Source organism: Pseudomonas sp. B10 (assembly GCF_900156235.1).
In the GTDB taxonomy this organism is placed as follows: Bacteria; Pseudomonadota; Gammaproteobacteria; order Pseudomonadales; family Pseudomonadaceae; genus Aquipseudomonas; species Aquipseudomonas siliginis.
In genome coordinates this window covers 5,534,103-5,591,773 of the sequence record NZ_LT707063.1, presented here as the reverse complement: position 1 = coordinate 5,591,773, position 57,671 = coordinate 5,534,103, and the positions used below count along the sequence as shown (strand labels likewise).

Genomic DNA, 57,671 nt, shown 5'->3' with positions numbered 1-57,671 from the left:
CGTACGGCCCGCTCGCTGGGGCTCGGGGTACCTTCGTTACGGGACCGATCCGGGCGCAGCCTGCCGAAGGGGCAAAAGATCAAACGCCAGAGCAAAAGCAAAAGACAAAGCAAATGCAAAAGCCAGATCAAAAGATCGCAGCCTTCGGCGGCTCCTACAGTTGGATCGCGTGAATTCGATAGGAATTGGTTGCCTCGCAGATCGCCATCGCGAGCAGGCTCGCTCCTACAATTGGATTGAGTACATCAGAGGGAAACAGGTCGGCTGTCAGGCCGCCTTCGCGAGCAGGCTCGCTCCCACAAAAAGCAAAAAGCCAAGCAGCGCAGCTGCCCGCGGCGAAGCCGCCCCACTCAACAATGAGCGCAAGCTCGAGTGCTTTTGATCCACCGGCGACGTCGGAAGGCTGAGCGGAGGGATTGATCCGGGCGTGGGAGCGCAGCGACCGTCTGGCGCAGCCAGACACAGCGGAAGGAGGTGCAGCGAAGCAAACCGGAGCCGCTGCGCCCGGATCAGTCCCGGAGCGAAGGAACCCGAGCCTGCGAGGGCCGAACGTAGGAGCAAGCCTTTTGGGTTACCTTTTTGGCGTTTGAAAAAGGTGACCCGCCGTAAGGGCGGAACCGTAATCAGCAGCACCCGCAGAAACGGATATGCGCACTAAACCAGAGCCCGCGCAAGCGCCCCACCCACTCGCAAATAAACCTCCAGAACCCCAGGCACCACCGCTCCCAACCGCAACAAATCATGAGTCAACCCGGCACAAACCTCGACCTCGACCTCAACCCCCTGCCCACGCAGCCTGTCGACATAAGCCTGCCCCTCATCCAGCAACGGATCAAACCCGGCAAGCAGCACAATGGCCGGCGCCACCCCACGCAAATCCTCCGCCAGCAACGGCGAAAAACGCCAATCCAGATAATCCTCCGGCCCACGCGCATAGTGCTGATAAAACCACTCCAGCGTGTCGTTCTCGAGCAGGTACCCCTCGCCAAACAACAGCCGCGAATCATGCACCCGCGAAGCATCGGTCACCGGATAACACAACAACTGCGCCTTGGGCGCGATCGCCACCGTGTGCGGCTGCCGCACCGCCTGAATCGCCAGCACCGTCGCCAACGTGGCGCCCGCGCTGTCGCCACCAAACGCAACCCGCGAACCATCCAGGCCGAGGCTCACAGCCTGTTCGGCCAGCCAGGCCAAAGCGTCCTCACCATCCTCCAGTGCTGTCGGAAAGCGATGCTCCGGCGCTAACCGATAACCGACCGAAAGCACCGCACACGGCGTGCGCTGGCAAAACTCGCGGCAGACGCCGTCGTGGGAATCCAGACTGCCAACCACAAACCCGCCACCGTGGAAATACACCAGCACCGGCAGCGGCGATTCAACACCGTTGGGTCGATACAAACGCAACGCCAGCGCCGCGCCATCCTGGGCCAGTGTCTCAATTTCGGTGACTTCAACATCCTGCGGCGCCGGCCAGCGCAGTTGCGCGGTGGTCTGCTCGAAGGTGGCGCGGGCCTCGCTCGGGGTCAGTTGGTGCATGGCCGGCAGGCCGGCGTCCTGGCTGTCTTGCGCCAAGTCGAGGAAAGCTTCCAGATCAGGGTGTAACGACATCGATAAAAATCCTTGTATCCGCAATAAGACGGGCGCGCCTGGGCAGCGCCCGCGCAAAAGGCCGGGTGATCAACCCACCCGCGCCATGCAATGTTCGATCAACGCTTCAAGCTCGCGCTGGTAATCGCTCATCAGCGCATCCATGGTGCCGGCGCGGTAACGCTGGCTACTGTAGATGCAGCGCAAGGCCAATTGCCCGTCATAGACCTGGCCGACGATTTCCAGCCAGTTGCCCAGGTTCGCCTTGAGGCTGTAGTTGTCGCCGGTCTCTTCCAGTGCCGGCACCAGCAACGCCTGTTCATCGAAGCTCTGGTCGAACTGTCCGAGGTAGTTGAAGGTCACCCGTGCCTGCGGCAATGCAGCCAGTTGCGCGGAGATTTCCGGCCCGGCCAGATGACGCAACACGCCGTAGCCGATGCCCTTCTGCGGTACGCCCGCCAGTTGCGCCTGCACATCGAGGATCGACTGGCCGATGTCGTCGCCGTCCGGGCGTAAACGCACCGGGAACATGCTGGTGAACCAGCCGAGGCTGCGGCTGAGGTCGATCGATTCGAAGAGGTCTTCGCGCCCGTGCCCTTCGAGCAGAATCAGCGCCGACGGTTGCTGGCTCCAGCGGCACAGGGCACGGCTGAGCGCTGACAGCAGCAGGTCGTTGATCTGCGTGCCGTACACCGCCGGGGCCTGTTTGAGCAGTTGTTCGGTGTGCTCACGGGACAGCTTGAGCCGTGCCTGCGCCTGTTGCCGCACGAGGTTCTTGCCGCGCGGGTTGTCGCACGGCAGATCAACGCCGGGCTGATCCAGTTGCTCCAGCCAATAGCTCAATTCCTGCTCGGCAATCATCGGCGCCTGCGCCTGCAACGCTTCGGCAAACGAACGATAACTGCTGGTGCGAATCGGCAGTTGCGGCGCCAGCCCCTGCACGCACGCCTCATAAGCGACTTTCAGATCGTCGAGCAGAATCCGCCACGACACGGTGTCGACCACCAGGTGATGAATCACCACCAGCAACCGCGCCTGGCCATCCGGCAAGGCCACATGCATGACCCGCCAGACCGGCCCGTCATCGAGTTTGAGGCTGCGCTGCGCGAGGTTGGCCAAGACTTCGACCTCTTCGCTGTTTTGCGCTTCGCGGCGCCACAGCACAGCCTCGTCGGAGGCGCTGCTGCTATAGCGCTGCAACCAGCGCCCGCCGTCGTTGGAAAAACGCAGGCGCAGCGAATCGTGATGCTGTTCGATCAAGCCCAGCGCCTGTTCCAGGGCATCGAGATCCAGCGGCTGACGTGCGCTGAGCAGCAACGACTGGTTGTAGTGATGCGCCTCGGCCATGCCTTCGGCGAAGAACCACTCCTGGATCGGCAGCAGATTGAACGCGCCCTCTGCGGCAACCTGAGTCAGGTCCGGCAACGCTTGCCCGGCGCCCTCCTTCGCCACTTGCTGCTCGACGATGCCGGCGATGGTTTGATAGCGCATCAGATCGCGCAGCTTCAGTTCCATTTGCAGCGTCGGGTGGTTTCTCACCCGCGAGATCACTTGCAGGCTGAGGATCGAATCGCCGCCCAGTTCAAAGAAGTTATCGCTGATACCGACCTGCTCGACCTGCAACACCTGCGCCCAGATTTCCGCCAGCAGGCGTTCCTGCTCGGTGCGCGGGGCAACATATTCGTCGCTTTTGAACTCCGGCTCCGGCAGGGCCTTGCGATCGAGTTTGCCGTTGGGCGTAACCGGGAACGCGCTGAGGCAGACGATCTGCGCCGGCACCATGTATTCCGGCAGCGAAGCACGCAGTCCGGCCTTGAGTTCATCGCCGATATCATCACCCGTGGCGGTGACCACATATCCGATCAGTTGCTTGCCGGAGGCATTGTCGCGGGCAATCACCAGCGCATCGCTGACCGCCGGCAACTGACGCAGGCTGGCCTCGACTTCGCCCAGCTCGATGCGGAAGCCACGCACCTTGACCTGATGGTCGATGCGCCCGACGTAATCGACCACGCCGTCCGCGCGACGGCGCACCAGATCGCCGCTGCGGTACAGGCGCTCGCCAGGGGCAAACGGGTTGGGCACGAAGCGTTCGCTAGTCAGGTCGGGGCGCCCGTAATAACCGCGAGCGACGCCGTAACCGCCGATGTACAACTCACCGGCAAAACCCGGCGGCAGCGGATTCAGATCATCGTCGAGCACGTACAGCGAACGCGCACCGACCGCGCGGCCGATCGGCGCATACGCCGCTTCGCAATGCTGGCTGATGGCGACTTTCCAGAGCATCGGCGTGACCACGGTTTCGGTCGGGCCGTAGCCGTTGGTGAAGAACTGCGGACGCAACGCGGCTTTGACCTGTTCGAAGGTCTGCTCCGGCACCGCATCGCCACCGAAGCAGTAGATGCGCACTGGCGGCGGCGCAATGCCGCTGGCGGCGGCGTACTCGGCGAGTTGTTTGAGATAGGCCGGCGGGAAACAGGCGATGGTCACGCCGTAATCGTGCAGGGCCTGATAGGTCTGCTCCGGCGTCCACAGGCAACCGTCGCGAATCACCAGACGACCGCCGCTGTACAAGGTACTCAGCCAGCGTTCATGGGCACCGTCGAAAGCGAACGACATGAAGTGCAACTCGCAACTGCTCGCGTCCATTTCGTACAACTCGGCGATGGCCTGGCAGTGCATGCTCAGCGGTCCCTGGGTCACGGCCACGCCTTTCGGCCGTCCGGTGGAACCGGAGGTGTAAACCAGATAGGCCAGGCTCTGCTCGTGAACATCGCAGACCGGAGCAGCATCGCTGTAGAGACTGCGATCGAGTTGATCGATTTCCAGGCGCAACACGCCGTGCGGCGCCGGTAACGTCGCGCGCAGGCTGGTTTGCGTCAGCAGCAGGGCCATGCGCGAATCTTCGATCATGTACGCCAAGCGCTCGGGCGGATAATCGATGTCCAGCGGCACGTACGCCGCACCGCTCTTGAGCACGGCGAGGAAACTCACCAGCATTTCCAGCGAGCGCGGCAACGCCACGCCGATCACCACTTCCGGCCCGGCGCCGTGGGCGATCAGGCACTGCGCGAGTCGATTGGCCTGCCGCTCCAGCTCTGCGTAGGTCAGGCTTTCGCCGGCGCACTGCACTGCGATCGCATCCGGTTGCTGTTGCGCATGACCGCTGATCAGCTCCGGCAACAGGCGCGGTTCATGGCGGTGCGCCGGCTCGGCACTCCAGGTCTGCGCCGCTTGCCATTGTTCGGCGGACAGACGCTGCAAGTTGCCCAGCCGCTCATACGGCGCGGCCATCATCGCCGCGAGGGTGTTTTCCAGGGTCAGGCGAATGCCATCTACCGCCTCGGCGCTGAAGTGGCTGCGCAGGTACAGGTACTCGATCGACAACTCGTCGCCGAGCATCACCGCAAGGTCCATCGGCACGTTGGTCACGCCATGGCCGATGGATTTGCCGAAGGTCAGCTCGGTGTCGGTTTCTTCCTGCAAGCGCTCGTCGATCGGGAAGTTCTCGAACACCACGATGCTGTCGAACAGCGCCTGACCACCGAGATTCGACCAACGCTGCACATCGGCCAGCGGTGCCTGGGAGTAATCGCGAATGTCGAGGTTGTAGGCCTGCACTTCACCCAGCCAGTCGGCCAGACGCTGATCGGCCTGCGGCGTCTGAATGATCGGCAAGGTGTTGATGAACAGGCCAAGCATGTTGCCGACGTTCGGCAGACTTTCCGGACGCCCGGATACGGTGGCGCCGAAGGTCACCGTTTGCTGGCCGGTGTAGCGTTGCAACAGCAGCAGCCACGCGCCTTGGATCAGCGTGTTGGGGGTGATGCGCAAATCGCGGCAGAACTCCAGCAGGCGTGCGGTTTGCGCTTTGTCCCAATTTGAATAGAGCGCATCGTGACCAGTAACGTCGGCACTATGACGCGGGTGCATCGCCTGACTCAGCGCGGTCGGTTCGTTGACCACCGCCAGACGCGCCTTCCAGAACAGCTCCTGGGCATCCTGATCCTGCGCCTGCAACCAGGCAATGAAGTCGCGATAGCGGCCGTTTTCGCCAGTCACCTCGCCCGTGGAGTAGTACTGCAAGACCTCGCCGAACAGCCGCGAGCTGCTCCAGCCGTCCATCAGGATGTGGTGGCTGGTCCAGATCATCTGGTACTGCTCGTCGCCCAGCTGCAGCAGGGTCACCCGCTGCAATCGCGCTTCAGCCAAGTCGAAGCCCAGCGCACGATCAGCGCTGGCGAACTCGGCAATCGCCGCCTCACTGCAGTCCTGCCCACGCCAATCGAGCACCTGCATCTGCAGCGGCGCATGGCGATGCACCACCTGCAGCGGTTTGGCCAGGCCGTCCTGCCAATGGAAACTGGTGCGCAGGATCGCCTGACGCACAATGATGAATTCCCAGGCCCGGCGGAAACGCTCAACGTCGAGGCCCTTGATCGGCAGGCTGACCTGTTGCACGTAAAGGCTGCTGCCGTTATCCGACAGGGTGTGGAAGAGCATGCCTTCCTGCATCGGCGACAGCGGATAGACGTCTTCGATCAGCTCCGCCGGCACCGGCAAGGCATCGAGCTGCGCCTGATCCAGTTGCGCCAACGGGTAGTCGGCAGCGCTGGCGGATTGCGCGTCTGCCAGCGAAACCACTGCGGCCAGTTTCTGCACCGTCTGCTGCTGGAACAGGTCTTTGGGCGTGAAGCAAATGCCCTGCTGCCGAGCGCGGCTGACCAGTTGAATCGAGATGATCGAATCACCGCCGAGGGCGAAGAAATTGTCGGTCACGCCGACCTGCTCGATCTTCAGAATGTCCTGCCAGACCTCGGCCAGCTGCTGCTCCAGCACCGTCGACGGCGCGACATAATCGCGTTGTGCCTGGCTGGCATCCGGTGCCGGCAAAGCCTTGCGATCAAGTTTGCCGTTGGGTGTCAGGGGCAATTGTTCGAGGAACAGCCACTGCGCCGGCACCATGTAGTCCGGCAGATGCGCCTTGAGCGCGGCTTGCAACTCAGCACTCAGCGCGTCCAGTTGCGCGGGGCTTTGATCGGCCTCGGCCGGTACCACATAAGCCACCAGTTGCTGGCCGCCGACGCCGTCCACCGCCAGCACCACGCCTTCGCGCACGCTGGCCTGGGCCAGCAGACGCGCTTCGATTTCACCCAGTTCAATACGGAAGCCACGCACCTTGACCTGATGGTCGATGCGGCCGACGTATTCGATACGGCCGTCGTCCATGAAACGCGTCAGGTCGCCGGTGCGGTACATACGCTCGCCGTTGCTCGCCAACGGGTTGGGCACGAAACGTTCGGCAGTCAGGCCCGGGCGCAACAGATAGCCACGGGTGATGCCCTCACCGGCCAGATACAGCTCCGCTGCGATGCCGACCGGCGCTTGCTGCAATTGCTCGTCGAGCAGGTACGCAGTGGTATTGCGCAAAGGCCGGCCGATATTGGCCTGGCCACCGAGTTCACGGCGGGTCCAGGTCGAATACGTGGTGTCTTCGGAAGGCCCGTACAGATCGTAAACGTGGGCGACCGAAGTTTCGCGGTACAAGGTGTCGACCAGCGCCTGCTTGAGCGGCTCGCCGGCCAGATTGATGATGCGCACGCCCGGCGGGATCTGGCCGATGCGTTGCAACGCGGCAATTGCCGACGGCACGGTGTTGATCAGGCGCACCTGATCACGCTCGGGCAAGTCCGCCAGCTCCAGGGCATTGCGCGCCATGACCACGTACCCGCCGCGCGCCAGGGTGACGAAAATCTCCCACACCGACAGGTCGAAGCACACCGACGTCGAGGCCAGTACACCTTGCAAATCGTCCTCGCTGTAGACCTCGGCGGACCAGTGAATCAGCGCCTGCACGTTGCGATGGGCGATGGCCACGCCTTTCGGTTTACCGGTGGAACCGGAGGTGTAGATCACGTAGGCCAGATTGGCCGAGTCGGCGCGCGCCGGCAGGTTGTCCGGTGCCTGCGCGGCGAACGCCTCGCCGCCGGCCTCGACCAGCACCACTTGCGCTTCGCTGGATGGCAGTTGCGCCAGCAACGCTTGCTGGGTCAGCAGGACTTTCGCCTGGCTGTCATCGAGCATGTAGGCCACGCGGTCGGCCGGGTAGTCCGGGTCCAGCGGCACGTAGGTGCCGCCGGCCTTGAGCACTGCCATCAGGGCGATCACCAGTTCCGCCGAACGCGGCAGCGCCACGCCGACGCGCACTTCGGCGGTGACACCCAGCGTCACCAAATGCCGGGCCAACTGGTTTGCGCGGCGGTTCAGTTCGCCGTAGCTCAGGGCCACGCCGGCATGACTCAACGCCAGTGCCTGCGGATGCGCCGCCACCCGTGCTTCAAAGCTCTGCGAGATCAACCGCTCAGCCGGATAAGCCGCGTGATTGTCGTTCCACTGCGCCAGCGTCTGACGCTCGGCCAGCGGCAGCAGACCGATCTCGCCGAGTGCCCGTTGCGGCGCTGCGATAAAGTGCTCGAGCACTTCACGCAGATGCGCGGCCAGAGCGAGCACGCTGCGCTTGGCGAAGTGTTCGGTGAGGTAGTTGAAATCGAGGTTGAGCACTTCGCTGGCGCCGGCAATCAGGGTCAGACCGTAGTTGGTCTGTTCACGATGCTCCAGACCGGAAAAACGCAGCCCGCCCGGATTGGCCTCCAGCGCTTCGGATACCGGATAGTTCTCGAACACCAGCAAGGTGTCGAACAACGCTTCGCCACTCAACGCCGCCAGACGCTGAATGTCCTGCAACGGCGTCTGTTCGTAGTCACGCAGCAACAGGTTCTTGTCCTGCACGCTGCGCACCCAGTCGCCCACACTGAGGGTAGCCTGCGGGCTGGCGATCACCGGCAGAGTGTTGATGAACAGCCCTAACTGTTCTTCGATGCCCGGCAAATCCACCGGCCGCCCGGATACCGTGGCGCCAAACGCCACGGTGGCTTGGCCGGTGTAGCGCTGCAACACCAGCAGCCACGCTGCCTGCACCAGACTGTTGAGGGTCACCTGTTGCTGACGGGAGAAGCTGTTCAGACGCTGGGTCAACGCTTCATCGAAATGCAGACGATGCATCTGTTTGCCCGGCCCCGGCACGGTGCGTCCGTGGCAGGCCGAGGCCAGTCGGGTCGGCTCGTCGAGTTCGGCCAGTTGCCCGCGCCAGAATTCCTGCGCTGCCGCCTTGTCCTGGCCCTGCAGCCAGACCAGAAAATCGCGGTAGCGACCCTGTGCGCTCGGCACCGGCTGGCCGGCGTAATCCTGCAGCACTTCGCCGAACATCCGCGAGTTGCTCCAGCCATCCATGAGAATGTGGTGACAGGTGAAAATCAGCCGATGCCGATCGTCAGCAGTGCGCAGCAGGCACAGGCGCAACAACGGTGGATTCTGCAGATCGAAGCCGCGTTCACGGTCGGCCTGCGCCCGCGCCTCAAGCACCGCCGGCAGATCAGCGGCATCGCGCACATCGATTTCCGGCATTTCCAGGGTCAGTTGGCGATTGATCACCTGCAATGGCGCGTCGAGGCCCTCGCGGCCCCAGATGAAACCGGCGCGCAGCACTTCATGGCGGTCGACCACGCGCTGCCAGGCTTGCTGGAACCGCGCGACGTCGAGGCCATCGATGTCCAGCAGCATCTGATAGACGTAGGCGCTGGCGTCCGCGTCGTACAGGCTGTGGAACAGAATGCCCTGCTGCATCGGCGCCAGCGGATAGATGTCCTCGATGCGCTGGGCGGCGATCGGCAGGCTGTCCAGATGCGCCTGGGACAAACCGGCCAGCGGCACGTCGGACGGCGTGAGGCCGCCCGCATGGCTGAGGCAGTGGTCGATCAATTCGCTCAGCGCCACTTCGTAGGCGCGGGCCAAACCGACAATGGTCGCCTCTTCGAAAACGTCGCTGCTGTAGGTCCAGGTCAGGCTCAACTGGCCCTGATAAACCCGGCCATCGATGGTCAGCCAGTTGGCCATCGGCGCGTTTGCGTCCTGACCGGCGCCCTTGTCCTCAGTGGCCGGCCGCCACAAGGCGTCTTCATCGAAGTTGTTATCGAACTGGCCGAGGTAGTTGAACGTCACCTGCGGTTGCGCCAGTTCATGCAGTGCCGCTTGTGCTTCGGCGGTGCCGAGATAACGCAGCAAGCCATAGCCGATGCCCTTGTTGGGAATCGCGCGCAGTTGCTCCTTGATGCCTTTGATCGAGCTTTCCAGGCTGGCGTTTGGTGTCAGGCGTACCGGGAACATGCTGGTGAACCAGCCCACGGTGCGGCTCAAGTCGATGTCATCGAAGAGGTCTTCGCGGCCATGGCCTTCGAGCTGCACCAACGCGCTGTCGCTAGCGGTCCACTCGCAGAGCACCCGCGCCAGTGCGGTCAGCAGCAGGTCGTTGACTTGAGTGCGGTAGACCGCCGGAGCCTGTTGCAGTAATTGGCGGGTACGTTCGGCGTCCAGCCGCGTGTCGACGCTGCGTTCGAAGCGGTTGTTCAACTGGCCCTGCGGATTATCCAGCGGCAAACCGAGCGGCGCGTCGCGCAACTGCTCGCGCCAGTAGCTCAGTTCGCTGCCCAGCGCCGCGCTGCGCGCATGCTCTTGCAGGCGCAAGCCCCAATCCTTGAACGCGCTGGTCTTGGCCGGCAGGTGCACGCTCTGTCCGCTGCTGATCTGCTGATAGGCGTTCTGCAGGTCCTCGAGCAGGATCCGCCACGACACGCCATCGACCACCAGGTGATGAATCACCAGCAACAGACGCTGACTGGCGTCCGGCAAATCGATCAGCGCCGCGCGGATCAGCGGGCCGTTGTGCAGGTCGAGGCTACGTTGCAGATCCAGGCACAGCGCTGGCAATGCCGCGTCGTCGTCCAGCGTAAAGCTGCGCAACAATTCTTGTGGCTGATCCGCCGCGCCGTGGCTTTGCTGCCAGCCCTGCTTGGTTTCGCGATAGCGCAGACGCAAGGCGTCATGCTGTTTTTGCACCTGCGCCAGGGCCTGTTGCAGGGCTGCGGCTTGCAGGGTTTTCGCCGGGGTCAGCAGGATCGACTGGTTCCAGTGATGCCGCGCCGGGATGTCGCTGTGGAAAAAATACTGCTGGATCGGCGTCAGCGGCGCGTCGCCAAGCACTTCGCCCTGCTCCGTCTGCACCGCGTCGCTCTGCTGCGCCACGGTGGCCAAGCGCTGCACGGTCTGATGCTGAAAAATGTCCTTGGGCGTAAAGCGAATGCCGGCCTGCCGCGCGCGGCTGACCACTTGAATCGAGATGATCGAGTCGCCGCCCAGCTCGAAGAAATTATCGTGAAGGCCGACCCGTTCGACCTTGAGCACGTCCTGCCAAATCTCCGCCAGACGCTGTTCCAGTTCGCTGCGCGGCGCGGCGTAGGCCTCTTGCACGTGCGCAACGTCCGGCTGCGGCAGTTGTTTGCGATCGAGCTTGCCGTTGGCGGTCAGCGGCAGTCGGTCGAGGAACGCCCAACTGACCGGGACCATATAATCCGGCAGGGTTTCGCGCAGGTGCGCCTTGATCGAATCACGCAGCGCGCCCTGCTCGTCCGCGTCCAGCATCTCGTTGGGTACGACCCAAGTCGCCAGTTGCTGACCGCTGAGACCGTCCACCGCCAGCACCACCGCTTCGCGCACCTGTGGATGCTTGAGCAGTTGCGCTTCGATTTCGCCGAGCTCGATGCGGAAACCACGGATCTTCACTTGGTGGTCGATACGGCCGATGTACTCGATCACCCCGTCGCCGCGCAGCCGTGCGAGGTCGCCGGTACGGTACAGACGCTGGCCGGCCTTGCGGTTGAACGGGTCCGGCACGAAGCGGGTGGCGGTCATACCGGCCTGATTCAGATAACCACGAGCGAGACCGGCGCCAGCGATGTACAACTCACCGATGCAGCCTTGCGGCACCAGGTTCAGCGAGCTGTCGAGCAAGTACCACGACAGGTCGACAATCGGCGCGCCAATCGGGCTGCTGTGATTGCTCTGCAGATCCGCCAGCGACAATGGCCGGTAGGTCACATGCACGGTGGTTTCGGTGATGCCGTACATGTTGATCAGCGTCGGCGCGCGGTCGCCAAAACGCTCGAACCACGGACGCAGATTCTGTACTTCCAGCGCCTCGCCGCCGAACACCACGTAACGCAGGGCGTTGCTGCGGCTCGACTCGCAGGCGACCTGCATCAACGGCTTGAACGCCGACGGTGTCTGGTTCAGCACCGTGACATTTTCATCGCACAGCAGCGTGTAGAAATCTTCCGGCGAACGGCTGACGTCGTGGGGCACGACCACCAGTTTGCCGCCGTACAGCAGCGCGCCGAAAATCTCCCACACCGAAAAGTCGAACGCGTAGGAATGGAACAGCGTCCAGCTGTCCTGCGCGCCAAAATCGAACCAGTGCGCGGTGGCGCTGAACAGGCGCATCACGTTGCCGTGCGGCAGCAACGCGCCCTTGGGTTTGCCGGTGGAACCGGAGGTGTAGATGACGTAGGCCAGATTGTCCGGCGTGGTCAGGCATGGCGGGTTACTTGAGATGCCGTGCTCCGGCGTTTGATCCAGATCGAGGCAGACCAACCCCGGCGGAATCGGCAATTGCCCGAGCAAATGCCCCTGGGTCAACAGCAAGTGAATGCCGCTGTCGTCGATCATGTAGCTCAAGCGGTCATCCGGGTAGCTCGGGTCCAGCGGCACATAGGCGCCGCCCGCTTTCAGCACCGCGAGAATGGCGACGATCATGTCCAGCGAACGCTCCACCGCAACGCCGACGCGCACGTCCGGGCCGACGCCCTGCTCGATCAGCGTATGCGCCCACTGGTTGGCGCGGTGATTGAGCTCGGCGTAGCTCAGGCGTTGTCCTGCGAAGGTCACGGCCACCGCATCGGCATGCCGCTCGGCCTGGGCCTCGATGGCTTGCTGGAGGCACTGCGTCAGCGGTTGTTCAATCAGCGGCGGATTCCATTGCGCCAACAGCTTTTGCTGCTGACCTGCATCGAGCATTGGCAACTGGCCGATACGCTGGCTCGGCTCGGCGACGATCGCTTGCAACAGCGCGGTCCAGTGCTGCGCCAGACGCTCGATGGTCGCTGCGTCGAACAGGTCAGTGGCGTACTTGAGCACCGCTTCGATGCCGTGGGCCTGTTCGGTGGTGTTGAGGGTCAGGTCGAATTGCGCGGTCTGGCTCTGCCATTCCAGCGGTTCGATGTTCAGGCCGTTCAGGCGGGTCGCGACGCTTGCGCGGCGCTCGGACTGGTGGTTGAACATCACCTGGAACAGCGGACTGTGGCTGAGGCTGCGGCCCGGTTCCAGCGCTTCGACCAGTTGCTCGAAGGGCAAGTCCTGATGCGCCTGCGCCTCCTGCGCGGTCTGTTTGACCTGACGCAGCAGCTCGATAAACGGCAGCTCTGCGTCGATGTCCGCCTTGAGCACCTGGGTGTTGACGAAGAAGCCGATCAGCCGCTCGATTTCCACCCGGCCACGGTTGGCCACCGGCACGCCGACACGGATGTCGCTTTGCCCGCTGTAGCGATGCAACAAGGCCTGAAACGAAGCCAGCAGCAACACGAACAGGGTGACGTTTTCCTGCCGGGCAAAGGCCTTGAGGGCATGGCTCAGCGCCGGATCGAGAATCAGGTTGTGGCTGGCGCCGGCGAAGCTCTGCTCTACCGCGCGCGGACGATCCAGCGGCAGTTCCAGCACCGGTTGTTCGCCGCCGAGCTTGGCCTGCCAGTAGGCCAGTTGCCGCTCCTGCTCACCGGCCTCCATCCACTGGCGCTGCCACAAGGCGTAATCGGCGTATTGAATCGGCAGGGCCGGCAGACCGGCGTCGTGACCGAGGTTGAAACCGGCATAGAGCTGCACCAGTTCCTCGATCATCAATTGCAACGACCAGCCATCGGAAACGATGTGGTGCAGGGTCAGCACCAGCACATGGTCATCCGGGTTGACCTGCAGCAGCGCGGCACGCAGCAACGGGCCGTGCTGCAGATCGAAAGTCTTCTGGCTCTGGGTCTGAACGAAAGCCTGGATCGAGTGCTCCGGGTCATTCGCCAGATCAGCGCTCAGGTGATGAATCTCCAACGCAAAAGGTCCTGCGGGCAGGACCACTTGCAAGGGTTGTGCGCTGTCTTGAGAGAACACCGTGCGCAAGGTTTCGTGGCGCTCGATCAGCGCCTCGACGCTGCGTTCCAGTGCCGGCACATCCAGCGGCCCCTGCAAGCGCAGGGCCGTCGGAATGTTGTAGGCCGCGCTGTGCGGTGCCCACTGCCAGAGGAACCACTGGCGCTGCTGAGCGTAGGACAGCAGCAACGGCTCTTCAGCCGTGCGCTTGAAAACCGGGGCAATGTCAAAGAGGTTGACGCCTTTCTGCTTGAGCAGAACCGCCAGAGCCTTTCTTTGCTTAGCCGAAAGTTGTCCTACCGACTCGATTAACTCTTGCACGCGTTTTTCCCTCTCAAGAAATCAGTTTTTCCAGATCATCGAGGGATAGACGTTTGAGGGCCTCCAGTGATTTAGCCAATTCATCCTGAACGGGCGACATTTCGACGCGCAGCGCTTCGATCCGCGCGCAGAAATCCTTGAGCGTGTCGGTCTCGAACAACGCCTTGAGCGGTACCTTGTCGCCCAGACGTTCCTGCACCCGGGTCACCACCAGCGTCGCCAGTAACGAATGGCCGCCGAGCTGGAAGAAGTTGTCTGCCAGCCCGACCCGCTCGACTTCCAGAACCTCCTGCCAGATCGTCGCGACCTCCCATTGCAAGTTGCTTTGCGGCGCCTGGTATTGCTCTTGCGTCGGGCTCTCGCCCAACGCCATCAGCGCCTTGCGATCGAGCTTACCGTTGGGCGTCAGCGGGACCGCTTCGATCAGGTGCAGATGCCCCGGCACCATGTGCGCCGGCAAGCGACTGGCCAAGGCATTACGCACCCGCTCGGCCAGCGTCGACCGCTCGCTGTCCGGCGCGGCGACGAGGTAGGCATGCAGGTGTTTGCCAGCGGCGCCGTCCTGCGCCAGTACCACCGCCTCGCGAATATCGTCGAGTTCCAGCAGGCGCGCTTCGATCTCGCTGAGTTCGATGCGGAAACCGCGAATCTTCACCTGATGGTCGGCGCGACCGATGTACTCGATGTTGCCATCGTCGCCCTGGCGCACCAGATCGCCGGTGCGGTACAGGCGCTCGCCGTTGCTCGCGTAAGGATTCGGCACAAAGCGTTCGGCGGTCAGCGCGGCGCGGCGCAGATAGCCGCGCGTCACCCCGGCACCCGCCAGATACAGCTCGGCCGCCACGCCCTCGGGCAGCGCCTGCAACTGACTGTCGAGCATGTAGGCCACGGTGTTATCCAGCGGCCGGCCAATGTTCGCCTGCCCCTGCGGCGTGCGCAGGGTGAAGGTCGAATAAGTGGTGTCTTCCGACGGCCCGTAGAGGTCGTAGACCTGCTGCACCTGAGTGCTGGCGTAGAGGCTGTCGACCAGACTCTGCTTGAGCGGCTCGCCGGCCAGATTGATGGTGCCGACCGAAGCCGGGATCTGCCCGGCCCGTTGCAACGCGGCAATCGCCGACGGCACAGTGTTGATCAGGGTGACCTGCTCGCGCGCCGGCAAATCCGCCAGCGCCAGGGCGTTGTCGGTCAGCACCAGGCAGCCACCGCAGGCCAGCGTGACGAAGATTTCCCACACCGACAGATCGAAGCAGATCGAGGTCGAGGCCAGCACACCGCGCAATTGTTCTTCGCGATAGACACCCGCTGACCACTGAATCAGCGCCGACAGATTGTCGTGGCTGATCGCTACGCCTTTCGGTTTGCCGGTGGAGCCGGAGGTGTAGATCACGTACGCCAGATTTTCAGCCGCGAGGTTAACCAGCGGCGCAGTGGCCGGGTATTCGCTGGCTACGCTCTCGTCCACCAACAGCACCTGCGCACTCAAGGTTTCGGGCAGCATCGCCAATGCCGCTGGCTCAGTGAGCAGCACCGCCGCGCGGCTGTCGTCGAGCATGTGCAGCAAGCGTTCCTGCGGGTAATCCGGGTCCAGCGGTACGTAGGCGCCACCGGCCTTGAGGATCGCCAGCAAGCCGACCAGCATCTGCGGCGTGCGGCGCATGCACACGCCTACGCGTACTTCCGGCCCGACGCCCATGCCTTGCAGCTTGTGCGCCAGACGATTGGCCCGGGTATCGAGGTCTTGGTAAGCGATGGACTGCTCAGCGAACAGCACCGCGTTCGCCTGTGGCTGTCGCTGCACTTGCGCGGCGATGTGCGCCAGCACCGTGCGTTGATCCGGCGCGGTCACCGGCGCCTTGCCCCACGCGATCGCTTGTTGCCGTTGTGGCTCGGCGAGCAGTTGCAGCGCGCCCAGCGGCTGCGCGGCGTCGGCGAGGAACTGCTCGAGCAGGCCTTGCAACTGCGCACTCAACACGCGGATCGCTTGAGCGTCGAAGCTGGCCTGATCGTAACTTACGCCCAGACTCAGCTCGCGGCCGGTGACCGCGACCAGCGTCAGCGGATAGTTGGTCTGCTCCTGCCGGCGGATTGCCGAGAACTTCAGGCCCGTCTGAGGGCCCTGCGCCAAGGCCTCGGCCATCGGGTAGTTTTCGAACACCAGAATGCTGTCGAACAACGCGCCGGCACCCGCCCCGGCCCAGCGCTGAATGTCATACAGCGGCGTGTGTTCGTGCTCGCGCAAGGCCAGGTTGAGGTCTTGCACCTGTTGCAGCCATTGGCTGACGCCGATCTCCGGCGATGGCGTCGCCACCACCGGCAAGGTGTTGATGAACAGGCCGATCTGCTGCTCGACACCCGGCAAATCCGTCGGCCGCCCGGCGACAGTCGCGCCGAACGCCACGTGATCCTGGCCTGTATAACGCTGCAACAGCAGCAGCCACGCCGCTTGTACCAGCGTGTTAAGGGTGACTTTCTGCTCGCGGGCGAAGCGGTTCAGTTCGGCGGTCATCGGTTCGCTGAACACATGCTCGTGATCGGCATAGCCGCTGGCGGCGTGCCTGACCGGTATGGCGCTGGCCAGTCGCGTCGGCTGTTCAAGGTCCGCCAGCGCCGCACTCCAGAACTGTCGACTGGCCTGCTGATCACGCTGGCCGAGCCATTCGATGTAATCGCGATAACGCCCCTGCCCTGCGCTCGGCACGATGCCGGCGTAGCGTTGCAGCACTTCGCCGAACAACTGCGAAGTGCTCCAGCCGTCCATGAGGATGTGATGGCAGGTGTAGACCAGGTGATGGGTGTGCTCAGCGATGCGCACCAGCGTCACGCGCAACAGCGGCGCGTCGAGCAGATCGAAGCCACGTTGCAAATCTTCAGCGGCGAGATGATCAAGCGCGGAATCAAGATCATCGCGCCCGCGCCAGTCCTGCACTTGCCACGGCATCTGCACACGGCTGCGTACCACCTGCACCGGCGCGGCGGCATCCTGCGGCCAGACGAACGCCGTGCGCAAAATGTCGTGGGCATCGAGGGTCTGCTGCCAGGCCTGGCGGAAGCGCTCGGTGTCGAGCTGCTCGACATCGACGCGCAGCTGATTGGTGTAGGCCGGGCTGTCCGGCTCGTTCCGGCTGTGGAACAGAATGCCTTGCTGCATCGGCGACAGCGGGTACAGATCGACGATGTCACGCGGCGCCATCGGCAATGCCGACAGCTGCGCCTGGGTCAGGTTGGCGAGGTTGAAATCCGAGGGTGTCACGCCACCGGCCGCGCTCTCGCAGCAATGTTCGATCAGGCGTTGCAGTTCGCGGCGATAGGCCTCGGCCAGCGCCTCGATCGTCTCGGCGCGGTACATGCCGGTGCCGAAGGTCCAGGTCAGTTCCAGCTCACCGCCGAGAACCTGTCCGTCGACGCTCAGCCAATTGCCCAGCGGCGCTTGCCCATCCTGATTGGCGCCAGTGCTGTCGCTGCTCGGCACGAACAACGCACCTTGCTCAGCGCTGAACGCGCCATCGAACTGGCCGAGATAATTGAAGGTCACCCGTGGTTGCGCCAGCGTCTGCAACTCGGCTGCACGCGTGAGGTAACGCAGCACGCCATAACCGATGCCTTTGCCCGGCACGGCACGCAGTTGTTCCTTGATCGCGCACAGCGACGCAGCCGGATTGGCCTGCGGGGTCAGGCGCACCGGGAACAGGCTGCTGAACCAGCCGACCGTGCGGCTCAGGTCGATGTCGTCGAACAGGTCTTCACGACCATGGCCTTCGAGCTGGATCAACACCGACGGCTGCTCGCTCCAGTCACACAGCACCCGCGCCAAAGCCGTCAGCAACAGGTCGTTGATTTGCGTGCGGTAAGCCGCCGGGGCGACTTTCAGCAGCTTGTCGGTCAATGTCTGGCTCAGGCGCGTACTGGCGCGGGCGGCCTGGGCGCGGGTCTGGCTGTCCACGGCGAAATCTTGTGGCAGTGCCGCGTCTTCCGCCGCCAGGGTCTGGCGCCAATAATCGCGTTCGCCGGCCAGCGCTTCACTCTGCGCATAACAATGCAACTGCTCGGCCCAGTTGTGCAGCGAACTGCTCTGGCCTGGCAACACCGGCGCCGTCCCCGCCGCCAATGCCTGGTAAGCCTGCTGCAAGTCCTCCAGCAGAATGCGCCACGACACGCCGTCGACCACCAGGTGATGAATCACCAGCAACAAGCGCTGCTCGGCGTTCGGCAGGTTGACCAGCACCGCGCGCAGCAAGTGCCCGCGTTGCAAATCCAGGCTGCGCTGCGCTGCGTCGGCCACGGCCGGCAAGGCATCGAGACTGTCCAGTTCGCGCAGCCAAAGCAGTTCGGCATCGCGCTGAGTCTGCGGCAACGCCTGCCAGCTATCGCCCGACTGAACGAAACTCAGGGCCAAGGCCTCGTGCTGTTCCACCAACGCTGCCAGCGCCGTACGCAGATGCGCGGCGTCCAGCGCCAGGGTCGGTTGCAGCATCACCGCCTGGTTCCAGTGCTGGCGCTGAGCAATCGGCGTGTCGAAGAAACGCACCTGAATCGGCAGCAACGGCAACGGCCCGCGAGCCACTGGTGCGGCGACGGCAACCGGTTTGGCTTCGATCACTTTGGCGACGGTAGCCAATTGGCCAATGGTCTGTTTTTCGAACAACTGCTTGGGGCTGAGCTTGATGCCCTGGCGCTTGGCCCGGGCGATGATCTGCAAGCTGAGGATCGAGTCGCCACCCAGTTCGAAGAAGTTATCGCTGCTGCCGACTCTTTCGAGCTTGAGCACCTCAGCCCAGATCGCGGCGAGTTTTTCCTCGATATAACCGACCGGCGCGACGAACTGCTGGCTGACCACGCCGGGCACTGGCAAGGCACGCTTGTCGAGCTTGCCGTTGGCAGTCAGCGGCAGCTTTTCCAGTAACACTAACTGCGCCGGCACCATGTAATCCGGCAGCCGCGCCTGCAATTGTTCGCGCAGCTCCTGCGCCTGCACCTTCGCGCCCACTGCCGGCACGCACCACGCCAGCAGTTGCAGGCGCGCCGGATCGTCATCCAGTGGCAGCGCGAGCACGGCGGCTTCGCTGACACCGTCGAGGCTGAGCAACACCCGCGCGACTTCCGCAGGCTCCACACGGTAGCCGCGCACTTTGACCTGATCGTCGGCACGACCGATGAACTCCAGCGCCTGCTCGCGATTGCGCCGGACCCGGTCGCCGCTGCGGTAGACCCGCGCGCCCGCTGCGCCGAACGGGTCGGGCAGGAAGCGTTCGGCGGTCAGCGCCGGCTGGTTCAGGTAGCCAAGGGCAACGCTGTCGCCACCGATGTACAACTCACCGGCAACCTGATCGGCCACCGGGTTGAGCACATCGTCGAGCACATAGACATGGGCACCGGCCAACGCCGTGCCGATCGGAACACTGCGCGCCAGCGCGGCGAGCTCTTCGACCTCGTGGGTGAGCACGCCCACGGTGGTTTCGCTCGGCCCGTAGTGGTTGATCAGGCGGCAGCCCGGTTTCAGTTGCTGCACGCGCTCGACCAGTGCCGGCGAACAGGCTTCGCCGCCGACGATCAGCGCGTGTTCCGGCAACACATCGGCAGGCTTGGCCGCCTGCAACAGCGCGGCGAGATGTCCGGGGACGATTTTCAACATGCCAACGCGATGGCGGGCCATGTATTCGGCAAAACGATCCGGGTCGAAGCCGAGTTCTTCTGGCAGCACATGTAGCAAACGACCGGAGCACAACGCGCCGAACAGCACCGTGAAGCCAAGGTCGGCGGCGATGGTCGAGACCAGCGCCATGCTCGCCTCCGGCGCAGGCGCCAGACGCTCGAGTACACCGCGCACATAACTGCCCAGCGCGCCGTGGCTGACCAGTACACCCTTGGGTTGCCCGGTGGAACCGGAGGTGTGAATCACGTAGGCCGGCGACTGCGCATACAGCGTCAGTTCAGGCGCGGACGTCGGCAGTGACTGCCATTGCCCCGGTGCAAACTCCAGACCCTGACAGCCCTCACCCGCCAGTTCGCTGAGCCGTGCGTCGCCTTCAGCACCGATCAGCGCCCGCGGCTGCGCAGCACCGAGCATCTGTTGCAGGCGCGCGCTTGGCGCCTTGACGTCGAGCGGCATGTACACCGCGCCAGCCTTGAGAATCGCCAATACGCAAGTCAGCCAGTCCAGCGAACGTTCCAGCAGCACCGCCACCGGGTCGCCGACATCGACGCCCTGCGCACGCAAATAATGGGCGAGACGATTGGCCTCCTGATCCAGCGCCTGGAAAGTCACCGTTTGGTTGAGATCCCGAGCGGCCAACGCCTGCGGCTGCCGGGCCACTTCACGCGCCCAGTGCTGCAACACCGTCAACGCCGGTTCGCGTTGGCTGGCAAGCGCAGCAGGCCGTGGTGTGGCAACCGTGTGCAATGGCGCCTGCGGCGAGTCGAGCAACTGGGTAAACAGATCCAGCAACATCGGCACAAAACCGGCGACCGTTTCCGCCCGATAGAGATCGCTGGCATAGGTCATCTGACCGTGGATCAGTGTGCCGTCGTCGGTGATGTCCAACGCCAGATCGAAGTGCGTGCCGTCCTTGGCCAGCGGGTATTCGCTGACGGTCAGGCCGGGCAAGGCCATCGAGCGCTGTTTCTGCATGCCGACGTTCTGGTTGAACTTGGCCTGGAACAGCGGGTTGTGGCCCAGGGTGCGTTCGGCGACCAATTCGTCGACCAGTTGCTCGAACGGCAATTCCTGATGCGCCTGCGCGCCGAACGCCGCTTCACGCACCTGCGCGAGCAAATCGGCGAAGCTGGCGCGCTCATCGACCTGGCAACGCAGCACCTGGGTGTTGACGAAGAAACCGATCAGTCTCTCGACTTCGGCGCGGCCACGGTTGGCATTCGGCACGCCGACACGAATGTCGCGCTCGCCGGCCAGACGCGAAAGGAACAGCGAGAACCCGGCCAGCACCAGCATGAACAGGCTCATGCCCTGGCTGCGCGCAAAAACGTTGAGCTGTTGCGACAGGTCGGTGCCGAAATCAAAGCTCAGGGTCTGTCCTTCAAAGCTTTGCGTCAGCGGTCGGGCAAAATCCGCTGCCACTTCCAGCAGCGGATGTTCGTCGCCCAATTGCTGACGCCAGTAGTCGAGCTGGCGCTCGCCCTCGCCGGCCTCCAGCCAGCGCCGCTGCCAGATCGCATAGTCGGCGTACTGCAACGGCAGCGCCGGCAATTGCGGCTCGCGCTGCAGGCTGAACGCCTGATAGCACTGCACGAATTCCTTGACCATGACGTCCATCGACCAGCCATCGGAGACGATGTGATGCATGCTCACCACCAGCACGAACTCATCGTCGGCCAGGGCAAACAGGCTCGCGCGCAACAGCGGGCCATGGCGCAGATCGAACGGTTGCGCGGTGACGTCTTGCACGTGTTGCGCGAGCACTTTTTCGCGCTCTTGCACGGCGACGTCGGTCAGATCAAAGCGGTCCAGCGCAATACTTTGTTGCTCGAGAATCAGCTGATGCGCTTGATCGCCGTCGGTGTGAAACACCGTGCGCAACACTTCATGGCGCGCCAGCAGATGATCGAACGAGCGGCTCAGGGCTGACTCATTCAGCGAACCTTTGAGACGCAAGCCAGCGGCCATGTTGTACGCGGCGCTGTGCGGTTCCAGTTGCCACAGGAACAGCAGGCGTTGCTGGGCGAACGACAGGGGAATCTGCCCGCAGTCGTGGCGGCTGACCGGCAGCGGCAACAGGCTGAAATCCTTGCCCTCCTCGCGCAATTTGGCCAGAAACAGCCGACGCTGTTCCAGCGGCAGGCCGACGAACCTTTTTGCAATACGTTCCGCCATCGTGCCGCTCATACTTCTTCTCCTTGCAAAGCATTCATGAACTGATCCATGTCGGACCAGTCGTCGTCGCCGCTCACCTCGGCCAGTTGCCCGAGCACCTCGGCCAGATCCGCCAGCAGCGGTTTTTCGAACAGGCTGCGCAGCGGCAGCACCACGCCCATCTGCTCCTTGACCCGGGCAATCACCTGCGCGGCCAGCAACGAATGGCCGCCCAGTTCAAAAAAGTGATCGTCCAGGCCAACACGCGGCACGTGCAGCACCTCGGCCCAGACCTGCGCCAGACACTGCTCGGCCGGCGATTGCGGGGCGCGGTAATCGCCCTGCAACTGCGCCGGATCCGGCGTCGGCAAGGCCTTGCGGTCGAGCTTGCCGCTCGGCGTCAGCGGCAGGTTCGCCAGCAACAGCAGATGCCCCGGCACCATGTAATCCGGCAGGCTGGCTTGCAGCGCAGCGCGGGTCTGCTGACGGAAGGCCGTTTGCGTTGCCGCGCTGGCAAGCACCGCAGGTTCTGTCACCACGTAAGCGACCAGTTGCGCACCGCCGGCGAATGGCACCGCCAGCACCACTGCCTCGCGAACGCCCGGACATTGCTGCAGGCGCGATTCGATCTCGCCCAGTTCGATGCGGAAGCCGCGAATCTTCACCTGATGATCGACCCGGCCGACGTACTCCAGCGCGCCATCGCCGCGCAGCCGCGCACGGTCGCCGGTGCGGTACAGGCGCTGACCGTCGGCGAAAGGGTCGGCGATGAATCGCTCAGCGCTGAGGCTCGGCTGACGCTGATAACCGCGCGCCAGCCCCGGCCCACCGATGTACAACTCGCCCACCGCGCCTTGCGGCAGCAGGTTCAGATCATCGTCGAGCACGTACAGACGCCGCGCTGCCAGTCCGTGGCCGATCGGCATGCCGCGCCACGACACGTCTTGGGCGGTCAGCGCGGTGCAGTCATGAATCGTCGAGACCACCGTGGCCTCGGTCGGGCCGTAGGTGTTGAGCAGGCGCACATGGCCGAGCCCGGCCTGCTGCCACAGGCGCAAGCCGTCCACCGCCATGGCTTCGCCGCCGACGTGAATCTGCCGCAGCGCACCGAAACTGGCCGGCGGTTTCGCCGCGTATTCCTGCACCAGCCAATACCAATAAGCCGCCGGCAGGTCGGCCAGAGTGATGCCCTGATCGATGATCACCTGATGCAGCGTCGCGCTGTCCCACAACGGCGCATCGCGCATGACCACGCTAGCGCCATGGCACAGCGGCGGGAAAAACTGCTCGACGAAACCGTCGAAACTGCTGGTGGCGAATTGCAGAACCCGGTCGCCTTCGCGCAGATCGCTGTAGTCGATGGCGCGGGCGACGAACTCGCTCAGCGCGCCATGACTGACCGCCACGCCTTTCGGCCGCCCGGTGGAGCCAGAGGTGTAGATCACGTAAGCGAGGTTGTCAGCCTCGACCGTGACCGGCAGGTTGTCGCTCTGCTCGCTGTCGGGCAACTGCTCCAGACACAGGCACTCGATGCCATCCAGTGGCGGCAGCTCGGCGAGGCTTTGCCGGTCGCTGAGCAACAGTTGCAAACCACTGTCAGCGAGCACATGGCGCAAGCGTTCGGCCGGGGTTTGCGGATCCAGCGGCACATAGGCACCGCCAGCCTTGAGCACCGCCAGCAGCGCCGCCGCCAATTCCAGCGAACGCCCCAGCGCGACGCCGACCAGCACGTCCGGGCCGACACCCTGTGCGCGCAACTGATGGGCCAAGCGATTGCTGCGGCTGTTGAGTTCATCGTAGCTGAATGCCGGCGCAGGCGCTGTGGCCAACCGCACCGCCGGCGCTTGCGCAGTCCGTGCGACTTGCGCTTCGAACAGGCTTTGCACGCTAGTGAAACGAGGCGCTGGCGCGGTGGCCTGGATCAACCCGTGGCGTTCGCTGTCGGCGAGCATCGCCACTTCGCCGATCAACTGCTGCGGATCGCGGCACACCGACTGGAGAATGTTGCGCCAATGCCCGGCCAGCGCGGCGATGGTTGAAGCATCAAAAATATCCGTGGCGTAAGTGAAGGCAGCAAACAGTTGCTCGCCCTCCTCGCGGGTGTCGAGCATCAGGTCACTGGTGGCCGCATGTTGCCGGCCGCTGCCGGCCAGTTGCTCCTCGCTCAGATAGCCCACGCGCAAGCCTGAAGCGAGTTGCGCCTGATGCAAATCGGTAACCAGCGGCTGATGGTTGAACATCACTTGAAACAGCGGATTGTGGCTTTGGCTGCGCGCCGGTTGCAGGGCTTCGATCAGGGCGTCGAACGGCAGGTCCTGATGGGCCTGGGCGCCGAGGGCGGCCTGGCGCAGGCTCTGCAGCAGCTCGGCGAATGGCGTTTGTGCAGTGACCGCGCTGCGCAGGATCTGCGTGTTGACGAAGAAGCCGATCAGGCCTTCGGTTTCACTGCGGGTGCGGTTGGCGATCAGGCCGCCGACACGAATATCGGTCTGGCCGCTGTAGCGATGCAACAGGGTCTTGAACGCTGCCAGCAACACCACGAACAAGGTCACACCCTGACGCTGGGCAAGGTTTTTCAGTTCTTCGCGCAGGGCTGCGTCGATCACCGTTTCCAGGCGTGCGCCCTGATGGCTGGACTGCGCCGGATAGGCGCGATCGGTGGGCAATTCCAGCACCGGATGTTCGTCGCCCAGTTGCGTGCGCCAGTAGTCCAGTTGCCGCTCGCGCTCACCGGCCTCCAGCCAGCTGCGCTGCCACAGCGCATAGTCGCGGTAATGCACGGTCAAGGGCGCCAGCGTCGGTTCACGCCCGGCCACTAACGCGTCGTAAGTGCGCATGAATTCGTCGATCAGAATGTTCATCGACCAGCCGTCGGCGATGATGTGATGCAGGGTCAGCAGCAACACATGTTCCTGCTCGGCCAGGCGCAACAGACTCAGACTCAGCAGCGGGCCGTTTTGCAGGTCGAAGGCCTGGGTCGCCTCGGCCATCATGTGCTGCTGCGCCAGCGGCCAGCGCTGAGCTTGGGGCAACTCGCTCAGGTCAGTCACGGGCAACTTCAGTGGCTTTGGTTCGGCCACACGCTGGAAGGCCCGCTCGCCGTCCTGGCCGAAGGTGGTGCGCAAACATTCGTGGCGCGCCGCCAGACGGCTGAAGGCCTGCTCCAGTGCCTCGACTTGCAACTCACCATCCAGACGCACAGCCATCGGCAGGTTGTAGGCGGCGCTGGTCGGCTCCAGTTGCCAGAGAAACCACATGCGCTGCTGCGCGTAAGACAGGCCGTCACGCTCGGCGATGCCGTCGCAGGCGGTCATGGGCAGCTGCGCAAAATCCATGCCCTCGCGGGCCATGCCGGCGAGGAACAGACGGCGTTTGTCCTGGGGCAATTCGATAAAGCGGCGGGCTAGTTTCTGTGCGTCTGCGGCATTCATGCGTGGAGTCCTTGCTGATCGGCGGCGTGACCTGGAGACCCGGTCGTATCAACAAGAACGAATGGCCTGCGCGATGATTTAGCGCGCCAGCGGCAATCACGGCCCGACGGTACGAAGGCCAGACAGACAAATGCCGAAGCCGGTACAGGCCCGGATTCGGCATTTGAGTTGAACGGTTGCGAACAGGTCAGCGCGCGTCCTGCGAATGCCCTTCGGCCATGGCCACGATGACTTTGCGCGGCCCTTCGAACGGTGAGCGCGCGTGAGCCGAGAGCATGTTGTCGAGCATCAGCACATCGCCCTCCTGCCAGGGGAAACTGATCGCACAGTCGTCGAGCACCGCCCGAATCTGCGCCAGCACTTCGTCTTCGATCGGCGAGCCGTCGCCGTAGTAGACATTACGTGGCAGGTCTTCTTCGTCGACGATGTCGAGCAAGCTTTCGCGCACGTCCGCTGGCAGGTTGGAGATGTGAAACAGGTGCGCCTGATTGAACCAGACGTGGTCGCCGGTCACCGGGTGCACCGCCACCGCCTGACAGGTCTGCCGCGTGCGCAGCTCACCGTCGTCCTTCCATTCGCAGACAATGCCGTGGGCCTTGCAGTAGGCCTCGACGACTTCGCGGTCTTCGGTGTTGAACACGTCTTCCCACGCCACGTCGAGGCCATTGCCGAAGTTGCGCACGTACATCAGGCCTTTGCTGACAAAACGCTCGCGGATCGCCACGGGGATGCGCCGGTAGACTTCGCGGCTGTCGGCAATCGGCGTCTCGCCGCCGGACTTGGCGGCGATCATGCTGTAGAACCAGATCTTCATCGGCCAGTCGCGGGAATAGGCCTGCTCGTTGTGCAGCGGAATGCTTTGGTGCGCCGGGTATTCGGTGGAGGTGTACACACCTTGGGTGACGTTGGTACGCGGCGTCGAGCCGAACTCGTAGTTGAGCAATGGATGGCCGAAACTCGCGGCAAACTGGCGAAACTGCTCGGCGCCGTCGAGGCGGAAACCGCGAAACAGCACGCCACCGTCGCGCAGCAGATGCTCGTCGACCAAGGCCTTCAACTCATCGAATACCGCCAAAAGATCGGTGTCGGCATCGCTCGCCTCGACCAACAGTGGCAAACGTCCGCGCTGCGGCAGCAACGGCCGCACGGAAAACCCCAGAGCAACAGCCATGACTGGCCTCCTGAAAATGATAGATGAGGCGGTCTCAAAACGCCGGTTGCGCGGCCTGCGCATGGCGCCGGTGATGCACTTCCAGATGGGTCTTGATCGTACGAATGACCCGCGCTTCGTGTTCATGAATGAAGAAATGCCCGCCGGTCATCATGTCCACCGAGAAACTGCCCAGGGTCTCTTTGCTCCAGCCGATCAGTTGTTCGGTGGTGGCGCGGTCTTCCTTGCCACCGAGCACGTGCACCGGGCAATTGAGCAGGGGCCGCTCGGCAGGCGTAAAGCGGCCGCACATCATGAAATCGGCGCGCAGCACCGGCAGGGTCAGGCTCATCAGCTCTTTATTGGCGAGGACTTCTTCGCTGGTGCCCTGAAAGGTGCGCAACTGTTCGATGAGTTCTTCATCACTGCGCGGTTCGGCAAAGCCGCGGTCGTAGTCGCTGCGCATGGTCGGTGCGGCGGTGCCGGAGGCGAACAGCGCCAGCGGCTCCGGCACACCCGACTCGCGAAAGGCATGGGCCATTTCGCAGGCGAGCAACGCACCGAGGCTATGCCCGAACAACGCATAAGGGCCTTGCAGCCCCGCTTTGTGCTCGCGCGCCAGTTGCCGCGCCAGTGCGCGCATGTCGGTTTGCAGCGGTTCATCGAACCGCGCGCCACGCCCCGGCAGTTCCACCGGTTGCAATTGCAGCCACGTCGGCAGTTGACGCCGCCAGCGGCTGTAAACCATGGCGCTGGCGCCCGAATAGGGCAGGCACAGCAATGTCAGCTTGGTCACCGCGCTTTCCTTGAAAAATGTGTCTGCAAGAAAGACGGATCACTGGCCGGACAAATTAGTCGCCCGGCCGCTAAATTCCCCCGCCAGCCGCTCGTTGCCTGTTCAGGAAAAAAACAACAATCGCGAGGGAATCACCGTGGACCTGCAGAGCATTCTGGGCAAGTTGTTCGCCAACGCCGGCGCGGTCGGCATCGAGGGCGTTTTCCAGTTCATCTTCAGCGCGCAGCAGGCGTACTGGTACGACATCAAGACCAGCCAGCGCACGGCAGTCGGGCGCCATCCAAGCCCGGACGTGACCATCGAAGTCGCGGAAAAGGACTTTTTGGGGATCATGGCCGGCGTGGTCAATGTCGAGGAACTGTTCGCCAGCGGTCGCCTGAAGATTGGCGGCAACATGGGCCTGGCGACGATGTTGCCGCAGATCATCGACCACGCCCGCCAAGGTGGCGGCACGGTGGCAAAGGTCGACATGAACAAGCGCTACCCGACGCCGCCACGCTTCAGCGAAAAGCTCACTGCCGCGCTGCCTCGCCAAACCAGCGTCGAACGTCGTGCGCGCGCCGAGTTGAGCCGGCACGAATTCGAAACCCGTTATTTGCCCAATGGCATTCCGTTGGTGATCAGCAATGCCCTGCACGACTGGCCATTGTTCAGCCTGAGCCGCGAGGAATCGCTGGTGCATTTCGCCGAACTGCAAGGCATCACCCGCCATGGCGATTACGTGAAGAAGACCTTTTCCACCGAGCGTGATTTCCGCTCGACCTCGATGGCCGAATTCATCGCCTCGCTGGACAGCCCGGCGGTCAAAGGCGCGGATGGCGAGCCGCCGGCGTACATGGGCAACAACATTCTGCCCGCGCAGTTGTTGCAACAGATTCAATACCCGCCCTACTTCGACACCTCGCTGTTCATCCCGCCGCGCATCTGGATCGGCCCCAGGGGCACGCTGACGCCGTTGCACCGCGATGACACCGACAACCTCTTCGCGCAAGTCTGGGGGCAGAAGAAATTCACCCTTGCCGCGCCGCATCACCGCGAAGCGCTGGGCACCTGGTCGACCGCGCCCAAGGGTGGTCTGGATGGCTGCGATTTCAACCCCGATGCGCCGGACTATGAACGTTTCCCGGCGGCGCGGGAGGTGACGTTTCTGCGGGTGACGCTGGAGGCTGGGGACCTGCTGTTTTTGCCAGAGGGCTGGTTCCATCAGGTGGAGTCGGTGTCGACTTCGCTGTCAGTCAACTTCTGGGTCGACTCAGGACGCGGCTGGTAACAACGCAAAATAACTGTGGGAGCGAGCCTGCTCGCGAATGCGTTGTATCAGGTATGAAGATATTTACTGACACACCGCCTTCGCGAGCAGGCTCGCTCCCTCAGTGGAATTTCATTTCAAGTGACGGAAACTTTGAAACGCTGAAATCAGCACCACTGCCCCCGCCGCAATCGCCAGCCAGAAGCCGCTGCGCGCGCCAAACGCATCCACCAGCGCTCCGGAACCAGCGGCGCCGATCGCCACGCCGATGCTCAATCCGGTCACCAGCCAGGTCAGGCCTTCGGTCAGTTTGGCTGGTGGCACGATGCGTTCGATCAACGCCATCGCAACAATCAACGTCGGCGAAAAAAACAGTCCGGCGATAAATACCGCGATCGACAAGCCAAGGATGTTACTCGCCAAAAGCAGCGGCAGCGTGGTCACCGCCGTCGCCACGCCGCCGTAGAGAAACAGGCGCGGCAACGGCAGTTTCGAACGCATCGCACCGAAGGCGATGCCGGCCAGGCACGAGCCGATTGCGTATACCGACAAGACAATACTGGCCGCTGCCGGCTGGCCCTGATGTTGAGCGAAGGCGACGCTGACCACATCGATGACTCCGACGATCACGCCCATCGCCAGCATCAACGCCAGCAGCCATTGCACGTCGGTCGAGCGAATGATCGAGCCCTGATGCTGCGACTCCTGCGCGTGCACGGGTGGCTCGGTGCTGCGCTGGGCGACAAACGCCGTCACGCCGATGGCCAGGGCCAACAACGCCGCCAGCGGCCCGGCCTCGGGAAACACCGCGACCGACAAGCCCACCGCCAGCGGCGGCCCGACGATAAAACACACTTCGTCGAGCACCGACTCCAGCGCATACGCCGTCTGCAATTGCGGCTGGCCACGGTAGATCTCGGTCCAGCGCGCCCGCACCATCGCCGACATGCTCGGCATGCACCCGGCCAGCGCGGCGAAGACGAACAACGTCCAGTCCGGCGCCTGCAAGCGCGTGCACAGCAGCAACATCAATAACCCGCCGCCACCGGTCAGCGCTGCGATCGGCAGCACCCGCCCCTGCCCATAACGGTCCACCAACCGCGATACCTGCGGCGCGCAAAACGCCGTGGCCAAGGCAAACGTCGCCGCCACCGCACCCGCCAGCGCATAACCACCATTCAACTGCGCAAGCATGGTGATCAGGCCGATGCCGGTCATGGAAATCGGCATGCGCGCCAGCATCCCGGCCAGTACAAACGCACGGGCACCGGGGGCGGAGAACAATTCGCGGTAGGGGTTTGCCATCGATTGCAGCCTCATCAGGGGCGGCCAAGTTGCCATAGCCTTGAATGCCGTGGAAGCGCGCAATTGTTAGCGGTCTGTGAAGGCCCCTTCGCTCGCACATTCGAAATGCCGTCCCCTGTGGGAGCGAGCCTGCTCGCGAAGGGGCCAGCGCATCACCGCACCCAGCAAATGAACTCTCAGCGTCTGTCATCAGTCAGCTACTTAAGTCTCTGGAACCAAGGCGCGAATCGTCATGCAGATTTCCCTCGCTCATCAGGTGGCGCTGGTCACTGGTGCCAGCTCCGGCATCGGCCATGCCGCCGCCAAAGCACTCGCTGCAGCCGGTGCTGCGGTCGTGATCAACTACAACAGCAGCGCCGAACCTGCCGAAGAACTGGCCGCGCAAATCAACGCTGAGGGCGGCAAGGCCCTCGCTATCGGCGCCGATGTCTCGAAAGAAGAAGAGGTCGAAAGGCTGTTCGCCGAGACCGTCGAAGCCTTCGGCTCGCTGGACATTCTGGTGGCCAATTCCGGCCTGCAAAAAGACGCCGCTGCCGTGGACATGACGCTCGACGACTGGAACACGGTGATCGGCGTCAACCTCACCGGGCAGTTCCTCTGCGCGCGGGAGGCGTTGCGGATTTTTCAGCGTCAGGGCGTACGCGAAGGCGTATCGCGCGCGGCGGGCAAGATCATTCACATGAGCTCGGTGCACCAGCGCATTCCATGGGCCGGGCATGTCAATTACGCGGCGTCCAAGGGCGGCGTCGATCAATTGATGCAGAGCCTCGCCCAGGAAGTCAGCCACCAGCGCATCCGCATCAACAGCATCGCGCCCGGTGCGATCAGCACGGCCATCAACACAGAAGCCACTGAAGGCGCGGCCGGCGACAAACTTCTTGAGCTGATTCCCTACGGACGCATTGGCGATGTCGAGGACGTTGCCAACGCAGTGGTTTTCCTCGCTTCCGACCTGTCCGATTACATCGTCGGCACCACCCTGTTCATCGATGGCGGGATGAGCCTCTATCCGGAGTTTCGCGGCAATGGCTGAGCCTGAAATGGAACAACAAAGTCCCATCGGTGCCCACGGCATCATCGGCGACATGCGCAGCGCCGCACTGGTCAACGACAAGGGCAGCGTGGATTTTTTCTGCTGGCCGGAGTTCGACAGCCCGACGATCTTCTGCTCGCTGCTCGACACCCCGCAAGCAGGGATTTTCCAGCTCGCGCCAGACTTGCCGGACGCGCGCCGAGAACAGATTTATCTGCCCGACACCAACGTCTTGCAGACCCGTTGGCTGAGCGAACACGCGGTGGTGGAAATCACCGATCTGTTGCCCATCGGTGACGATGTCGACGCACTGCCGCTACTGATGCGCCGGGTGCGCGTGGTCAGCGGCTCGGCGACGTTCAATCTGCGTTGCGCGGTGCGCCACGACTACGGCCGCGCCGACACCCGGGCAGAAATGGACGAAAAAGACGTAACGTTCCACGCCGCTGGCCAGCCGTCGATACGCCTGGCTTCAGATCAGGCACTGCAAATCGATGCGCAAGCGGCCGTCGCGCAGTTCACCCTCAAGCACAATGAAACCGCCGCGTTCATGCTCGGCGGCAGCGACGATCCGCGTTTTGCCGAAGGCGCCGGCGAGTTGTGCATGGAGCGCACCCTCAAATACTGGCGTGGCTGGATCGGCCAATCCAACTATCGCGGGCGCTGGCGGGAAATCGTCAATCGCTCCGCCCTCGCCCTGAAACTGCTGACCTCGCGTCGCCACGGTGCGATCCTCGCCGCCGCCACCTTCGGCCTGCCGGAAACCCCCGGCGGCGAACGCAACTGGGATTACCGCTACACGTGGATCCGCGACGCTTCGTTCACGGTTTACGCGTTCATGCGCCTGGGCTTTGTCGATGAAGCCAACCACTACATGCAATGGCTGCGTGGTCGGGTCAGCGATTGCTGCGGCAAACCGATGAAACTCAACATCCTCTATGCCATCGACGGCCAGCAGGAATTGCCGGAAACCGAACTCACGCACCTGTCCGGTCACGGCGGCGCGCAACCGGTGCGGATCGGCAATGGTGCCTACGATCAGGTCCAACTGGACATCTTCGGCGAGCTGATGGACGCCGTGTATCTGGTCAACAAGTACGGTGATGCGATTTCCCACGAAGGCTGGCGGCACGTCGGCGAAGTGGTCGATCAGGTCTGCGAAAACTGGCAGAGCGAAGATGTCGGCATTTGGGAAATGCGCGGTGAAACCCATCATTTCCTGCACTCGCGGCTGATGTGCTGGGTGGCGCTGGACCGGGCGATCCGTCTGGCTTCCAAGCGTTCGCTGCCGGCGCCGTTCGCCCGTTGGGATAACACCCGGCAAGCGATCTACACCGACATCTGGGACAACTTCTGGAACGAAGAACGCGGGCATTTCGTTCAGTACAAGGGCGGCACCGCACTGGATGGCTCGATGCTGCTGATGCCGCTGGTGCGCTTCGTCAGCGCCAAGGATCCGCGCTGGCTGTCGACCCTCGAAGCGATCGAAAAAACCCTGGTGCGCGACGGCATGGTCTATCGCTATCGCAACGAAGACGCCAACATCGATGGCCTCAGCGGCACCGAAGGCGCGTTCGCCGCGTGTTCGTTCTGGTACGTCGAATGCCTGGCCCGCGCCGGCCAGGTGGAAAAAGCCCACCTGGAGTTCGAGCAATTGCTGCGATATGCCAATCCGCTTGGGCTGTACGCCGAAGAGTTCGACAGCCATGGCCGGCACCTGGGCAACACGCCGCAAGCGCTGACGCATCTGGCGTTGATCAGTGCAGCGAGTTTTCTTGACCGCAAGCTGAGTGGCGAGAAGAGTTCCTGGCAGCCGTAGGCGCTGAGGCTTTTTCGCCAGCGCTTGTCAGACCGATCCCTGATCGACAGGTATTTTTCCACAACGGGCCTGCATGCCAGACAACTGGCTCAGGCCCGTATCCGCTGTTAAACCCGTACGCCGGTTACGTCTGGCGACAGTCTGTGTAAAAACCGCACCTGCAAAAACCACTCACGTCACGTTGAAACGCCTCACGCAACGTACGCTTACACGCCGAAATACCTTGTTGCCAGCCGTTACATCCACACCTACCATCCAAAGCAACGGGCACAGCGGAGCTGTCCAATCACACCCGAATTCAAGGAAGCGGAATGCCTCATCACGTCCAGCGCAGCATCGACTCCCCTCTTCGCACCGGGCTGAGCCGCACCCAGCTATGGGAAGCCGCCGACCAAGGCCTGATCAAATGCTGGGAAATCGGCCGCCAGCGCGCCGAACGCTTTCCCGAACTGGCCCAGCGCTGCCTGGCCGATGAATTGCCGGTGCTTGGCTGGAAGGGTGGCGTCAGTCGCAGCCTGAAGAAAAACGAGAAATACGGCTCACTGAAATATCTGGCGCAGTGGCAGGGTCTGCGCGGTGAGGATCTGGATATTGATCTTGCGCAGGAACGTTCGCTGATGTGTTCGCGGACGAAGATGAAGGTGACGTTTACGCCGGATCGGACGAAGTATTTCAATCAGGTGGCGGAAGTTGAGGCTTAAGGAGAAGCAGAGATGGTCGACTTGCATCAGGAGTTTCAAAGCAGCGGTTTCTTTCACGAAGCGCGTATTGATCGTCGCTCTGCGGATGCCTTGGTTGGTGTCGCAGCGGGACTTGCCGCCGACGGCAAGATCAACCAGCAAGAAGCAGAATTTCTCAAGACATGGATTGAAACTCATCTGGTTCATCTAAGCGATCCGGTGGTTAACATCCTTTACAAGCGCCTTGCCGAGATGCTCAGCGATGGCGTGCTGGATTCGGATGAATCAGTGGAGCTTTTGGGAATGCTTCATCAGTTTGCCGGGCTGCCCGTAGGGTCAATCCAAACCTTTACAGCGCCAAATGCCCTACCCTTCGATAATCCTTTCCCAACCTTGAGCTGGATGGATCGCGTCTTTCTTTTTACCGGCGTCATGGCTTACGGGCCGCGCAAGGAATGCGAATTGCGCGTGACTGAGCGAGGAGGACTGATCGGTGGCGCCGTCAGCAAAAAAATTCATTATCTGGTCGTAGGCAGCATCGGTAATGAGCAATGGCTTCACAGTACTTATGGCACCAAGATCAAAAAAGCCGTCGAACTTCGGGACAGCGGCGTACCGATAGCAATCATCAGTGAAGACCATTGGCAAAAAGTGTTGTTTGGTTAGCCTTGGGTCATTGGTCGATTTTCATCGATAGCACCCAGAACGCCTGAAGGCATTGGATCTGTTGCAACGCTGACCGAAAACCGCTCCCGATAAGCCTGCGGTGTCACGCCAATCGCTCGCAGAAAACTGCGCCGCAACGTCTCTTCACTGCCAAACCCGCAATTGGCGGCGATGCGTTTCACCGGCAAACCGGTATCGCTGAGCAGTCGCCGCGCGGTTTCGACGCGGATCAATTCGATCGCCCGCGCCGGGGTCTGGCCGGTGTCGGCGCGGTAGTGGCGGATAAAACTGCGCTCGCTCATGCCGGCCTGTTCGGCGAGGGTCGGGATGCCGAGGTCGCAGGTCAGGTTTTCGGCGATCCAGGCGTGCAGTTCATCGAAGCGGTTGCCCTGTTGTTGCAGCGCCAGCGTCACGCTGAATTGCGACTGCCCGCCCGGGCGTTTGAGAAAAACCACCAAATGCCGGGCGACGTCGAGGGCGATGTCGCGGCCGAGGTCTTCTTCGACCATGGCCAACGCCAGATCGATACCGGCCGTGACCCCGGCGGAAGTCCATACCGGGCCGTCGTTGATGAAAATCGGATTGGCTTCCACGTGCAGATTGGGATGTTGCGCGGCCAGTTGCTCGCAGCGCGTCCAGTGCGTGACCACGCGGCGACCATCGAGCCAGCCGCTGGCCGCGAGTAGAAAGGCCCCGGTGCATACCGAAGCCACGCGCCGGCAATGAGTGCCGTGCTCGCGCACCCAGTCGACCAGTTGCGAGTCTTCGGCGGCGGGATAAATGCCCCAGCCACCGGCGATGATCAAGGTGTCGCTGGGCGTTTGTGGCAACGGTTCGGCGAGCACCGCCAACCCCGCCGATGACATCACCGCCCCGCCGCCGCTGGCGATCACGCTCGGCGCATAGGGCGTCGGCATGCCGCGCTGGCGAGCCAGATCGTTGGCCGAGGCGAACACCTGCAACGGCCCGGTGACATCAAGAATCTGCATGTTGGCAAACGCGAGAACGTGAATGGCTTTGGGCATTTGGCGTAATTCGTGGGGTAATTGGCGTATGCGCCAGAACCTACGCGCCTACAGTGCAGTCGTCCACTTCTTTCAACGGAGCAAGAACGATGACGCTGCAGATCGGTTTTCTGTTATTCCCGCAGGTTCAGCAACTCGACCTCACCGGCCCTTACGACGTGCTCGCCTCGTTGCCCGGCGTGCAGGTACACCTGATCTGGAAGGATCTGATGCCAGTGACATCCAGCACCGGCCTGCTGCTGAAACCGACTACAACTTTCGAGGATTGCCCGGATCTGGACGTAATCTGCGTGCCCGGCGGCAGTGGTGTCGGGCCGCTGATGGAAGATCAGCAGACGCTGGATTTCATCAAGCGCCAGGCCGCGCAGGCACGTTACGTGACCTCGGTGTGCACCGGCTCGCTGGTGCTCGGCGCGGCGGGTCTGTTGCAGGGCAAGCGCGCGACCACGCATTGGGCATATCACCAGTTGCTGCCAACGCTGGGCGCGGTTGCGGTGAAGGATCGGGTGGTACGCGACGGCAATCTGTTTACCGGTGGCGGAATCACCGCTGGCATCGATTTCGCCTTGGTGCTGGCAGCGGAACTGGTCGATGCCGATACGGCGCAACTGGTGCAGTTGCAACTGGAATATGCCCCGGCACCGCCGTTCAATGCCGGCAGCCCGGACGTGGCACCGAGTGCAGTTGTCGATGAAGCGCGGTTACGCGCGGCGCCTTCGTTGGAGCTGCGCACCGAGATTACCGAGCGCGCGGCCGCCAAACTGGGCCTGCGCTGATATCCAGCCGAATGCAAAACCTGTGGGAGCGAGCCTGCTCGCGAAGGCGGAGTGTCAGTCGCCAGTGATGTCATCTGGAAGACCGCATTCGCGAGCAGGCTCGCTCCCACATTTGATTTGTGTCTGGCATGACTGCCACACCTTCACTTGTCCCACTTCCCTCGCCCGTGTAGAAAGCCCCTTCCAGAAATCTCGCACAAGGACTTTCCATGAAGGCGCTGCCCTGGCTTTGTCTCGCGCTGCTCGGCCTCGGTTATGGATTGGCCCTGAGTTACGGCCAGCTCGGTTGGCTGGCGTTGATCTCCGTGGGGCTTTTGCTGTTCGCCGCATTCGCCGTGCGTCAGCAAGAGGTGCCGGTCGCGCGTTGGCTCGGCCATGGCCTGTTCATCGTTTTGGCCGTGGCACTGGCGCTGCACTGGCTGCCGGGCTTCGCCAACGGCCGGGTGATCAATCCGCAACGTTTCACTGACAACGCCGTGCCGTTCGCGATGTACCTCAATCTCGACAAACCGCTGGTGGGCTTCTGGTTGCTGCTGGTGTGCCCGTGGATCGTCGCGCGGCGTTCGTTGCGCCTGACGGTCTATGCCACCGCCCTCGCCCTGACGCTGTGCGCGATTCTCGCCCTCGGCGGCGCGCTTTTACTCGGCGTGATCGCCTGGGCACCGAAGTGGCCGGATCAGGCCTGGCTGTGGGTGCTGAACAACCTGCTGCTGGTGACGCTGGTCGAGGAAGCGCTGTTTCGCGGCTATATACAGGGCGGGCTGAGCCGTCGCTTCAAGCACCTGCCCTACGGCGACAACCTCGCGCTGCTGTTGGCCTCGCTGTTGTTTGGTCTGGTGCATGCCGGCGCTGGCTGGACCTGGGTGTTGCTGGCGGGACTGGCCGGGGTCGGCTATGGTCTGGCCTACCGTTTCGGCGGACTGGGCGCGGCGATCGCCACCCATTTCGGCCTGAACCTGTTGCACTTCGGCCTGTTCACCTATCCGATGCTGGCCAGTTGACGCAAGCGCGGTTTTGCGACGTCGTACTTAAATCTGAAAAAAAACTTCAATAAAAACCTGTCAGCGCCGACAACCTTTCAAAGCCTTGCGGATTGAAAAACCATGCGTAACAACCAGCCCATTACACAACGCGAGCGGACCTTTCCAGCTCAGCAACGGTTGATTTCCACCACCGATGCCAAGGGCGTGATCACCTACTGCAACGACGACTTTGTCGAGATCAGCGGGTTTTCGCGGGAGGAACTGATCCGGGCGCCGCACAATCTGGTCCGTCACCCTGACGTGCCGTCGGCGGTGTTCTCGCACATGTGGGGCACACTGAAACAAGGCTTGCCATGGATGGGTATCGTCAAGAATCGCTGCAAATCCGGTGACCACTATTGGGTTAACGCCTATGTAACACCGGTGTTCGACGGCAATCAGGTGATCGGTTACGAGTCGGTGCGCGTCAAGCCCACCGCCGAACAGATCCGCCGCGCCGAAGCGCTCTACCAACGCATCAACCAGGGCAAGTCGGCGATTCCTTCGACGGACAAATGGCTGCCGCTCCTGCAGGACTGGCTGCCGTTCATTCTGGTCAGCCAGCTGAGCTTCATGATTGGCGCGACGCTGAACTCGCAGTGGGGCTTCGCTCTCGCCGCAGGTCTTTCGGTGCCGTTGGGCCTGATGGGCCTGCAATGGCAGCAACGCGGGCTCAAGCGCCTGCTGCGCCTGGCCGAACAGACCACCTCCGACCCGCTGATCGCGCAGATGTACACCGACAGCCGTGGCGCCCAGGCGCGTCTGGAAATGTCGATCCTCAGCCAGGAAGCGCGCCTGAAAACCTGCCTGACCCGCCTGCAGGACACCGCCGAGCACTTGACCGAACAGGCCAAGCAGTCCGGCGCCCTGGCACACAACAGCTCCACCGGCCTGGAACGCCAGCGCGTGGAAACCGAACAGGTCGCCACCGCCGTCAATCAGATGGCCGCCACCACCCAGGAAGTCGCCAGCCACGTACAGCGCACCGCTGACGCCACCCAGGAAGCCAACCGCCTGACCGGCCGTGGCCGCGACATCGCCGGGGAAACCCGCGAAGCGATTCAGCGCCTGTCGGTGGTCGTCGGCGAAACCGGCCTGACCGTGACACAACTGGCCAAGGACAGCGACGAAATCGGCGGCGTGGTCGACGTGATCAAAGGCATCGCCGACCAGACCAACCTCCTCGCCCTCAACGCCGCCATCGAGGCTGCGCGTGCCGGCGAAATGGGCCGAGGTTTTGCGGTCGTGGCTGACGAAGTCCGTCAACTGGCGCAACGCACCAGCGAATCCACCGGGCAGATCCATGCCCTGATCGCCAAGTTGCAACAGACCGCCTCCAGCGCCGTGCAGACCATGGAAGCCGGCCATCGCCAGGCTGAAGAAGGCGTGGCGCGGGTCCTGGAAGCGGATCAGGCGCTGGTCGGCATCAGCGAAGCGGTGGCCAACATCACCGACATGACAACGCAGATCGCCGCCGCGACCGAAGAGCAAAGTGCCGTGGCTGAAGAGATCAGCCGTAACATCAGCAATATCTCGGAACTGGCGGATCAGACCTCGGAACAAGCGCACAACTCGGCGTTGCTCAGTGAAGAGCTGACGAAAACGGCCAACACGCAGTATTCGTTAGTGGCGCGGTTTAACCGCTGATTGGATGGCTGGAATGAAAAAACCCGGATGGCGTGAGCTTTCCGGGTTTTTTGTTGTGTCAATGAACTACTCAATAGGATTTGAGTAGGTTGAGACTGCGCTTGAGTAGTTCAGTCATGCATTGCGCCGCCTGCCAAACCGAGGCATCTAAAATTGAACTTCATCAGAAAGTTTTGTGCTGCACATTCGGAAATCCTGGCGGAAATCCACAGAATACAGCGTATGTCTACTGTCAGGTCTTACAGTAGACATTCAAGTTTCAGGGGCATATCTGTAAACATTGAACAGAAGGCTTTCATTGTTATCACGATATGACCAAGGAACTAAAAAATGAGTAAACATAGCATCCTCATCCCAAAACCAGGTGCCATTCCAAAACAGTCTAATGTTTTCACTTGGCAATTCGGCACCAACCCTGAAACAACGGCCACTATAATTTCTTTTGAGCTACGTCATTTTATTCCGACGGGCGAAAAGAGCTGGTCAATTTCAGGGTCCACAGGAACGCTGGAGGAGAAGAACATCTTTCTCTACTCTTTCTCGATCCCCTATACCAGTGACGCCCCGTTCCATAAAACCTATACGCTAGAAGACGGGCTGACATTCCAGCACGGCCACTCGTCACCTGGACCCTCTGGGTTTTATGGATTTACTTATGTTGATGCTGATGAAGCCACGGTCACTATCGACATCCATCCCAGCAAGGGGATTGCTAAAGGTACATTTGAAGCAAAGTTCAAAAGCCATGGATACCGAACGCAGCCTATAGGTACTTTCAACTTGCTCAGGGATGATTTGTGATTTTTCGCGACAACGTTTCGATCAGATTGCATCCCCGCCCTTTTAGCCGTATGGCGCTTCGCGAACAGGCTCACTCCTACACTGGATCTGCGCTGATCACAGATTAGGTGCCAGACACCAATCCCCGGTGGGAGCGAGCCTGCTCGCGAAGAGGCCATAACAGCCAGCGAAATTATTGAGGCAACTTGAGCTTGTCCAGCAGTCGATTGACCAACAGTTCGTTGAGCATGATTACCTGTTGCAGCGCCAGCAGTGGTTTGCGTTCCGGGCCGCCTATCGAGTTGGCGATGTTACCGGCCATGGCATGCGCGTATGAAAGCGACTCGCAGGCCTCGACCAACAGGGTTTCGTCATCCAGCGTGGGGTCCACGACATAGATCGGGCGATATTTTGGAGAGCTTGGTGGAGCGGCCAGATCTTCGGGTTTGAGGTAGTAATCGAGGGCGCGGTCGGTGGCTTCCTGGATTTTTTGCGGATCGAGTGCGCGGTCGTGTGGGGGTGGCGGGTTTGGGGTGACTTTGAACATGGGCGTACTCCGGTTTCGAATATTGGGAGCCAACACCCTCGCTACCAAACGAAGGGTGGTGGCCATACGCAGGTTGGTAGACCGGTCGAAACAGGAAACCCGGCGCTCACAAAGGAGCCCCACGCATGCCCACCATAAAAGTCGAGCCCCGCAACGGGACTGCATACGGTGACGCTATACAACGGTTTCGACGCGGGCTACCAAACCCCATCACTGTTTTTCAGTGACAAACAAACGATATAGCCCGGCGCCTAGCCGCGTAAGCCGGCGGATTCTGGCGTAGGCGTAGGCAATGGCGCAAGGAGTTGTAGCCGGGATGGCGTAACGGGTCGTGTAGTTTAAACGTGGCTATTTGATGATGTTTAAGTGCAGGGATTGCCTCTGACAGGCAGGTGGTTTGATGTCGTCTGGAAGGGAGCTTTCGCGAGCAGGCTCGCTCCCACATTTGGATCGGGTACATCAGTGGGGGATTGGTCGACTTGGAGGCTGCCATCGCTGGCAAGCCAGCTCCCACAGGGATTGAGTCCGGCCGGTAGATAGTGGCCGGTTGTCAGGGCGTCATCGCGAGCAGGCTCACTCCTACAGTTGGACTGGGTACAACCACAAGAATCAGGTCGGCTGTCAGGCCGCCTTCGCGAGCAGGCTCGCTCCCACAAAAAGCAGAAAAGCAAAGCAGCGCAGCTGCCCGCGGCGAAGCCGCCCCACTCAACAATGAGCGCAAGCTCGAGTGCTTTTGATCTTGATCCACCGGCGACGTCGGAAGGCTGAGTGGAGGGATTGATCCGGGCGTGGGAGCGCAGCGACCGTCTGGCGCAGCCAGACACAGCGGAAGGAGGTGCAGCGAAGCAAACCGGAGCCGCTGCGCCCGGATCAGTCCCGGAGCGAAGGGACCCGAGCCTGCGAGGGCCGAACGTAGGAGCAAGCCTTTTGGGTTACCTTTTTGGCGTTTGAAAAAGGTGACCCGCCGTAAGGGCGGAACCCTAAGCAGCCGTTACCGCAGCAACGGATATGCCCCCAAGAGCAAGATCAACAGCTAACCCCCCCTCACCCCAACCCTCTCCCCCAAGGGGGCGAGGGGGAAAGGGAGCCGATCTTCATGGAAAACAGAATCTCGGTTAACCCTTGAGAAACTCGGATACTTTCTGCGCGGCGCTGGCCAAATGCTGTTCATGCGTAATCCCAGAAACCTTCAACGGCTTCAAATCATGATCCCCCGCCACCAACCAAAACACCTCAATCCCCGGCGCTAACGAATACCCCTCAACCGCCTCGCGATTCCCCAGAGCATCCCGCTCCCCCTGCACAATCAACGCCCGCGTGCGCAACGAAGCCAAATGCTCAACCCGAGGCTTCTCCGGCTTCCCCACCGCATAAAACGGATACCCCAGACACACCAACGCATCCACCCCCAACTCATCCGCCACCAGACTCGCCATCCGCCCACCCATGGACTTGCCGCCAATCGCCAACGGCCCAGCGACATGACGCCGCACAACCGCAAACACCTCCCGCCAGCAATCCAACAGTTTCGGCGCAGGATTCGGCGGCCGCTTCACCCCATCCACCCGCCGCTGCGCCATGTAAGGAAACTCAAACCGCAACACGTTCACCCCAAGCCCGGCAAGGCGCCCAGCCATGTCGTTCATCCACTCGCTATCCATCGGCGCCCCCGCCCCGTGCGCCAGAATCAGCGTTGCCGAAGCCTCACCAACAGCGGCATCCCACAACCATCCATGATCGAGCACACACTGCGCCCATTGATCCCCGTCAATACTGGCCTTGTGCTGTTTGTCCATGCTTGCCTCGCTTTTAGTCTGCCTATAACTCCAGGCGAAGGATTCGCGTCGTTTGCGCGCTCACTTCGGCTGAACCGTGGATGGGGAACCATGAACACTTCTATCAGTACCGCCTACAACTACAAGGTGGTCCGCCAATTCGCCATTATGACGGTGGTGTGGGGCATCGTCGGCATGGGCCTCGGGGTTTTTCTCGCGGCGCAATTGGTCTGGCCGGAACTCAACTTCAATTTGCCCTGGACCAGTTTCGGCCGTCTGCGCCCGCTGCACACCAACGCGGTGATCTTCGCCTTTGGTGGCTGCGCGCTGTTCGCCAGCTCCTTCTACTCGGTGCAACGCACCTGCCAGACGCAATTGTTCGCGCCGCAAATCGCCGCGTTCTGCTTCTGGGGCTGGCAACTGGTGATCCTGTTGGCGGCGATCAGCCTTCCGCTGGGTTACACCAGCTCCAAGGAATACGCCGAACTGGAATGGCCGATCGACATCCTGATCACCATCGTCTGGGTCGCCTACGCGATCGTGTTCTTCGGCACGATCATGCAGCGCAAGACCAAGCACATCTATGTGGGCAACTGGTTCTTCGGCGCGTTCATCATCACCGTGGCGATCCTGCACATCGTCAACAACCTTGAGTTGCCGGTGAGTTTCACCAAGTCCTACTCGGTGTACGCCGGTGCAACCGACGCGATGGTGCAGTGGTGGTACGGCCACAACGCTGTGGGCTTTTTCCTCACCGCCGGCTTCCTCGGCATGATGTATTACTTCGTGCCGAAACAGGCCGAGCGTCCGGTGTACTCGTATCGCCTGTCGATCGTGCACTTCTGGGCCTTGATCACCCTGTACATCTGGGCCGGCCCGCATCACTTGCACTACACCGCGCTGCCGGACTGGGCACAGTCACTGGGCATGGTGATGTCGCTGATCCTGCTGGCACCGAGCTGGGGCGGCATGATCAACGGCATGATGACCCTCTCGGGCGCGTGGCATAAGTTGCGCAGCGACCCGATCCTGCGCTTCCTCGTGGTGTCGCTGGCGTTCTACGGCATGTCGACCTTCGAAGGTCCGATGATGGCGATCAAGACCGTCAACGCCCTCTCCCACTACACCGACTGGACCATCGGCCACGTTCACGCTGGCGCCCTCGGCTGGGTGGCGATGATCTCGATCGGCGCGCTGTACCACATGATCCCGAAAATCTTCGGCAAAGCGCAGATGCACAGCGTCGGTTTGATCAACGCGCACTTCTGGCTGGCAACCATCGGCACCGTGCTCTACATCGCCTCGATGTGGGTCAACGGCATCGCCCAAGGCCTGATGTGGCGCGCAGTCAACGAGGACGGCACGCTGACTTACTCCTTCGTCGAAACCCTGGTGGCCAGCCATCCGGGCTTTGTCGTGCGGCTGATCGGCGGGGCGATTTTCTTAAGCGGCATGTTGCTGATGGCTTACAACACCTGGCGCACCGTGCGGGCCTCGCAGCCTGCCGATGTCGTCGCTGCCGCGCAGATGGCCTGAGGAGTCCGCCATGAAACACGAAACGATTGAAAAGAATGTCGGCCTACTGATGCTGCTGATGGTGTTCGCCGTGAGCATCGGCGGCCTGACCCAGATCGTCCCGCTGTTCTTCCAGGACGTCACCAACAAACCGGTGGAGGGCATGAAGCCCTATACCGCGCTGCAACTGGAAGGTCGCGACATCTACATCCGCGAAGGCTGCGTCGGCTGCCACTCGCAGATGATCCGTCCGTTCCGCGCCGAAACCGAACGCTATGGGCACTACTCGGTGGCCGGTGAAAGCGTTTGGGATCACCCGTTCCTGTGGGGCTCGAAACGTACCGGTCCGGATCTGGCCCGGGTCGGCGCGCGTTACTCGGATGACTGGCACCGCGCGCACTTGTACAACCCGCGCAACGTCGTGCCGGAGTCGAAGATGCCGGCCTACCCGTGGCTGGTCACCCAAGCGGTCGACAGCAGCCACACCGAAACCAAGCTCAAAACCATGCGTACCCTCGGCGTGCCGTATACCGATGACGACATCAGCGGCGCAGTCGCCAGCCTCAAGGGCAAGACCGAAATGGACGCCCTCGTTTCCTATCTGCAAGTGCTCGGCACTGCAATCAAGAGCAAGAGGTGAACCATGGTCATTGAAATGAGTGCTGGCCTGATTCGCGGCCTCGGCACGGTCGTGGTGTTCGTCGCCTTCGTCGGCCTGACCTTGTGGGTATTCAACCGCAAGCGCACGCCGGAATTCGCCGAAGCACGCCTGCTGCCGTTCGCCGACGAACCACTACCCGAAACAATTTCAGCCCCTGAAACAAGGAGTACCCGGCCATGACCACCTTCTGGAGTACGTGGATCTGCGTACTGACCATTGGCAGCCTGATCGGCCTGACCTGGCTGCTGATCGGCACCCGTCGGGGCGAGACCAAGGGCAGCGTCGACCAGACCATGGGCCACAGCTTCGACGGCATCGAGGAGTACGACAACCCGCTGCCGCAGTGGTGGTTCATGCTGTTCGCCGGCACGCTGGTGTTCTCGGTGGGCTATCTGGTTCTGTATCCGGGCCTGGGCAACTGGAAAGGCATCCTGCCCGGTTACGAGGATGGCTGGACCGGCGTGCACGAATGGGAAAAGGAAATGAACAAGGCCGACGCACGGTTCGGGCCGATTTTCGCCAAATTCGCGGCGATGCCGCTGGAAGAAGTGGCCAAGGATCCGCAGGCGCTGAAAATGGGTGGTCGACTGTTCGCCTCCAACTGCTCGGTGTGCCACGGCTCGGATGCCAAGGGCGCGTTCGGCTTCCCTAACCTTGCTGACAGCGACTGGCGCTGGGGCGGCGATGCCGAGACGATCAAGACCACCATCATGGGCGGCCGCATGGCGGCGATGCCGGCCTGGGGCGAAGTGCTCGGTGAGGCTGGGGTGAAAAACGTTGCCGCGTATGTGCGCCACGAACTGGCGGGCCTGCCGCTACCTGCCGACAGCAAGGCAGATCTGCAAGCCGGGCAGCAAGCGTTCAGTACCACTTGCGTGGCTTGCCACGGCGCAACTGGCCAAGGCACCCCTGCCATGGGCGCACCGAATCTTACCCACCCGGCCGGCTTCATTTATGGCACCAGCCTGACCCAACTGGAACAGACCATCCGCCATGGTCGTCAGGGGCATATGCCAGCACAGAACGAATTGCTGGGCAACGATAAAGTGCAATTGCTTGCCGCTTATGTGTACAGCCTTTCGAAAAATGATGAGCAATTGAGCGGCAAGCTTCAAGCTGAAAGCTCCAAGTAAAAGCAACAGCCATGTATACAAATATGCAGGCGACTCGTATCCACTTGTCGCTTGCAGCTTGCAGCTCGTAGCTGCTTCTTTTTGTCGCACCCCTCACACCCTCTCCTTTCGGAACCCCGGATTCGGGTCTACGCTTCATCGAAGCGGACCGGCTGAAGTCAGTTTCCAGATCAATCCCGAACAATGCGCACCATGAACCGGTTGATGGATTCGCCGCAAACGCAGGTAGATAACGGCTGTTGCGCCGATTGCCCTCAATCCCCCGATCACAACCTGTGAACGGGCACCGTTGACGGCGATCCGGATTGCGAGCTTTTTACGCGCACTGCGACATTTTGTCAGAGGCCATTTTTGACCCTACGCGGCGCATGGAAAGGCCGCAGAATCAGCGTTGGAAAGCATTGACCCAGGTCATGGCGCGTTGCAATGACCCCCTGCTTTATACATACTTGCGGCCGATTTTATCCCTATAAAAATACCCAAACCGTGGAACCTTAGAATGAGCACAGCAATCAGTCCGACTGCTTATAACTATAAGGTAGTCCGCCAGTTCGCCATCATGACGGTGGTCTGGGGGATCCTTGGCATGGGGCTCGGTGTCTTCATCGCCTCGCAACTGGTCTGGCCGGAACTGAATTTCGGTCTGCCGTGGACGAGCTTTGGACGCTTGCGCCCGTTGCACACAAACCTGGTGATTTTCGCCTTCGGCGGTTGTGCACTGTTTGCCACTTCCTACTATGTCGTGCAGCGAACCTGCCAGACGCGACTGATTTCCGACAGCCTCGCGGCCTTCACCTTCTGGGGCTGGCAAGCGGTCATCGTCGGCGCAATCATTACCTTGCCGCTGGGTTACACCACCACCAAGGAATACGCCGAACTGGAATGGCCGATCGCCATTTTGCTGGCCATTGTCTGGGTCACCTACGGTCTGGTGTTCTTCGGCACCATCACCAAGCGCAAAACCAAGCACATCTATGTCGGCAACTGGTTCTACGGCGCGTTCATCGTGGTCACCGCGATGCTGCACATCGTCAACCACATGTCGCTGCCGGTCAGCCTGTTCAAGTCGTACTCGGCCTACTCCGGCGCCACTGACGCGATGATCCAGTGGTGGTATGGCCACAACGCGGTGGGCTTCTTTCTGACCACCGGTTTCCTCGGGATGATGTACTACTTCGTGCCGAAACAGGCCGAACGCCCGATCTACTCCTATCGTCTGTCGATCGTGCACTTCTGGGCGCTGATCACCCTGTACATCTGGGCCGGCCCGCACCACCTGCACTACACAGCCCTGCCGGACTGGGCACAATCGCTGGGCATGGCGATGTCGATCATCCTCTTGGCGCCAAGCTGGGGCGGCATGATCAACGGCATGATGACCCTGTCGGGCGCCTGGCATAAGTTGCGCACCGACCCGATCCTGCGCTTCCTCGTGGTGTCCCTGGCGTTCTACGGCATGTCGACCTTCGAAGGGCCGATGATGGCGATCAAGACTGTCAACTCGCTCTCGCACTACACCGACTGGACCATCGGCCACGTACACGCCGGCGCCCTCGGTTGGGTAGCGATGATCTCGATCGGCGCGATCTACCACATGATCCCGAAACTGTTCGGCCGGGCGCAGATGCACAGCACCGGGCTGATCAATGCGCACTTCTGGCTTGCCACTATCGGCACCGTGCTCTACATCGCTTCGATGTGGGTCAACGGCATCACCCAGGGCCTGATGTGGCGTGCAATCAACGATGACGGCACCCTCACCTACTCGTTCGTCGAAGCGCTGCAGGCCAGCCACCCGGGCTTCATCGTCCGTGCGCTGGGCGGTGCTTTCTTTGCCAGCGGCATGCTGCTGATGGCTTACAACGTGTACCGCACCGTTCGTGCGTCGGATCCGGTTGAAGCCGAAGCCGCCGCCAAGATTGCCGTCGTTGGAGCTCACTGATGAAGCATGAAGCTGTCGAGAAGAATATTGGCCTGCTGGCCTTCTTCATGGTCATCGCCGTCAGCGTCGGTGGCCTGACCCAAATTGTTCCGCTGTTCTTCCAGGACGTCACCAACAAGCCGGTCGAGGGCATGAAGCCACGTTCGGCGCTGGAACTGGAAGGCCGCGACGTGTACATCGCCAACGGTTGTGTCGGCTGCCACTCGCAGATGATCCGCCCGTTCCGCGCTGAAACCGAACGCTATGGCCACTATTCGGTTGCCGGTGAAAGCGTCTGGGACCACCCGTTCCTGTGGGGCTCCAAACGTACCGGCCCGGACCTGGCCCGTGTGGGCGGTCGTTACTCCGATGACTGGCAGCGTGCGCACTTGTACAACCCGCGCAACGTGGTCCCCGAGTCGAAAATGCCGGCTTACCCGTTCCTCGTGGAAAACAAGCTCGACGGCAAGGAAACCGCGAAAAAAATGGAAGTCTTGCGCACCCTCGGCGTGCCTTACACCGACGAAGACATCGCCGGTGCACAGGATGCCGTGAAGGGCAAAACCGAAATGGACGCGCTGGTGGCCTATCTGCAAGGCCTGGGCACCATCATCAAAAGCAAACGGTGAATCTGATGGATATCGGGATGATTCGAGGCCTGGGCACCGTGGTCGTGATGGTGGCCTTCATCGGTCTGGCCTTGTGGGTGTTCAGCCCCAAGCGCAAGTCGGAGTTCGACGACGCGACCATGCTGCCTTTTGCCGATGATCCCGAAGCCATCAAGCACGTCGAGCAAGCTTCTAGGAGTAACAAAGAATGACTACATTCTGGAGTCTGTACGTCACAGTCCTCAGTCTCGGTACGATCTTCGCCCTGACCTGGCTGCTGCTGTCGACCCGCAAGGGCCAGCGCAGCGAACAGACGGACGAGACGGTCGGCCACTCCTTCGACGGGATCGAGGAGTACGACAACCCGCTGCCGAAATGGTGGTTCATGCTGTTCGTCGGCACCATCATTTTTGCCCTGGGTTATCTGGTGCTGTACCCGGGTCTGGGCAACTGGAAAGGTCTGCTGCCGGGCTACAACTATCTGGATAACGAGAAGCAGACCGCGTTCGCCAACGGCCAGACCGGCTGGACCGGCGTCCACGAGTGGGAAAAGGAAATGGCCCGTTCGGACGCGCGCTTCGGTCCGATTTTCGCCAAGTTCGCGGCGATGCCGATCGAAGAAGTCGCCAAGGATCCGCAAGCACTGAAGATGGGCGGCCGTCTGTTCGCGTCCAACTGCTCGGTGTGCCACGGTTCCGACGCCAAGGGTGCCTATGGCTTCCCCAACCTGACCGACGCCGACTGGCGCTGGGGCGGTGAGCCGGAAACCATCAAGACCACCATCATGGGCGGCCGCCACGCGGTGATGCCGGCATGGGCTGAAGTGATCGGTGAGCAAGGCGTGGCCGATGTGGCTGCTTACGTGGTGACCAATCTCGATGGTCGTAAATTGCCGGAAGGCACCAAAGCCGACCCGGCCAACGGCCAGAAACTCTTCGCCGCCAACTGCGTGGCTTGCCACGGCCCTGCCGGTAAAGGCACGCCGGCCATGGGTGCGCCGGACCTGACACACCCGGGCGCATTCATCTACGGCTCGAGCTTCGCGCAACTGCAGCAGACCATCCGTTATGGCCGTCAGGGCCAGATGCCTGCGCAGGAACAACTGCAGGGCAATGACAAGGTGCACCTGCTGGCGGCGTATGTCTACAGCTTGTCCCATGGTGAAAAAGCGCCGGAGGCGAAGGCTGAGTAAGGCCAACGCTTGAAGCAAAAAAGGCCCCGCCAATGAGAATTGGCGGGGCCTTTTTGCATGCTCGCATTCATGATTCGAAACGCTTGCTCAATGGACCTGAGCTGCGATGCACGGTAGGTTTTTTCGCCCGATAAGCCTATCGGGTCCACTTCAAGGATGAAGCCCCAATGTCGAAAGATCACCAAAGCACACTGCAAAATCAGCCTCAACCCGGCTCTACCCACAGGGCAGGGTTCGAACGAACACCTGTGAAACCGTTACTCAAGGTATCGCAGCAAACCATGAACAGCCCCGGCCACGGTGGCGGACTCGACGGCCTCGGCGGCGGTAGATTGCTCTGACAAGGGCAGCAAAAACACCGAATTTACGCCCTATATCCAGCGCCTCGCGCCTTGGCGAGAGGCGCCTTCGCCGGTGCCCTTATGAAATTGACAAACCGATCGTCCCCGACCTGCCTTTCCGATTGCGGGGAAAATCTCAAAATAGTAACGTTCCTACATCAGAATTTCTGGAGGCCAAACATGATGGCCATCACCACTATTTCCAGCCGCGAGTTCAATCAGGACACCAGTGCAGCCAAAAAAGCCACGCGTCAAGGTCCAGTAATCATTACTGACCGAGGCAGGCCTGCCCACGTATTGCTCAGCATCGAGGAGTACCAGAAACTGACCGGTTGCGAGACCAGCATCGTTGAGCTGCTGGCGATGCCGAATGCGCTTGAAATCGAATTCGAACCCGAGCGCGCTGTCATCAATCCTCGCAGCGTGGACCTTTCCTGATGTTTCTACTGGATACTAATGTAGTTTCCGAGCTGCGGAAAAACCAAGCCGACAAGCATGTGGTGAAATGGGCAAACAGCGTTTCCCCAGCCAGCCTGTATCTATCCGCAATCACTGTGCTGGAACTGGAAACGGGCGTCCTGCGTATCGAACGTCGTGACCCTTCACAAGGCCAGCTGCTGCGCAACTGGCTGGAACACCACGTCAAACCGGCGTTCTCTGGAAGAATCCTGCCGGTCGATACCAACGTCGCCACCCGGTGCGCACGATTGCATGTTCCCGACCGCAGCAGTGAATGCGACGCCTTGATCGCCGCCACCGCGCTTGTGCACGGGCTTACGCTGGTAACTCGCAACATTGCGGACTTTCAACTCAGCGGCGTCAATCTGATCAACCCATGGATCGCTGCCAGTAACTGAGTGCTGAACACCCCGCCTTATCACCGGCGGGGCTTTTTTCATGGGCGTTGGGCAAAGATTGAATGCACAACCGTGGTATCGATCAGCGTCCGCTCACGCCACTGGTTGTTCTTCACCAGATAGACCTGCAACTGCTTGCGATCCTCGGTGAAATTCGCAGTCAGGTAGGTTTGCTGAGAGGTGCTTCCGCTGAGATACATGGGGACGCTGCCCTCCCAGTAGGAACTTCCTCCCTCGGTATGCAGGTGGCCGGCGAAAATGGCCGTCACCTGGTACTTGTTGACCATGTCATGGAAACGCTTCTTTTGCTCGGGGCTGCCTTGATGCCGCAAGGGTTTATGCATATTGATAATGATGGCGTAGCCCGACGCTCGCGCCAGTCGCAGATCGGTCTCGAGCCAGTCCAGTGCGTCGTTGATTTCGAACGTCGTCGGGTTCAACGGATGAGCAATCCGGGTAGTGTAGGTCGGCTCGTTATTGAGCTGAACCATATGCACTTCGCCGATATTTTTCGAATAGGCGAGACTACCGGCATACGTCTTGCTCAGAAAACCGTCCGTGATTTTCAGATCAAAGTTATCGACTTTACCCTCATGATGTTCTTTGAACTCGACAATACTTCCTGCAGCACAGTTATTGGTAAAGCAATCATCAACATTGTTTTCATAGTCGTGATTGCCCAAACCGTAAAGATATTCACCCTTGAAGTGCCTGTTCAGCGAATCCTTCATGAACGAGCGCTGCCAGCCATGACCAAAAGCGGTTATATCGCCATTGATCATCAAAGGAACCTGCGCTTGAGAGCCGTGTTGATTTCTGAATTCGGCAATGCTCGCAAGTTGGGTTTCAATCAGCCATTTCGAGCGCGCCGTGAATTCTGAATCCGATTCGGGTTCGCGGATATCGGTATTGTCTGTCCACGGATATTGAGTATCCGAAGCAAAGACCATATGTTTCGGCATGCCAGTTGTAGCCTGAGCGGTAATAGCCGAAGCTACCAGACAAGCACCCATAAAGGTGCTCATGAATTTATTCAAAGCCATGCTTGAAATTCCATTTCAATTAATTTTCGGTACGCAAAAGAAGTTTCGCGCAAACAGAACTTATTCGAATACAGCGAAAACTTCAAAGCCTTCACCTACAACAATCGAGTGAATATATTTCAGACCCAACAACTTACAACATACGAATCAATAGAAACCCGTAGCGTCCGGCCTGACTTGTCGCCTGGACGAAAACAATCACGGGTGTTATTCAACTTGCGAAATCAACGGTAGTGGCGTGAACAAACAATTGAAAGGATGAACTAGCCACTTCGGCAAAAGCGTCCATACTCAACAAGTCAATTGATCTGCGTCAGGCTTTTGCGCAATCGCTACACCATCCGCATTTTTTACCCAACGCGACCAAAGGTCGCACCCTTGAGCCAGAGCTGCAGGCGTATCATCGCGCTACTGCAACAACCCTTTTTGACCTTGGTTGGCACGTATCGACCGAGGCATTTTTCCACTGCCGTGGGATGCAATGATGAGCAATCAGATTCCGGTACACGACGTCACGCCGCCGAGCAAGAACGCGAACAACAGCGTCGACCTTTATGCCTCACGAGAAAAAATCTACACCCGCGCCTTCACCGGCCTGTTCCGCAATCTGCGGATGCTCGGCGGTGCGGCGTTGTTTCTGCTGTATTTCGGCACGGTGTGGCTGAACTGGGGCGGTCACCAGGCGGTGTGGTGGAACCTGCCGGAGCGCAAGTTCTTCATCTTCGGCGCGACTTTCTGGCCACAGGATTTCATCCTGCTCTCGGGGCTGTTGATCATTGCCGCGTTCGGCCTGTTCTTCATCACTGTCTACGCCGGGCGCGTCTGGTGCGGGTATACCTGCCCGCAAAGCGTGTGGACGTGGATTTTCATGTGGTGCGAGAAGGTCACCGAAGGCGACCGCAACCAGCGCATCAAGCTCGACAAGGCGCCGATGAGCGCCAACAAATTCCTGCGCAAACTGGCCAAGCACTCGCTGTGGCTGCTGATCGGTTTTGTCACCGGGATGACCTTTGTCGGCTACTTCTCGCCGATCCGCGAACTGGTCATCGAGTTCTTCACCGGCCAGGCTGATGGCTGGTCGTATTTCTGGGTCGGTTTTTTCACCCTCGCCACGTACGGCAATGCCGGTTGGTTGCGTGAGCAGGTGTGCATCTACATGTGCCCGTATGCGCGCTTCCAGAGCGTGATGTTCGACAAGGACACGCTGATCGTTTCCTACGACCCGCGCCGTGGCGAAAGTCGTGGCCCACGCAAGAAAGGCATCGACTACAAGGCGCTGGGGCTGGGTGACTGCATCGACTGCACGATGTGCGTGCAGGTCTGCCCGACCGGCATCGACATCCGCGATGGCCTGCAGATCGAGTGCATCGGCTGCGCTGCGTGCATCGACGCTTGCGACAGCATCATGGACAAGATGGATTACCCACGCGGGCTGATCAGCTACACCACCGAACACAATCTCTCCGGGCAGAAAACCCATAAACTGCGACCGCGCCTGATCGGCTACGCCGTGGTGCTGCTGGCGATGATCAGCCTGTTGGTCGCTGCGTTCTTCATGCGTTCGCTGGTCGGCTTCGACGTCAGCAAGGACCGCGTGCTGTACCGCGAAAACGCCGAAGGCCGAATCGAGAACGTCTACAGCCTGAAGATCATGAACAAGGATCAGCGCGACCACACTTACCTGCTGCAAGCCGAGGGTCTGCCGGACCTGCGCCTGCAAGGCAAGCGCGAGATCAAGGTTGCCGCCGGCGATATCGTCAGCATGCCGGTCGAGTTGTCCAGCGCACCGGAACAACTGCCATCGAGCACCAACGAGGTGAAATTCATCCTCAAGGATGCCGATGACGAAAGCGTCCACGTTGAAGCCAAGAGCCGATTCATCGGCCCACAAATCCGTTGAGAGAATTTTGAACATGCCCGCTGCAAACGCCGCAAGTCCCTGGTACAAGCACCTCTGGCCGTGGATCATCATCGCGATTCTGGCCTGCTCGGTGACCTTGACCCTGTCGATGGTGACCATCGCGGTGAACAACCCGGACAATCTGGTCAACGACAACTATTACGAAGCGGGCAAAGGCATCAACCGCTCACTGGATCGCGAGTTGCTGGCGCAAACCCTGAAGCTGCGTGCAGCGGTGCATCTGGATGATGTGACCGGGGAAGTCGACTTGCGCTTGAACGGTGACAGCCAGCCGCAAACGCTGGAGCTGAACCTGATCTCGCCGACCCAGCCGGAGAAGGATCGCAAGATCGTGCTCACCCGCAGTGGCAGCGAGAGCGGGCGCTACATCGGCCAGTTGAGCGACAAGGTCGAAGGGCGACGGTTTGTCGAGTTGCTTGGCAGCCAGGACGAGCACGTGTGGCGCATGTTTGAAGAAGAACTGGTCAGCCATGACAAGGAGCTGCTGCTGGGTGATGAGCCATTGCAGGGTGCGGAAGACCTGAAAAAATAAGCCTTTTACTCTGATCGTTCCCACGCTCTGCGTGGGAACGCAGCCAGGGACGCTCCGCGTCCCAGCCGAAGCGGACGCGGAGCGTCCGGGGAGGCATTCCCACGCGGAGCGTGGGAACGATCATCGGAACGCGCACCATGACCAGCCCAACCTTCTGCTACCACTGCGCCCTGCCCGTCCCGTCCGGCAGCCGCTTCACCGCCGTCGTCCTCGGGCAGGCCCGGGAGTTCTGCTGCCCGGGCTGTCAGGCGGTGGCCGAAGCCATTGTCGCCGGGGGGCTGGAAAGTTATTACCAGCATCGCAGCGAAGCGTCGGCCAATCCCGAAGCGCTGCCGGTGCAACTGACTGATGAACTGGCGCTGTACGACCGCGCCGACGTGCAGCAACCCTTCGTCCGCCATGAAGGCGATCTGGCCGAAACCACCTTGTTGATCGAAGGCATCAGTTGCGCCGCCTGCGGCTGGCTGATCGAGAAACACCTGCGCACCCTGCCCGCCGTCGCCGAAGCGCGGTTGAACCTGTCCAACCATCGCCTGCACGTGCGCTGGGCCGACGCACAATTGCCGCTGAGCCAGATCCTCGCCGAGCTGCGCCACATCGGTTACGCCGCCCACCCGTACCAGGCCGACCGTGCCAGCGAACAACTGGCCAGCGAGAATCGCCTGGCCCTGCGCCAGCTCGGCGTCGCCGGGTTGCTGTGGTTTCAGGCGATGATGGCGACCATGGCCACCTGGCCGGAATTCAACATCGACCTCAGTCCCGAGCTGCACACGATCCTGCGCTGGGTCGCGCTGTTTCTGACCACACCCATCGTGTTCTACAGCTGCGCGCCGTTCTTCAAAGGCGCGATGCGCGATTTGCGCACCCGCCACCTGACCATGGACGTTTCAGTTTCACTGGCGATCGGCAGCGCTTATATCGCCGGGATCTGGACATCGATCACCGGGGTCGGCGAACTGTACTTCGATGCGGTTGGCATGTTCGCGCTGTTTTTGCTCGCCGGGCGTTATCTGGAACGTCGCGCCCGCGAACGCACCGCTGCTGCCACCGCGCAACTGGTCAATCTATTACCCGCCTCGTGCCTGCGCCTGGATAGCGATGGCCAGAGCGAACGCATCCTGCTCAGCGAATTGCAGGTCGGCGAGCGGATTCTGGTGCAGCCGGGCTCGATTCTGCCGGCTGACGGCAAGATCATCGACGGTCAGTCGAGCATCGACGAATCGCTGCTGACTGGCGAATACCTGCCACAGCCACGCACGCTCGGCGATGCAGTAACTGCGGGCACGCTCAATGTCGAAGGCGCATTGACCGTCGAAGTGCAGGCGCTGGGACAGGACACGCGTCTCTCCGCGATCGTGCGCCTGCTTGATCGCGCTCAGGCGGAGAAACCGCGTCTGGCAGAAATCGCTGACCGCGCCGCGCAATGGTTTTTGCTGCTGTCGCTGATCGCGGCGGCAGTGATCGGCCTGCTGTGGTGGCAGCTGGACTCAGCGCGGGCGTTCTGGATCGTCCTTGCCATGCTGGTGGCGACCTGCCCGTGCGCGCTGTCACTGGCGACGCCGACCGCCCTCACCGCCGCCACCGGCACCCTGCACAAACTCGGCCTGCTGCTGACACGCGGCCATGTGCTGGAAGGCTTGAACCAGATCGACACGGTGATTTTCGACAAGACCGGCACGCTCACCGAAGGCCGCTTGGTGCTGCGCTCGATCCGCCCGCTCGGCGCGCTCGACAGCGAGCAATGCCTGAGCCTTGCCGCTGCGCTGGAAAACCGTTCGGAACACCCGATCGCCCGCGCTTTCGGCCGTGCGCCGCTGGCCGCCGAGGACGTGCACAGCACACCCGGTCTGGGCCTGGAAGGCGTGGTCGGTGAGCAACGCTTGCGCATCGGTCAGGCGCCGTTCGCCTGTGCCCTGAGCGGCGCGGCACTGCCGTCAATGCCTGATGAGGCCGGACAATGGTTGCTGCTCGCCGACACTCAGGGGCCGCTGGCATGGTTCGTCCTCGACGATCGCCTGCGTGACGATGCCCCCGCCCTGCTCGCGGCCTGCAAAGCGCGGGGCTGGCGCACATTGCTGTTGTCCGGCGACAGTTCGCCGATGGTCGCCAGTGTCGCCGCCGAACTGGGCATCGACGAGGCCCGTGGCGGCTTGCGCCCCGATGACAAACTGCAAGTGCTGCAACAACTGCACAAGGAAGGACGCAAGGTGTTGATGCTCGGCGACGGCGTCAACGACGTGCCGGTGCTGGCTGCGGCCGATATCAGCGTGGCCATGGGCTCGGCCACCGATCTGGCGAAAACCAGCGCCGATGCAGTGTTGCTGTCCAATCGCCTCGACGCTCTGGTGCAAGCTTTCACGCTGGCGCGACGCACGCGCCGGGTAATCATCGAAAACCTGCTGTGGGCAGCGCTGTACAATGGCCTCATGTTGCCGTTCGCCGCCCTCGGCTGGATCACTCCGGTGTGGGCGGCGGTCGGCATGTCGATCAGTTCGCTGACCGTGGTGCTCAACGCCCTGCGCCTGACTCGTCTGCCGAGCGCGCCGGCCGCCAGCAGCCCGACCCAAACCCGCCCGCTGCCGGCCTGAGCCGCGCGGGCCTGGAGTTACCGATGCCAGCTCTCTATGTGATGATTCCCGCTGCCTTGCTCATCGTCGCCATCGCCGTGTACATCTTCTTCTGGGCGGTGGACAGCGGTCAGTACGACGACCTCGACGGCCCGGCGCACAGCATCCTTTTTGACGATCAGGATCCCAACCACACCGCTGCGGTGGACGAAGCCAACGCCGGCAAACCGGACGACAAGGCGCCGCCCCATGCTTGAACTGGCGCCGCTGCTGGTCTCGGCGCTGATCCTCGGCCTGCTCGGTGGCGGCCACTGTCTGGGTATGTGCGGCGGTCTGATGGGCGCGCTGACCCTGGCGATCCCCAAGGAGCAGCGCAGCCGGCGCTTTCGTCTGTTGCTGGCGTATAACCTCGGGCGGATTCTCAGTTATGCCACGGCGGGGTTGCTCATCGGCCTCGCCGGCTGGGCAGTCGCCAACAGCCCGGCGGCGCTGTTCATGCGCGTACTGGCCGGTTTGCTGCTGATCGCCATGGGTTTGTACCTGGCCGGTTGGTGGAGCGGGCTCACCCGTATCGAAGCGCTCGGGCGTGGCTTATGGCGCTTCATTCAACCGGTGGCGAATCGCTTGCTGCCGGTTTCCAGCCTGCCCCGCGCCTTGCTGCTCGGTGCGCTGTGGGGGTGGCTGCCGTGCGGGCTGGTTTACAGCACCTTGCTGTGGAGCGCGAGTCAGGGCAATGCGCTGGACAGTGCATTGCTGATGCTCGCTTTCGGCCTCGGCACCTGGCCGGTGCTGCTCGCCACCGGGCTGGCGGCTGAGCGGGTCACGGCGATCCTGCGCAAACGCAGCGTGCGCGTGGCGGGTGGCTTGCTGGTGATAGTGTTTGGCCTGTGGACCTTGCCCGGGCCGCATCAGCATTGGCTTATGGGCCATTAAATGTGTGGCGCGGCCTTCGCGAGCAGGCTCGCTCCCACAGGTCTTGAGTACGCTGCAAATCCAACGTGGGAGCGAGCCTGCTCGCGAAGACGCCCGCACGAACAACACAAATCCTCGCCGTTGATGCAAATCAAGATGCCCTGTAACGCCCTCCCCTAGACTCGCCACACTGCCAGCCTATCCGGGGGAATGCCCGCATGCTCGACGCCATTCGTTGGGACTCTGATCTGATCCGCCGCTACGATCTGGCGGGGCCACGCTACACCTCGTACCCGACCGCCGTGCAATTTCACGGTCAGGTCGGCACTTTCGACCTGTTCCATGCCCTGCGCGACAGCCGCAAGGCGCAGCGGCCGTTGTCGCTGTACGTGCATGTGCCGTTCTGCGCGAACATTTGCTACTACTGCGCCTGCAACAAGGTCATCACCAAGGATCGCGGCCGTGCGCAGCCGTATCTGCAACGGCTCGAGCAGGAAATCCAGTTGATTGCCTGCCACCTCGACCCGGCGCAAACCGTCGAGCAGCTGCATTTCGGTGGCGGCACACCGACCTTTCTCAGCCACGACGAATTGCGCCAGCTGATGGCGCACCTGCGCAAGCATTTCAATTTGCTCAACGATGATTCCGGCGATTACGGCATTGAAATCGACCCGCGCGAGGCCGACTGGTCGACCATGGGCCTGCTGCGCGAACTGGGTTTCAATCGGGTCAGCATTGGCCTGCAAGACCTTGACCCGGCGGTGCAGCGTGCGGTCAATCGCCTGCAAAGTCTGGAAGAAACCCGCGCGGTGATCGATGCGGCGCGAACCCTGCAATTTCGCTCGATCAACATCGATCTGATCTACGGCCTGCCAAAGCAGACACCGGACAATTTCGACCGCACCGTCGAGGAAGTGATCAGTCTGCAACCGGATCGCCTCTCGGTATTCAACTACGCACACCTGCCA

36 protein-coding genes (1 of these 36 only partly in view) are annotated in these 57,671 nt (G+C 61.7%); 25 read left to right on the top strand and 11 right to left on the bottom strand.

Annotated features, from left to right (window positions below; genetic code table 11):
• Positions 1-654: 654 nt before the first annotated feature.
• The 6 genes from BXA01_RS25300 to BXA01_RS25275 form a co-directional block, all read right to left on the bottom strand.
• Positions 655-1,611 (bottom strand): alpha/beta hydrolase, encoded by a 957-nt coding sequence (locus BXA01_RS25300; protein WP_076567029.1) that lies wholly within the window; start codon positions 1,609-1,611, stop codon positions 655-657.
• A 69-nt stretch (positions 1,612-1,680) separates the two neighbouring features.
• Positions 1,681-13,995, bottom strand: coding sequence for a non-ribosomal peptide synthetase (locus tag BXA01_RS25295; protein ID WP_076567027.1), 12,315 nt, complete (start codon positions 13,993-13,995; stop codon positions 1,681-1,683).
• A gap of 13 nt (positions 13,996-14,008) precedes the next feature.
• Positions 14,009-21,832: a non-ribosomal peptide synthetase gene (locus BXA01_RS25290; protein ID WP_076567024.1), complete on the bottom strand. Its 7,824-nt coding sequence runs from the start codon at positions 21,830-21,832 to the stop codon at positions 14,009-14,011.
• On the bottom strand, positions 21,829-25,230 hold the full coding sequence (locus tag BXA01_RS25285) for a non-ribosomal peptide synthetase (RefSeq protein ID WP_076567021.1): 3,402 nt from the start codon (positions 25,228-25,230) through the stop codon (positions 21,829-21,831). The genes BXA01_RS25290 and BXA01_RS25285 overlap by 4 nt, the downstream gene beginning before the upstream one ends.
• A 187-nt stretch (positions 25,231-25,417) precedes the next feature.
• Positions 25,418-26,401 carry a TauD/TfdA family dioxygenase gene (locus tag BXA01_RS25280; protein ID WP_076567019.1) on the bottom strand — a complete coding sequence of 328 codons (984 nt, stop codon included), beginning with the start codon at positions 26,399-26,401 and terminating at the stop codon, positions 25,418-25,420.
• 34 nt (positions 26,402-26,435) lie between these two features.
• Entirely contained in the window at positions 26,436-27,176 is a 741-nt protein-coding gene (locus tag BXA01_RS25275) for a thioesterase II family protein (protein ID WP_076567018.1), read from the bottom strand.
• 136 nt (positions 27,177-27,312) lie between these two features.
• Here BXA01_RS25275 and BXA01_RS25270 point away from each other — a divergent pair, with 136 nt between their 5' ends.
• A complete protein-coding gene (locus BXA01_RS25270; RefSeq protein ID WP_076567015.1) occupies positions 27,313-28,446 on the top strand; it encodes a cupin-like domain-containing protein in 1,134 nt (377 codons plus the stop codon).
• 111 nt (positions 28,447-28,557) lie between these two features.
• Here BXA01_RS25270 and BXA01_RS25265 read toward each other — a convergent pair whose 3' ends face one another.
• Positions 28,558-29,730, bottom strand: coding sequence for an MFS transporter (locus tag BXA01_RS25265; protein WP_076567012.1), 1,173 nt, complete (start codon positions 29,728-29,730; stop codon positions 28,558-28,560).
• Between the two features lie 232 nt (positions 29,731-29,962).
• Between BXA01_RS25265 and BXA01_RS25260 the strand changes: the two genes are divergently transcribed.
• The 4 genes from BXA01_RS25260 (at position 29,963) to BXA01_RS25245 (ending at position 33,928) form a co-directional block, all read left to right on the top strand.
• Entirely contained in the window at positions 29,963-30,763 is an 801-nt protein-coding gene (locus BXA01_RS25260) for a glucose 1-dehydrogenase (RefSeq protein ID WP_076567009.1), read from the top strand.
• Positions 30,756-32,582 (top strand): glycoside hydrolase family 15 protein, encoded by a 1,827-nt coding sequence (locus BXA01_RS25255; protein ID WP_076567006.1) that lies wholly within the window; start codon positions 30,756-30,758, stop codon positions 32,580-32,582. The genes BXA01_RS25260 and BXA01_RS25255 overlap by 8 nt, the downstream gene beginning before the upstream one ends.
• 311 nt (positions 32,583-32,893) lie before the next feature.
• Positions 32,894-33,283 (top strand): hypothetical protein, encoded by a 390-nt coding sequence (locus BXA01_RS25250; protein WP_076567003.1) that lies wholly within the window; start codon positions 32,894-32,896, stop codon positions 33,281-33,283.
• Between the two features lie 12 nt (positions 33,284-33,295).
• Positions 33,296-33,928 carry a BRCT domain-containing protein gene (locus BXA01_RS25245; RefSeq protein ID WP_076567001.1) on the top strand — a complete coding sequence of 211 codons (633 nt, stop codon included), beginning with the start codon at positions 33,296-33,298 and terminating at the stop codon, positions 33,926-33,928.
• On the opposite strand, the gene BXA01_RS25240 is transcribed toward BXA01_RS25245, so the two are convergent.
• Entirely contained in the window at positions 33,925-34,953 is a 1,029-nt protein-coding gene (locus tag BXA01_RS25240) for a GlxA family transcriptional regulator (RefSeq protein ID WP_076566999.1), read from the bottom strand. The two genes, BXA01_RS25245 and BXA01_RS25240, sit on opposite strands and share 4 nt — an antisense overlap.
• A gap of 89 nt (positions 34,954-35,042) precedes the next feature.
• On the opposite strand from BXA01_RS25240, the gene inhA reads away from it, so the two are divergent.
• The 4 genes from inhA (at position 35,043) to BXA01_RS25220 (ending at position 39,199) form a co-directional block, all read left to right on the top strand.
• Positions 35,043-35,729: an isonitrile hydratase gene (gene inhA, locus BXA01_RS25235; protein ID WP_076566996.1), complete on the top strand. Its 687-nt coding sequence runs from the start codon at positions 35,043-35,045 to the stop codon at positions 35,727-35,729.
• Positions 35,730-35,938: 209 nt separating this feature from the next.
• Positions 35,939-36,730 (top strand): CPBP family intramembrane glutamic endopeptidase, encoded by a 792-nt coding sequence (locus BXA01_RS25230; RefSeq protein WP_076566993.1) that lies wholly within the window; start codon positions 35,939-35,941, stop codon positions 36,728-36,730.
• Between the two features lie 102 nt (positions 36,731-36,832).
• Entirely contained in the window at positions 36,833-38,398 is a 1,566-nt protein-coding gene (locus tag BXA01_RS25225) for a methyl-accepting chemotaxis protein (RefSeq protein ID WP_076566990.1), read from the top strand.
• Positions 38,399-38,728: 330 nt separating this feature from the next.
• A complete protein-coding gene (locus tag BXA01_RS25220; RefSeq protein WP_076566987.1) occupies positions 38,729-39,199 on the top strand; it encodes a hypothetical protein in 471 nt (156 codons plus the stop codon).
• Between the two features lie 172 nt (positions 39,200-39,371).
• Here the strand turns inward: BXA01_RS25220 and BXA01_RS25215 are convergent, their stop codons facing one another.
• Complete coding sequence (locus BXA01_RS25215) at positions 39,372-39,725, bottom strand: DUF6124 family protein (protein WP_041479078.1); 354 nt, start codon at positions 39,723-39,725, stop codon at positions 39,372-39,374.
• Positions 39,726-40,840: 1,115 nt separating this feature from the next.
• Positions 40,841-41,521, bottom strand: coding sequence for an alpha/beta family hydrolase (locus BXA01_RS25210; RefSeq protein WP_076566984.1), 681 nt, complete (start codon positions 41,519-41,521; stop codon positions 40,841-40,843).
• 90 nt (positions 41,522-41,611) lie between these two features.
• On the opposite strand from BXA01_RS25210, the gene ccoN (BXA01_RS25205) reads away from it, so the two are divergent.
• The 10 genes from ccoN (BXA01_RS25205) (at position 41,612) to BXA01_RS25160 (ending at position 49,728) form a co-directional block, all read left to right on the top strand.
• Positions 41,612-43,036, top strand: a complete 1,425-nt coding sequence (gene ccoN, locus BXA01_RS25205) for a cytochrome-c oxidase, cbb3-type subunit I (RefSeq protein WP_024012337.1) — start codon at positions 41,612-41,614, stop codon at positions 43,034-43,036.
• 10 nt (positions 43,037-43,046) lie between these two features.
• Positions 43,047-43,655 carry a cytochrome-c oxidase, cbb3-type subunit II gene (gene ccoO / locus BXA01_RS25200; protein ID WP_003223389.1) on the top strand — a complete coding sequence of 203 codons (609 nt, stop codon included), beginning with the start codon at positions 43,047-43,049 and terminating at the stop codon, positions 43,653-43,655.
• A 3-nt stretch (positions 43,656-43,658) separates the two neighbouring features.
• Positions 43,659-43,856, top strand: coding sequence for a cbb3-type cytochrome oxidase subunit 3 (locus BXA01_RS25195; protein WP_016773878.1), 198 nt, complete (start codon positions 43,659-43,661; stop codon positions 43,854-43,856).
• Complete coding sequence (ccoP, locus tag BXA01_RS25190) at positions 43,853-44,809, top strand: cytochrome-c oxidase, cbb3-type subunit III (RefSeq protein ID WP_076566981.1); 957 nt, start codon at positions 43,853-43,855, stop codon at positions 44,807-44,809. Before BXA01_RS25195 ends, ccoP (BXA01_RS25190) begins: the two co-directional genes overlap by 4 nt.
• Positions 44,810-45,308: 499 nt before the next feature.
• Positions 45,309-46,751: a cytochrome-c oxidase, cbb3-type subunit I gene (gene ccoN, locus BXA01_RS25185; RefSeq protein WP_024012334.1), complete on the top strand. Its 1,443-nt coding sequence runs from the start codon at positions 45,309-45,311 to the stop codon at positions 46,749-46,751.
• Positions 46,751-47,359 (top strand): cytochrome-c oxidase, cbb3-type subunit II, encoded by a 609-nt coding sequence (ccoO, locus tag BXA01_RS25180; protein ID WP_007917161.1) that lies wholly within the window; start codon positions 46,751-46,753, stop codon positions 47,357-47,359. The genes ccoN (BXA01_RS25185) and ccoO (BXA01_RS25180) overlap by 1 nt, the downstream gene beginning before the upstream one ends.
• A 5-nt stretch (positions 47,360-47,364) precedes the next feature.
• Positions 47,365-47,550: a CcoQ/FixQ family Cbb3-type cytochrome c oxidase assembly chaperone gene (locus BXA01_RS25175; protein WP_016775513.1), complete on the top strand. Its 186-nt coding sequence runs from the start codon at positions 47,365-47,367 to the stop codon at positions 47,548-47,550.
• Positions 47,547-48,530: a cytochrome-c oxidase, cbb3-type subunit III gene (ccoP, locus tag BXA01_RS25170; RefSeq protein WP_076566978.1), complete on the top strand. Its 984-nt coding sequence runs from the start codon at positions 47,547-47,549 to the stop codon at positions 48,528-48,530. Before BXA01_RS25175 ends, ccoP (BXA01_RS25170) begins: the two co-directional genes overlap by 4 nt.
• Before the next feature lie 524 nt (positions 48,531-49,054).
• Positions 49,055-49,309 (top strand): type II toxin-antitoxin system Phd/YefM family antitoxin, encoded by a 255-nt coding sequence (locus tag BXA01_RS25165; protein WP_041479165.1) that lies wholly within the window; start codon positions 49,055-49,057, stop codon positions 49,307-49,309.
• Entirely contained in the window at positions 49,309-49,728 is a 420-nt protein-coding gene (locus BXA01_RS25160) for a type II toxin-antitoxin system VapC family toxin (protein WP_076566975.1), read from the top strand. Before BXA01_RS25165 ends, BXA01_RS25160 begins: the two co-directional genes overlap by 1 nt.
• A gap of 38 nt (positions 49,729-49,766) precedes the next feature.
• Here BXA01_RS25160 and BXA01_RS25155 read toward each other — a convergent pair whose 3' ends face one another.
• The gene (locus BXA01_RS25155) at positions 49,767-50,771 is read right to left on the bottom strand and encodes a metallophosphoesterase family protein (RefSeq protein WP_076566972.1); all 1,005 of its coding nucleotides are present in this window, start codon (positions 50,769-50,771) and stop codon (positions 49,767-49,769) included.
• Positions 50,772-51,255: 484 nt separating this feature from the next.
• Here BXA01_RS25155 and ccoG point away from each other — a divergent pair, with 484 nt between their 5' ends.
• From ccoG to hemN, 6 genes are all read left to right on the top strand, one after another.
• Complete coding sequence (gene ccoG, locus BXA01_RS25150) at positions 51,256-52,671, top strand: cytochrome c oxidase accessory protein CcoG (protein ID WP_016773872.1); 1,416 nt, start codon at positions 51,256-51,258, stop codon at positions 52,669-52,671.
• A 13-nt stretch (positions 52,672-52,684) separates the two neighbouring features.
• Entirely contained in the window at positions 52,685-53,224 is a 540-nt protein-coding gene (locus BXA01_RS25145; RefSeq protein ID WP_076566969.1) for a FixH family protein, read from the top strand.
• Positions 53,225-53,361: 137 nt separating this feature from the next.
• Positions 53,362-55,812: a heavy metal translocating P-type ATPase gene (locus BXA01_RS25135; protein WP_076566963.1), complete on the top strand. Its 2,451-nt coding sequence runs from the start codon at positions 53,362-53,364 to the stop codon at positions 55,810-55,812.
• A gap of 23 nt (positions 55,813-55,835) precedes the next feature.
• Positions 55,836-56,048 carry a cbb3-type cytochrome oxidase assembly protein CcoS gene (ccoS, locus tag BXA01_RS25130; RefSeq protein WP_039763029.1) on the top strand — a complete coding sequence of 71 codons (213 nt, stop codon included), beginning with the start codon at positions 55,836-55,838 and terminating at the stop codon, positions 56,046-56,048.
• Positions 56,041-56,724 carry a sulfite exporter TauE/SafE family protein gene (locus BXA01_RS25125; RefSeq protein ID WP_076566961.1) on the top strand — a complete coding sequence of 228 codons (684 nt, stop codon included), beginning with the start codon at positions 56,041-56,043 and terminating at the stop codon, positions 56,722-56,724. The genes ccoS and BXA01_RS25125 overlap by 8 nt, the downstream gene beginning before the upstream one ends.
• A 197-nt stretch (positions 56,725-56,921) precedes the next feature.
• Positions 56,922-57,671, top strand: partial view of an oxygen-independent coproporphyrinogen III oxidase gene (gene hemN, locus BXA01_RS25120; protein ID WP_076566959.1) — the 5' portion only. It continues 633 nt past the right edge of the window; 750 of the gene's 1,383 nt are visible here — the first part of the coding sequence; the start codon lies at positions 56,922-56,924; its stop codon lies beyond the right edge, outside the window.

What these genes read in the sequence shown, in the direction of transcription:
- BXA01_RS25210 (WP_076566984.1), bottom strand. Translation starts at nt 41,521, where the DNA reads ATGGACAAACAGCACAAGGCCAGTATTGACGGGGATCAATGGGCGCAG.
- BXA01_RS25225 (WP_076566990.1), top strand. Translation starts at nt 36,833, where the DNA reads ATGCGTAACAACCAGCCCATTACACAACGCGAGCGGACCTTTCCAGCT.
- ccoN (WP_024012337.1), top strand. Translation starts at nt 41,612, where the DNA reads ATGAACACTTCTATCAGTACCGCCTACAACTACAAGGTGGTCCGCCAA.
- ccoP (WP_076566978.1), top strand. Translation starts at nt 47,547, where the DNA reads ATGACTACATTCTGGAGTCTGTACGTCACAGTCCTCAGTCTCGGTACG.
- BXA01_RS25260 (WP_076567009.1), top strand. Translation starts at nt 29,963, where the DNA reads ATGCAGATTTCCCTCGCTCATCAGGTGGCGCTGGTCACTGGTGCCAGC.
- BXA01_RS25175 (WP_016775513.1), top strand. Translation starts at nt 47,365, where the DNA reads ATGGATATCGGGATGATTCGAGGCCTGGGCACCGTGGTCGTGATGGTG.
- BXA01_RS25255 (WP_076567006.1), top strand. Translation starts at nt 30,756, where the DNA reads ATGGCTGAGCCTGAAATGGAACAACAAAGTCCCATCGGTGCCCACGGC.
- ccoO (WP_007917161.1), top strand. Translation starts at nt 46,751, where the DNA reads ATGAAGCATGAAGCTGTCGAGAAGAATATTGGCCTGCTGGCCTTCTTC.
- BXA01_RS25230 (WP_076566993.1), top strand. Translation starts at nt 35,939, where the DNA reads ATGAAGGCGCTGCCCTGGCTTTGTCTCGCGCTGCTCGGCCTCGGTTAT.
- BXA01_RS25245 (WP_076567001.1), top strand. Translation starts at nt 33,296, where the DNA reads ATGGTCGACTTGCATCAGGAGTTTCAAAGCAGCGGTTTCTTTCACGAA.
- BXA01_RS25250 (WP_076567003.1), top strand. Translation starts at nt 32,894, where the DNA reads ATGCCTCATCACGTCCAGCGCAGCATCGACTCCCCTCTTCGCACCGGG.
- BXA01_RS25220 (WP_076566987.1), top strand. Translation starts at nt 38,729, where the DNA reads ATGAGTAAACATAGCATCCTCATCCCAAAACCAGGTGCCATTCCAAAA.
- ccoP (WP_076566981.1), top strand. Translation starts at nt 43,853, where the DNA reads ATGACCACCTTCTGGAGTACGTGGATCTGCGTACTGACCATTGGCAGC.
- BXA01_RS25165 (WP_041479165.1), top strand. Translation starts at nt 49,055, where the DNA reads ATGGCCATCACCACTATTTCCAGCCGCGAGTTCAATCAGGACACCAGT.
- ccoG (WP_016773872.1), top strand. Translation starts at nt 51,256, where the DNA reads ATGAGCAATCAGATTCCGGTACACGACGTCACGCCGCCGAGCAAGAAC.
- ccoS (WP_039763029.1), top strand. Translation starts at nt 55,836, where the DNA reads ATGCCAGCTCTCTATGTGATGATTCCCGCTGCCTTGCTCATCGTCGCC.
- inhA (WP_076566996.1), top strand. Translation starts at nt 35,043, where the DNA reads ATGACGCTGCAGATCGGTTTTCTGTTATTCCCGCAGGTTCAGCAACTC.
- BXA01_RS25300 (WP_076567029.1), bottom strand. Translation starts at nt 1,611, where the DNA reads ATGTCGTTACACCCTGATCTGGAAGCTTTCCTCGACTTGGCGCAAGAC.
- BXA01_RS25290 (WP_076567024.1), bottom strand. Translation starts at nt 21,832, where the DNA reads ATGAGCGGCACGATGGCGGAACGTATTGCAAAAAGGTTCGTCGGCCTG.
- BXA01_RS25145 (WP_076566969.1), top strand. Translation starts at nt 52,685, where the DNA reads ATGCCCGCTGCAAACGCCGCAAGTCCCTGGTACAAGCACCTCTGGCCG.
- BXA01_RS25135 (WP_076566963.1), top strand. Translation starts at nt 53,362, where the DNA reads ATGACCAGCCCAACCTTCTGCTACCACTGCGCCCTGCCCGTCCCGTCC.
- BXA01_RS25155 (WP_076566972.1), bottom strand. Translation starts at nt 50,771, where the DNA reads ATGGCTTTGAATAAATTCATGAGCACCTTTATGGGTGCTTGTCTGGTA.
- BXA01_RS25265 (WP_076567012.1), bottom strand. Translation starts at nt 29,730, where the DNA reads ATGGCAAACCCCTACCGCGAATTGTTCTCCGCCCCCGGTGCCCGTGCG.
- BXA01_RS25160 (WP_076566975.1), top strand. Translation starts at nt 49,309, where the DNA reads ATGTTTCTACTGGATACTAATGTAGTTTCCGAGCTGCGGAAAAACCAA.
- BXA01_RS25125 (WP_076566961.1), top strand. Translation starts at nt 56,041, where the DNA reads ATGCTTGAACTGGCGCCGCTGCTGGTCTCGGCGCTGATCCTCGGCCTG.
- ccoN (WP_024012334.1), top strand. Translation starts at nt 45,309, where the DNA reads ATGAGCACAGCAATCAGTCCGACTGCTTATAACTATAAGGTAGTCCGC.
- BXA01_RS25240 (WP_076566999.1), bottom strand. Translation starts at nt 34,953, where the DNA reads ATGCCCAAAGCCATTCACGTTCTCGCGTTTGCCAACATGCAGATTCTT.
- BXA01_RS25195 (WP_016773878.1), top strand. Translation starts at nt 43,659, where the DNA reads ATGGTCATTGAAATGAGTGCTGGCCTGATTCGCGGCCTCGGCACGGTC.
- BXA01_RS25215 (WP_041479078.1), bottom strand. Translation starts at nt 39,725, where the DNA reads ATGTTCAAAGTCACCCCAAACCCGCCACCCCCACACGACCGCGCACTC.
- BXA01_RS25280 (WP_076567019.1), bottom strand. Translation starts at nt 26,401, where the DNA reads ATGGCTGTTGCTCTGGGGTTTTCCGTGCGGCCGTTGCTGCCGCAGCGC.
- ccoO (WP_003223389.1), top strand. Translation starts at nt 43,047, where the DNA reads ATGAAACACGAAACGATTGAAAAGAATGTCGGCCTACTGATGCTGCTG.
- BXA01_RS25285 (WP_076567021.1), bottom strand. Translation starts at nt 25,230, where the DNA reads ATGAATGCCGCAGACGCACAGAAACTAGCCCGCCGCTTTATCGAATTG.